Annotated in this window: 55 protein-coding genes, 2 tRNA genes and 1 pseudogene (1 of these 58 only partly in view); 37 read left to right on the top strand and 21 right to left on the bottom strand. The window is 72.4% G+C overall.

The features are described 5' to 3' along the window. On the bottom strand, positions 1 to 1522 hold the 5' portion of the coding sequence (locus tag AB0J67_RS10125; RefSeq protein WP_363479018.1) for an MFS transporter. Its footprint begins 86 nt before the window's first position; 1522 of the gene's 1608 nt are visible here — the first part of the coding sequence; the start codon lies at positions 1520 to 1522; its stop codon lies beyond the left edge, outside the window. A 175-nt stretch (positions 1523 to 1697) separates the two neighbouring features. Between AB0J67_RS10125 and AB0J67_RS10120 the strand changes: the two genes are divergently transcribed. Next, the gene (locus tag AB0J67_RS10120) at positions 1698 to 2993 is read left to right on the top strand and encodes an ATP-grasp domain-containing protein (RefSeq protein WP_363479016.1); all 1296 of its coding nucleotides are present in this window, start codon (positions 1698 to 1700) and stop codon (positions 2991 to 2993) included. 100 nt (positions 2994 to 3093) lie between these two features. Continuing rightward, complete coding sequence (locus tag AB0J67_RS10115) at positions 3094 to 4029, top strand: alpha/beta hydrolase (RefSeq protein WP_363479013.1); 936 nt, start codon at positions 3094 to 3096, stop codon at positions 4027 to 4029. Between the two features lie 124 nt (positions 4030 to 4153). Here the strand turns inward: AB0J67_RS10115 and AB0J67_RS10110 are convergent, their stop codons facing one another. The 4 genes from AB0J67_RS10110 to AB0J67_RS10095 all read right to left on the bottom strand — a co-directional run bounded on the left by AB0J67_RS10110 (position 4154) and on the right by AB0J67_RS10095 (position 8157). Next, positions 4154 to 4867: a hypothetical protein gene (locus AB0J67_RS10110; RefSeq protein ID WP_363479010.1), complete on the bottom strand. Its 714-nt coding sequence runs from the start codon at positions 4865 to 4867 to the stop codon at positions 4154 to 4156. Positions 4868 to 4872: 5 nt separating this feature from the next. Next, positions 4873 to 5475 carry a helix-turn-helix domain-containing protein gene (locus AB0J67_RS10105; protein WP_363479008.1) on the bottom strand — a complete coding sequence of 201 codons (603 nt, stop codon included), beginning with the start codon at positions 5473 to 5475 and terminating at the stop codon, positions 4873 to 4875. Between the two features lie 246 nt (positions 5476 to 5721). Beyond that, positions 5722 to 7047, bottom strand: coding sequence for a PLP-dependent aminotransferase family protein (locus AB0J67_RS10100; protein ID WP_363479005.1), 1326 nt, complete (start codon positions 7045 to 7047; stop codon positions 5722 to 5724). A gap of 15 nt (positions 7048 to 7062) precedes the next feature. After that, positions 7063 to 8157, bottom strand: a complete 1095-nt coding sequence (locus AB0J67_RS10095) for an alpha-hydroxy acid oxidase (protein WP_363479002.1) — start codon at positions 8155 to 8157, stop codon at positions 7063 to 7065. Between the two features lie 576 nt (positions 8158 to 8733). Between AB0J67_RS10095 and AB0J67_RS10090 the strand changes: the two genes are divergently transcribed. Together AB0J67_RS10090 and AB0J67_RS10085 are read left to right on the top strand one after the other, a co-directional pair. Next, on the top strand, positions 8734 to 9921 hold the full coding sequence (locus AB0J67_RS10090; protein WP_363478999.1) for a histidine kinase: 1188 nt from the start codon (positions 8734 to 8736) through the stop codon (positions 9919 to 9921). Then, positions 9918 to 10538, top strand: coding sequence for a response regulator transcription factor (locus AB0J67_RS10085; protein WP_363478996.1), 621 nt, complete (start codon positions 9918 to 9920; stop codon positions 10536 to 10538). Before AB0J67_RS10090 ends, AB0J67_RS10085 begins: the two co-directional genes overlap by 4 nt. A 135-nt stretch (positions 10539 to 10673) precedes the next feature. Here AB0J67_RS10085 and AB0J67_RS10080 read toward each other — a convergent pair whose 3' ends face one another. The 6 genes from AB0J67_RS10080 to AB0J67_RS10055 form a co-directional block, all read right to left on the bottom strand. Further along, a complete protein-coding gene (locus AB0J67_RS10080; protein ID WP_363478993.1) occupies positions 10674 to 11912 on the bottom strand; it encodes a sugar ABC transporter permease in 1239 nt (412 codons plus the stop codon). Continuing rightward, on the bottom strand, positions 11912 to 12739 hold the full coding sequence (locus AB0J67_RS10075; protein WP_363478990.1) for an ATP-binding cassette domain-containing protein: 828 nt from the start codon (positions 12737 to 12739) through the stop codon (positions 11912 to 11914). Before AB0J67_RS10075 ends, AB0J67_RS10080 begins: the two co-directional genes overlap by 1 nt. A gap of 90 nt (positions 12740 to 12829) precedes the next feature. After that, a complete protein-coding gene (locus tag AB0J67_RS10070) occupies positions 12830 to 13918 on the bottom strand; it encodes a sugar ABC transporter substrate-binding protein (protein WP_363478987.1) in 1089 nt (362 codons plus the stop codon). Positions 13919 to 14125: 207 nt separating this feature from the next. Further along, the gene (locus tag AB0J67_RS10065) at positions 14126 to 14947 is read right to left on the bottom strand and encodes a MerR family transcriptional regulator (RefSeq protein WP_363478984.1); all 822 of its coding nucleotides are present in this window, start codon (positions 14945 to 14947) and stop codon (positions 14126 to 14128) included. 144 nt (positions 14948 to 15091) lie between these two features. Then, positions 15092 to 15913: a M23 family metallopeptidase gene (locus AB0J67_RS10060; protein ID WP_363478981.1), complete on the bottom strand. Its 822-nt coding sequence runs from the start codon at positions 15911 to 15913 to the stop codon at positions 15092 to 15094. Positions 15914 to 16215: 302 nt separating this feature from the next. Beyond that, positions 16216 to 17397 carry a cytochrome P450 gene (locus tag AB0J67_RS10055; RefSeq protein WP_363478979.1) on the bottom strand — a complete coding sequence of 394 codons (1182 nt, stop codon included), beginning with the start codon at positions 17395 to 17397 and terminating at the stop codon, positions 16216 to 16218. A gap of 252 nt (positions 17398 to 17649) precedes the next feature. Between AB0J67_RS10055 and ppdK the strand changes: the two genes are divergently transcribed. Next, positions 17650 to 20277 (top strand): pyruvate, phosphate dikinase, encoded by a 2628-nt coding sequence (gene ppdK / locus AB0J67_RS10050; RefSeq protein ID WP_363478976.1) that lies wholly within the window; start codon positions 17650 to 17652, stop codon positions 20275 to 20277. Positions 20278 to 20284: 7 nt separating this feature from the next. Here the strand turns inward: ppdK and AB0J67_RS10045 are convergent, their stop codons facing one another. Together AB0J67_RS10045 and AB0J67_RS10040 are read right to left on the bottom strand one after the other, a co-directional pair. Next, positions 20285 to 20824, bottom strand: coding sequence for a MauE/DoxX family redox-associated membrane protein (locus tag AB0J67_RS10045; protein ID WP_363478973.1), 540 nt, complete (start codon positions 20822 to 20824; stop codon positions 20285 to 20287). Continuing rightward, positions 20821 to 21048 (bottom strand): LuxR C-terminal-related transcriptional regulator, encoded by a 228-nt coding sequence (locus AB0J67_RS10040; protein ID WP_363478970.1) that lies wholly within the window; start codon positions 21046 to 21048, stop codon positions 20821 to 20823. The genes AB0J67_RS10045 and AB0J67_RS10040 overlap by 4 nt, the downstream gene beginning before the upstream one ends. A 202-nt stretch (positions 21049 to 21250) precedes the next feature. Here AB0J67_RS10040 and AB0J67_RS10035 point away from each other — a divergent pair, with 202 nt between their 5' ends. The 10 genes from AB0J67_RS10035 to AB0J67_RS09990 all read left to right on the top strand — a co-directional run bounded on the left by AB0J67_RS10035 (position 21251) and on the right by AB0J67_RS09990 (position 31276). Beyond that, positions 21251 to 21466, top strand: a complete 216-nt coding sequence (locus AB0J67_RS10035; protein ID WP_363478967.1) for a hypothetical protein — start codon at positions 21251 to 21253, stop codon at positions 21464 to 21466. Between the two features lie 82 nt (positions 21467 to 21548). Continuing rightward, complete coding sequence (locus tag AB0J67_RS10030) at positions 21549 to 22070, top strand: hypothetical protein (RefSeq protein WP_363478964.1); 522 nt, start codon at positions 21549 to 21551, stop codon at positions 22068 to 22070. Further along, positions 22067 to 23983 carry an ABC transporter ATP-binding protein gene (locus tag AB0J67_RS10025; protein WP_363478961.1) on the top strand — a complete coding sequence of 639 codons (1917 nt, stop codon included), beginning with the start codon at positions 22067 to 22069 and terminating at the stop codon, positions 23981 to 23983. Before AB0J67_RS10030 ends, AB0J67_RS10025 begins: the two co-directional genes overlap by 4 nt. After that, positions 23916 to 24377 (top strand): hypothetical protein, encoded by a 462-nt coding sequence (locus AB0J67_RS10020; protein ID WP_363478958.1) that lies wholly within the window; start codon positions 23916 to 23918, stop codon positions 24375 to 24377. Before AB0J67_RS10025 ends, AB0J67_RS10020 begins: the two co-directional genes overlap by 68 nt. Positions 24378 to 24385: 8 nt before the next feature. Continuing rightward, positions 24386 to 24808, top strand: coding sequence for a S26 family signal peptidase (locus tag AB0J67_RS10015; RefSeq protein ID WP_363478955.1), 423 nt, complete (start codon positions 24386 to 24388; stop codon positions 24806 to 24808). Next, positions 24805 to 25827 (top strand): peptidoglycan-binding protein, encoded by a 1023-nt coding sequence (locus AB0J67_RS10010; RefSeq protein WP_363478952.1) that lies wholly within the window; start codon positions 24805 to 24807, stop codon positions 25825 to 25827. Before AB0J67_RS10015 ends, AB0J67_RS10010 begins: the two co-directional genes overlap by 4 nt. 2 nt (positions 25828 to 25829) lie before the next feature. Beyond that, entirely contained in the window at positions 25830 to 26498 is a 669-nt protein-coding gene (locus AB0J67_RS10005; protein ID WP_363479060.1) for an ABC transporter ATP-binding protein, read from the top strand. Further along, positions 26495 to 27694 (top strand): ABC transporter permease, encoded by a 1200-nt coding sequence (locus tag AB0J67_RS10000; protein ID WP_363478949.1) that lies wholly within the window; start codon positions 26495 to 26497, stop codon positions 27692 to 27694. The genes AB0J67_RS10005 and AB0J67_RS10000 overlap by 4 nt, the downstream gene beginning before the upstream one ends. A gap of 108 nt (positions 27695 to 27802) precedes the next feature. Beyond that, positions 27803 to 28153 (top strand): VOC family protein, encoded by a 351-nt coding sequence (locus tag AB0J67_RS09995; protein WP_363478946.1) that lies wholly within the window; start codon positions 27803 to 27805, stop codon positions 28151 to 28153. A gap of 279 nt (positions 28154 to 28432) precedes the next feature. After that, complete coding sequence (locus AB0J67_RS09990) at positions 28433 to 31276, top strand: glycoside hydrolase family 9 protein (protein WP_363478943.1); 2844 nt, start codon at positions 28433 to 28435, stop codon at positions 31274 to 31276. 201 nt (positions 31277 to 31477) lie between these two features. Here AB0J67_RS09990 and AB0J67_RS09985 read toward each other — a convergent pair whose 3' ends face one another. After that, positions 31478 to 32620, bottom strand: coding sequence for a DUF1996 domain-containing protein (locus AB0J67_RS09985; RefSeq protein ID WP_363478940.1), 1143 nt, complete (start codon positions 32618 to 32620; stop codon positions 31478 to 31480). 25 nt (positions 32621 to 32645) lie between these two features. Continuing rightward, entirely contained in the window at positions 32646 to 33365 is a 720-nt protein-coding gene (locus AB0J67_RS09980) for a DUF4142 domain-containing protein (RefSeq protein WP_363478937.1), read from the bottom strand. Between the two features lie 292 nt (positions 33366 to 33657). On the opposite strand from AB0J67_RS09980, the gene AB0J67_RS09975 reads away from it, so the two are divergent. The 3 genes from AB0J67_RS09975 to AB0J67_RS09965 all read left to right on the top strand — a co-directional run bounded on the left by AB0J67_RS09975 (position 33658) and on the right by AB0J67_RS09965 (position 36850). Beyond that, on the top strand, positions 33658 to 34734 hold the full coding sequence (locus tag AB0J67_RS09975; protein WP_363478934.1) for a ferredoxin: 1077 nt from the start codon (positions 33658 to 33660) through the stop codon (positions 34732 to 34734). Next, positions 34731 to 35996 (top strand): FAD/NAD(P)-binding oxidoreductase, encoded by a 1266-nt coding sequence (locus AB0J67_RS09970; protein ID WP_363478931.1) that lies wholly within the window; start codon positions 34731 to 34733, stop codon positions 35994 to 35996. Before AB0J67_RS09975 ends, AB0J67_RS09970 begins: the two co-directional genes overlap by 4 nt. A 179-nt stretch (positions 35997 to 36175) precedes the next feature. Then, a complete protein-coding gene (locus AB0J67_RS09965; RefSeq protein ID WP_363478928.1) occupies positions 36176 to 36850 on the top strand; it encodes a hypothetical protein in 675 nt (224 codons plus the stop codon). A gap of 104 nt (positions 36851 to 36954) precedes the next feature. Here the strand turns inward: AB0J67_RS09965 and AB0J67_RS09960 are convergent, their stop codons facing one another. Further along, positions 36955 to 38346 (bottom strand): carbohydrate-binding protein, encoded by a 1392-nt coding sequence (locus AB0J67_RS09960; protein ID WP_363478925.1) that lies wholly within the window; start codon positions 38344 to 38346, stop codon positions 36955 to 36957. Positions 38347 to 38569: 223 nt separating this feature from the next. On the opposite strand from AB0J67_RS09960, the gene AB0J67_RS09955 reads away from it, so the two are divergent. Further along, positions 38570 to 39787 (top strand): deoxyguanosinetriphosphate triphosphohydrolase, encoded by a 1218-nt coding sequence (locus AB0J67_RS09955; protein WP_363478922.1) that lies wholly within the window; start codon positions 38570 to 38572, stop codon positions 39785 to 39787. 90 nt (positions 39788 to 39877) lie between these two features. Here AB0J67_RS09955 and AB0J67_RS09950 read toward each other — a convergent pair whose 3' ends face one another. Beyond that, on the bottom strand, positions 39878 to 40588 hold the full coding sequence (locus AB0J67_RS09950) for a hypothetical protein (RefSeq protein ID WP_363478919.1): 711 nt from the start codon (positions 40586 to 40588) through the stop codon (positions 39878 to 39880). Positions 40589 to 40643: 55 nt separating this feature from the next. Here AB0J67_RS09950 and dnaG point away from each other — a divergent pair, with 55 nt between their 5' ends. The 6 genes from dnaG to AB0J67_RS09920 all read left to right on the top strand — a co-directional run bounded on the left by dnaG (position 40644) and on the right by AB0J67_RS09920 (position 46738). Further along, positions 40644 to 42494 (top strand): DNA primase, encoded by a 1851-nt coding sequence (gene dnaG, locus AB0J67_RS09945; RefSeq protein ID WP_363478916.1) that lies wholly within the window; start codon positions 40644 to 40646, stop codon positions 42492 to 42494. Beyond that, entirely contained in the window at positions 42494 to 43006 is a 513-nt protein-coding gene (locus AB0J67_RS09940; protein WP_363478913.1) for a hypothetical protein, read from the top strand. Before dnaG ends, AB0J67_RS09940 begins: the two co-directional genes overlap by 1 nt. Before the next feature lie 97 nt (positions 43007 to 43103). Beyond that, positions 43104 to 44018: an ABC transporter ATP-binding protein gene (locus AB0J67_RS09935; protein ID WP_363479057.1), complete on the top strand. Its 915-nt coding sequence runs from the start codon at positions 43104 to 43106 to the stop codon at positions 44016 to 44018. Then, the gene (locus AB0J67_RS09930; RefSeq protein ID WP_363478910.1) at positions 44018 to 44773 is read left to right on the top strand and encodes an ABC transporter permease; all 756 of its coding nucleotides are present in this window, start codon (positions 44018 to 44020) and stop codon (positions 44771 to 44773) included. The genes AB0J67_RS09935 and AB0J67_RS09930 overlap by 1 nt, the downstream gene beginning before the upstream one ends. A gap of 11 nt (positions 44774 to 44784) precedes the next feature. Next, positions 44785 to 45606, top strand: coding sequence for an ABC transporter permease (locus AB0J67_RS09925; RefSeq protein ID WP_363478907.1), 822 nt, complete (start codon positions 44785 to 44787; stop codon positions 45604 to 45606). Between the two features lie 163 nt (positions 45607 to 45769). Further along, entirely contained in the window at positions 45770 to 46738 is a 969-nt protein-coding gene (locus tag AB0J67_RS09920) for a hypothetical protein (protein ID WP_363478904.1), read from the top strand. A gap of 29 nt (positions 46739 to 46767) precedes the next feature. Here AB0J67_RS09920 and AB0J67_RS09915 read toward each other — a convergent pair. Beyond that, positions 46768 to 46959 (bottom strand): annotated as a pseudogene (locus tag AB0J67_RS09915) (hypothetical protein); the annotation flags it as partial. 169 nt (positions 46960 to 47128) lie between these two features. Between AB0J67_RS09915 and AB0J67_RS09910 the strand changes: the two are divergent. From AB0J67_RS09910 to infA, 10 genes are all read left to right on the top strand, one after another. Next, positions 47129 to 47204 (top strand) — tRNA-Asn (locus AB0J67_RS09910). Between the two features lie 255 nt (positions 47205 to 47459). Further along, positions 47460 to 47533, top strand: a tRNA-Ile gene (locus AB0J67_RS09905). Between the two features lie 103 nt (positions 47534 to 47636). Continuing rightward, positions 47637 to 48035, top strand: a complete 399-nt coding sequence (locus AB0J67_RS09900) for a hypothetical protein (protein WP_363478901.1) — start codon at positions 47637 to 47639, stop codon at positions 48033 to 48035. Then, the gene (locus AB0J67_RS09895) at positions 48032 to 48562 is read left to right on the top strand and encodes a DUF6036 family nucleotidyltransferase (protein ID WP_363478898.1); all 531 of its coding nucleotides are present in this window, start codon (positions 48032 to 48034) and stop codon (positions 48560 to 48562) included. Before AB0J67_RS09900 ends, AB0J67_RS09895 begins: the two co-directional genes overlap by 4 nt. 4 nt (positions 48563 to 48566) lie before the next feature. Next, positions 48567 to 49070: a hypothetical protein gene (locus AB0J67_RS09890; protein ID WP_363478895.1), complete on the top strand. Its 504-nt coding sequence runs from the start codon at positions 48567 to 48569 to the stop codon at positions 49068 to 49070. Beyond that, on the top strand, positions 49003 to 49629 hold the full coding sequence (locus AB0J67_RS09885; RefSeq protein ID WP_363478892.1) for a hypothetical protein: 627 nt from the start codon (positions 49003 to 49005) through the stop codon (positions 49627 to 49629). The genes AB0J67_RS09890 and AB0J67_RS09885 overlap by 68 nt, the downstream gene beginning before the upstream one ends. A gap of 278 nt (positions 49630 to 49907) precedes the next feature. Further along, on the top strand, positions 49908 to 50114 hold the full coding sequence (locus AB0J67_RS09880) for a type II toxin-antitoxin system VapB family antitoxin (RefSeq protein WP_363478889.1): 207 nt from the start codon (positions 49908 to 49910) through the stop codon (positions 50112 to 50114). After that, positions 50111 to 50542: a PIN domain nuclease gene (locus tag AB0J67_RS09875; RefSeq protein ID WP_363478886.1), complete on the top strand. Its 432-nt coding sequence runs from the start codon at positions 50111 to 50113 to the stop codon at positions 50540 to 50542. The genes AB0J67_RS09880 and AB0J67_RS09875 overlap by 4 nt, the downstream gene beginning before the upstream one ends. 286 nt (positions 50543 to 50828) lie before the next feature. Further along, entirely contained in the window at positions 50829 to 51596 is a 768-nt protein-coding gene (locus AB0J67_RS09870; RefSeq protein WP_363478883.1) for a GNAT family N-acetyltransferase, read from the top strand. A gap of 25 nt (positions 51597 to 51621) precedes the next feature. Then, the gene (infA, locus tag AB0J67_RS09865) at positions 51622 to 51846 is read left to right on the top strand and encodes a translation initiation factor IF-1 (protein WP_363478880.1); all 225 of its coding nucleotides are present in this window, start codon (positions 51622 to 51624) and stop codon (positions 51844 to 51846) included. 73 nt (positions 51847 to 51919) lie between these two features. Here infA and AB0J67_RS09860 read toward each other — a convergent pair whose 3' ends face one another. After that, a complete protein-coding gene (locus AB0J67_RS09860; protein WP_363478877.1) occupies positions 51920 to 52162 on the bottom strand; it encodes a hypothetical protein in 243 nt (80 codons plus the stop codon). 86 nt (positions 52163 to 52248) lie between these two features. Between AB0J67_RS09860 and AB0J67_RS09855 the strand changes: the two genes are divergently transcribed. Then, complete coding sequence (locus tag AB0J67_RS09855) at positions 52249 to 53097, top strand: PHP domain-containing protein (protein WP_363478875.1); 849 nt, start codon at positions 52249 to 52251, stop codon at positions 53095 to 53097. A 7-nt stretch (positions 53098 to 53104) separates the two neighbouring features. On the opposite strand, the gene AB0J67_RS09850 is transcribed toward AB0J67_RS09855, so the two are convergent. Further along, positions 53105 to 54151 carry a pectinesterase family protein gene (locus AB0J67_RS09850; protein ID WP_363478872.1) on the bottom strand — a complete coding sequence of 349 codons (1047 nt, stop codon included), beginning with the start codon at positions 54149 to 54151 and terminating at the stop codon, positions 53105 to 53107. 169 nt (positions 54152 to 54320) lie between these two features. On the opposite strand from AB0J67_RS09850, the gene AB0J67_RS09845 reads away from it, so the two are divergent. Continuing rightward, positions 54321 to 55217 carry a class I SAM-dependent methyltransferase gene (locus tag AB0J67_RS09845; protein WP_363478869.1) on the top strand — a complete coding sequence of 299 codons (897 nt, stop codon included), beginning with the start codon at positions 54321 to 54323 and terminating at the stop codon, positions 55215 to 55217. Here AB0J67_RS09845 and AB0J67_RS09840 read toward each other — a convergent pair. After that, a partial coding sequence (locus AB0J67_RS09840; RefSeq protein ID WP_363478866.1) for a WYL domain-containing protein occupies positions 55208 to 55722 on the bottom strand: 515 nt, incomplete at its 5' end. The two genes, AB0J67_RS09845 and AB0J67_RS09840, sit on opposite strands and share 10 nt — an antisense overlap.

Raw genomic sequence — 55722 nt, 5'->3', positions numbered from 1 at the left:
CCTGCGAGCGGGTCGTGTCGTGCTCCCGATCCACCAGCTCGCGCACCGCCGCTTGCACCGCGGGCACCTCGATCCGCGACAGCGCGTGCAGCGCCGCCTTCGGCGCCACGGGCCGCCGCCGGGCCAGCGTGCGGGCGCCCCGCCGGGCGTGCACGGTCCAGGCGCCGTCGGCGTAGCGCAGCGTCACCCGCGGGCCGAGCGCCGCCGCGGCCAGCCCGTACCCCTTGGGCAGCGCGACGGACGGATCGGCGGCGGGCGCGCGGGCCCCGGCGTCGTTGAGCTCGCGCCACACGCGGTGGCGCACCACCGGCGTCAGCGTGACGGCGAAGTACAGCAGCGAGGACAGCAGCACCCCGTTGACGAAGCCGAGCTGCTCCACGACCACGCCGGCCAGCACGCCGCCGAGGGGGATGCCGGCCATGGCGATGGCCATGATGATCCCGCCCGCGCGGGCCAGCATCGGGCCGGGCACGCGCTGGTAGATGACCGCGCCGATGGTCGGGTTCACCGAGCACATGACCATGCCGCTGAGGAACGTCACGATCACGATGACGGTGAGGTCGTCGCTGATCGCGAAGATCAGGAACCGGGGCGCGCCGCCCACGAAGTAGCCGAAGACCAGCGCGCTGTAGCGCGGTAGGTACGGCGCGAGAGTCGCGAACACGACACTGCCCGCGATCATCCCGAGGGCGTACGCCGCACCCACCGTGCCCAGCGCGACCGGTGAGTGCAGCACGGTCAGCACCCACATCGGAATGAACACCACGGCGCTGGCCTGGTTGAACAGGTTCGTGAAGAACAGCATCCCGGTCACCGCCCGCAGCAGCGGCTCGTTGCGGAAGTAGGTGAACCCGCCGCGCAGCGCGGTCAGGTACGGCTCGTGCGGGGTGGCGGCCGCGGCTTCGGATCCCGCCCCGGCCTCCGCCCGCCGCGCCGGGTCGGGCACGAAGAAGACCACCAGCGCCGCGCCGACCAGGAAGCTGAGCGCGTCGACCCAGATCGCGCCGATCGCGCCGAACGCCGCGATGGCCACCCCGCCGACCGACGCGCCGATCAGGCCGGACGTACGCAGCACGCCCTCGCGCGCGGCCGAGACCCGGGTGAAGTCGGTGCCCGCCGCGTCCATCAGCGGCTTGAGCAGGTTGTTCTTCGACCGGTCCGCCTGCGCGCGGAGCACGCCGGCCAGCATCGACAGCGCGATCAGCACCCCGAAGCCGAACCGGCCGGTCAGCGCGATCGCCGCCATCACCACCGCGCTCGCCCCGTCCGACAGGATCGAGGTGGTACGCGAGCCGATCCGGTCCTGCAGCGGCGCGGCCAGCACCCCGCTCAGCACGTACGCCAGCGTCTCCGCGCCCGCCACGATGCCGACCTTGACCGGGCTGCCCGTGGTGACCAGCACCAGCCACGGGATGGCCAGGAAGGACATCCGGCCGCCGATGACGGAGATCGCCTCCGCGGCGACCAGGCCGGGGATGGCGGCCCGGCGGCGCCAGGGCGACTTCGGCGTCGCGACGGACAAGGCGGCTCCTCTGCACACGGGGCGCGTTCTTTGTACCAGCAGCGACCCGTGCCATTGAAGCATCCACCGGTTTCACCTCGTCGCGCTATGGACACCCACCGTCGCCGTCGATACGGTGACCTTCGATCCGCGGGCGGTCGGCCGCGGTCCGTCCGGTGGAGGAGGCGGTCGGTCGATGCGGTTGCTCATGGTCGGCGCGGATCTGCCCGCACTGGCGGCGGCCGCACCCGACGTGGACGTCACCGTGCTGCTCGGCGCGACCACCCACGACGGCGGCATGCCGCTGCCCGCCGGGGTGCGCACGATCTTCGTCGACGACCACAAGAGCATCGACGCCGCGCTGAACGGGCTGCTGCGGGCCGGCCTCGGCGCCGGCTCCTTCGACGCGGTGTACGCCTACGACGACCCCGCGCTGATGACCGCCGCCGTGCTCGCCCGCATGCTCGGCGCGCGCGGCCACGCGCCGCAGACCGTGGCCCTCTTCCGCGACAAGTACCTGCAGAAGCGGCGCATCCGCGAGGCGGGGCTACCGGTCACCGCGTGCTCGCTCATCGAGGACATCCGCGAGCTGCCCGCGGGCTACCGGCTGCCGTACGACCGGGCCGTGGTCAAACCGGTCGCGGGCATGGCCACCCAGTCCACCTTCGTGGTGCGCGGCGACGCCGAGCTGGCCCGGGTCAGCGCGCAGTGCCGCGCGAACGGCGCCACCGCGCGCAACTTCGTGGTCGAGGAGTTCGTCGAGGGCGAGGAGTGGTTCGCCGACGGCTACCTCTCCGAGGGCGAGCTGCGCTTCCTCAGCCTCGGCCGGTACGCCCAGCCCTGCCTGAGCGCCGTGCTGGAACGCGCGCCGGTGCAGACGTACAGCCTCGACCCGGTCGCCGACAAGGCCGCCTACGACCTGGCGTCGCCGCTGGTCGGCGCGGCGCTGCGGGCGCTGGGCCTGACCGACGGCGTGTTCCACATGGAGCTGTTCCAGCTCGCCGACGGGACCCTGATGTTCAGCGAGTGCGCGGCCCGGCGCGCGGGCGGCCCGATCCGCGACCAGATCCGCTGGAAGTTCGGCGTCGACCTGGCCGCCGACGGCGTGCGCGCGCTGCTGGAGCCGGTCGGCGAGCCGGTGACCCGGGCCCGCGACGGCGTGGTCGCCTCCACGTTCCTGCCGCTGCGGCCCGGCGTCGTGCTGGACTACCCGTCCGCGACCGAGGTGCTCGCGCAGCCCGACGTGGTGCACGCGCGGATCTTCGTGCCGAAGGGCATGCGCATTCAGGGCGGCGCGGCGAACACCTTCGCCCGGATGGGCGAGGTCACCGTGCACACGCCCGACCCGGACACGGCACGGCGGCGGCTCACCGAGCTCGCCGACTGGTTCACGGCGCACATCGAGGTGCTGCCGCTGGCGCCGACGCTGCGCGAGCTGTACACCGACCCGCGCAACGCAGGCTTCGTCCACGCCGCCGCCGCGGACGGCTGACCGGCGCCGCACCCCGTGGCCGCGGGCACCGTCGCCCGCGCGGCCCGACCACCGTCCCGACCGTCGCCGGGACGCGCACCGAACGATCAGGAGAGTGCCGATGCCGCTCCACCCGCAGGTCCAGGCGATGCGTGCGCGGCGCGAGGCCAGCCGCACCCCGCAGCTCTACACGCTGTCGGTGGACGAGGCCCGCGCCGCCGACCTGGCGTCCATCCAGGCCTCCGGCGGCGACCCGGAGCACGTCGCCGAGGTGACCGACCGCGAGATCCCCGGCCCCGGCGGCCCGCTGCCCATCCGGGTCTACCGGCCGGTCACCGACGCGGAGCTGCCGGTGCTGGTGTACTTCTTCGGCGGCGGCTGGACCCTCGGCACCATCGACACGTCCGACGCGGTCTGCCGCAGCCTCGCCAACGCCGCCGGCTGCCTGGTCGTGTCGGCCGGCTACCGGCTCGCGCCGGAGCACAAGTTCCCCGCCGCCGTGCACGACTGCCACGCGGCCGTGCGCTGGGTCGCCGAGAACGCCAAGGAGCTGGGCGCGGACGCGGGCCGGATCGCGGTCGGCGGGGACAGCGCGGGCGGCAACCTCGCCGCCGCCGTGACGCTGCTGGCCCGCGCGGACGGCGACCTGCCGCTGGCCGGGCAGCTGCTGGTGTACCCGAACACCGACTACCGGTCCCACACCGCGTCCCTGCGCGAGGGGACGGACCCGTACCTGTTCAACGCCACCTCGGTCGCCTGGTACTGGGACAACTACCTGGCCACGCCCGAGGACGGGCTCGACCCGCTGGCCTCGCCGCTGCGCGCGGACAGCCTCGCCGGGCTGCCCCCGGCACTGGTCGTCACCGCCGAGTACGACCCGCTGCGCGACCAGGCCGAGGAGTACGCGCGCCGGCTCGGGCGCGAGGGCGTGCCGGTGACGCTGACCCGCTACGACGGGATGATCCACGGCTTCTTCTGCATGGGCGGCGAACTGGAGGCGGGCCGCCGCGCCCTCGCCCAGGCCGCCCGGCAACTGCGCACCTGGTTCACCAGCTGACCGCGCCGCCTGCGCCCCGCACGGGCGACCCGTCTTTGCATAGACGTTGGCCTATCTGGATGAACTTGATCACAAAAAAGTCATCCAGATAGGCCAACGTCTATTGCAAAACGGGGCTGGCTGGTCAGGCGTACACGGCGGTGAGCCAGTTTTCGAGGGACTTCTGCTCGGCGGCGGCGTCGGCGTCCGCGTCGAAGTGGTGCACGGCCACGCCGACCGGGGCGCCGAACGCGTTGCGGCCGAAGAAGCGGTACATCGCGGTGCCGGTGCGCAGCCCGACGAAGTTCGGGTGCAGGTAGTCCACGACCGCCTCGCTCTCGCCGAGCGGCAGCGCGACCCGGACGGTGTCGTCCTGCTTCGTGGCCTCGGTCAGGCCGAGCGCGCCGCGCAGGACGGCGAAGCCGTCGGGCGCGTTCGACGCCGCGGGCGCGTCGGTCGACAGGTAGACGACCGGGCGGCGGCTGAAGTGCGCCAGGTACTGCCCGAGGGTGTGCAGGTAGAAGTCGGTGTGCTGGCCGGCGCCGTCGTACTGGTTGTCCCAGTCGTCGGTGAAGACGCCGCTGTGCACGTACCGGAACCAGGTCCTGCCGCCCTCGCGGCCCTCGACGGTGTGCTCGACCTGGTTGAACCAGCCGTCCTCGCCGTCCATTCGGGAGCAGAGGCGGTGCGGCGGATCCCAGGCGGTGATGGTGCCGCCGAAGGCGGCCGCCCCGCCGACGCGCGGCTCGAACTCCATCGGCCACAGCCAGCCGCCGTTGCCGGTGGTGACGGCGTCCCAGTACTCCTCCGGGGTGGTCCGCAGCTCGCCCTCGCGCACGATCTCGAACTTCCTGCCCATGGTCCTTACTCCTTGTCGTCGTGGTGGGGGAGGAGAAGGCTGGGGTGCAGGCCGACCACCAGCCGGTGCCGGCGCCCCGCGGTCGCCTTCTCATCGTGATAACGGCTGACCAGGGCGGTCAGCGTCTCGGTCAGCTCGGCGGCGAACCGCGCCCGGTCGGCCGCCGAGGCGAAGCGGATCTCGCTGTCGACGGCGTACGTCGCCAGCGGCCGTCCCGCCGCCCGTGCCCCGCCGATCAGCTCGCCGACCTCGTGCACCAGGCGGGAGGCCAGGGCGAGCAGCCAGCGGGCGGAGAACTGGTCGGGCGAGCGGTCCGGGTCGGGCGCGACCGCGCTGAGCGCGGCGGGCGAGATGACGTAGGACGCCGCGGTGGCCCGCAGCACCCGCTCGGTGCAGTTGCCCTTGCGCCGCTCCTCGACCAGCTCGATGAGGCCGTGACTCTCCAGCGCGCGCAGGTGGTGGTTGACCCGCTGCCGGGTGAGCCCGGCCCGCGCGGCCAGGGTGGCGGCGGACGCGGGCTCGGCCAGCGCGGCCAGCAACCGGGCCCGGACGGGGTCGAGCGACACCTCGGCCGCGGCCGGGTCGTCGATCACGGCGACTTCGAACATGCCCCCACCCTCCCACCGACAACAAAAGTTGTCAAGGAGGGATACCCGGTCGGTGTTTGCTGCAGTTTCCCCGAAACTGCGGCCATCAGGCCAGGTGAGGGTGCGGTTTCCCCGAAACTGCGGGGTCGGTGGAGGGCCTGGCCGCCCGATGCGCCCGGCTGTGGGTACGGGGTGACGCCGGCGGGTGCCGGAGGTGGGGGCGTTTCGGGGGCCAGGATGCCGGTCGGGCGGCGCGGGTGGGGCGGGTCAGACGATCGACTCGCGGAGGAGGGTGGCGAGGCGGCGTACGCCCTCCTCCAGGGTGTCGGGGTCGAGGCCGCTGCAGGACAGGCGCAGCGAGCGGGTGCCGCCGCCGGTGTAGAAGAAGCTCATCGGCGTCCACAGCACGCCGTGGCGGGAGGCGGAGACCTCCAGCAGCTTCTCGTCGGCCGCGATCGGCACGTCCACGACCGCGAAGAAGCCGCCCGCGGGCACGTTCCAGCTGATCCCGGCCTCGTCGCGCCACGGTGCGGGCAGGTGCCGGTCGAGGGCGTCGAGCAGCCGCAGCAGGTTCCTGCGGTAGAAGGCGATCTTGTCCACATTGGCCGCCTTGAGGCTGCACCCGGACTCGACCAGCACGCCGCCGACCACCGCCTGCGCGATCGGCGAGGTGTTCACCGTGACCATGCTCTTGATCGCGGACAGCTCCTCGGCCAGCAGGGTGCGCCGGCCCGTGGCGTCCACCACGGTCTGGTCGGCGACCAGGAAGCCGATGCGCGCGCCGGGGAAGACGGACTTCGCGAAGGAACCCAGGTAGATCACGCGCCGGTGCCGGTCCAGGGACTTCAGCCGGGGCCGCGGCCGGTCGTCCAGCCCGAACAGGCCGTACGGGTCGTCCTCCAGGATCAGCAGGTCCTGGGCGTGCGCCACGTCCAGCAACGCGTGCCGCGCGGGCACGTCCAGGCAGCGGCCGGACGGGTTGGCGAAGTCCGGCACCAGGTACAGGGCGCGCGGTCGGCGGCCCTGGGCGCGCACCGCGCGGGCGACCTCGGCCACCCGCGCCGGATCGAGGCCGTCCGGGCCCTCCGGCACCGGCACGACGTCGATGTCCAGCACCCGGGCCGCGCCGGTGATGCCGACGTAGCAGGGCTCCGCGGCCAGCAGCACGTCGTCCGGCCCGGCGCACAGCCCGCGTAGCGCGATGATCATCGCCTCCTGGCAGCCCGCCGTCACCGAGATCGCCTCGGCGGGCACCTCGATGCCCTCGTCGACGGCGAGCATGCGGGCGATCAGCCCGTGGATCTGGCCGTTGGTGCGGCCGTACTGCATCAGCGCGCGGCGCACCTGCTCCGGCGTGTACCCCTGCTCGGCCAGGTGTCCGAGGTAGACGTCGAGGTAGCGGGCGACGTCGGCGGTGTCGTAGAAGCCCTCGTACGGCCGCCCGGCGGCCAGCGAGATCGCGTCCGGGTAGCGCCCGGCGATCTCGTTGAGGAAGTTCATCGACGCGGCCACCGGGTCGCTCACCGAGGCGTGCATCGCCTCCTTGACCAGCTCCACGGTGCCGCCGTCCGCTCGCTGCGCGCGTTCCACCATCGCCGTTGCCTCCGCTCAGACGTCGCCGCGGTCGGGGGTGAGCACGGCGTCGCGCCCGATGTCGGCCAGCCGGGGGCGGCCGGCCAGCGCCATGGTGTGCGCCAGCTCGCCCGCGAGCAGGTGCAGCAGGTGACCCACGCCGTCGGCCCCGTCCACGGCCAGCGCCCACAGGGCCGGGCGGCCGACCAGCACCGCGCTCGCGCCCAAGGCCAGCGCGACGAAGACGTCGCGACCGTGGCGTACGCCGCCGTCGAGCAGCACCGGGCAGCGGCCCGCGACCGCCGCGACCACCTCGGGCAGCGCGCGCAGCGCGGGCACCGCGCCGTCGAGCTGGCGGCCGCCGTGGTTGGACACGATGAGCGCGTCGGCGCCGTGCTCGACGGCGCGGTCGGCGTCCTCGGCGGTGAGCACTCCCTTGAGCACCAGGGGCAGGTCGGTGAGGCTGCGCAGCCAGGCCAGGTCGGCCCAGGTGATGCTCGGGTCGAAGGTCTGCGCGGCGTGCGCGGCGATGGCGGAGGCGCCCGCGCGCTGCTCGTGCGTGGTCGCCATCAGCGCGTCGTCGAGGTTGACCGCGCGGATCGCCGGGTCGACGGCGAAGCCGTTGCGCTGGTCGCGCAGCCGCTGCCCGATGCGCGGCGCGTCGACGGTCAGCACCAGCGCCCGGTAGCCGGCGTCCTGCGCGCGGCGGGCCAGGTCGGCCAGCGCGGAGCGCCGGCGCAGCCAGTACAGCTGCAGCCAGAGCGGCCCGGTCGCGGCCGCGGCGATGTCCTCGAGGCTGCGGCTGGCGAAGATGCTGACCACGAGCAGCGCCCCGGCCGCGCCGGCGCCGAGCGCGGTGGCGACCTCGCCGTCGGGGTGGGCGAGGCGGTGGTACGCGACCGGCGCCACGCCCAGCGGCGCGCCGAGCGCACCGCCCAGCAGCTTGGTCGTGGTGTCGATGGCGGAGACGTCCACCAGCACGCGCGGGCGCAGCTGGGCCCGGTCGAACAGCCGGCGGTTGGCGTCGAGGGTGAGCTCCGCCCCGCTGCCGCCGTCGATGAAGTCCCAGACGTCCGCGGGCAGCCTCGGATGGGCGAGAGCGCGGTAGTCGTCGGCGCACAGGATCGGCAACGGACCTCCACGACTCGTACCCGTCCGCGCCTCACGCTAGAGGAGCCGATCGACGCCGCACAATACCCATCGATCGCAATGCAGTGATTGTCGTAAGAGTGATTAAGGTGCCGATTTCGATGAATGCTGCCCCGGTTGTGTCGGCACTTCGACACTCATTGCCGTCTATTCGGACAGTTCACGACGGTTTGAAAAAAGATCAACATCGAAGTACTTCACTGCTGAGGCAACAATCGCTACAGTCCCTAGCGCGTGCTGCTCGAACGCTTCGGTGACAAACCATGCCGTCACCGGAGTGCCGGGTTCGCCGTGCCCGTCAAGACCTGAGGAGGAGGTGTGATCATGGAGGTCGCCAAGAAGGAGGTCGCCGCCCGCGAGGTGGCGAAGCGTGAGGTCGACGGCGTCGCCGCCTGACCCAGCGAGACCCGGGACGCGGCCCCGCCGCGTCCCGGCCCGACCTCGCCCGTCGCGCGGCAGGCCGGCCTCGGCGCGGATCCCGTCGTCACCACGCCCCTGGTGTGACGAGGTCCGAGGCGAGGCGACCGCCTCCGGTGGGCGCGGCTACGCTCGCCCCTCATGAGCAGGGCGAGGCGAGGGCTGGACGCGTTGACGCTGCTGCGCCGCGCCGAGCACGTGCTCTTCGCGGCGCTGCTGGCGCTCGGCGCGGTCGAGGCGTGGGTCGACGGGCGGCACCGACCGGCGGTGGCGGCGGCGAGTGCCGCGGTCGCCGGGTGGTACGCCGTGGGCATGGCGCTGTCGCGCCGCGCCGCGGGACCCCGCCTGGCGGTGCTGTGGCTGGCCGTGCTCACCGCCGGCTGGGTGGCGCTGACGACGCTGTCGCTGTCCTTCGTCTGGCTGGCGTTCGCGCTGTACCTGCTCACCATGCAACTGCTGCCCACCCGGCAGGCCCTGCCCTGGGTGGCCGCGCTGACCGCGGGCGCCGTCGCCGCCGGGGCCGCGCACCGCGGCGGCCTGGACTCCGGCACCCTGCTCGGCCCGGTCTTCGGCGCCGCCGTGGCCATCGTGATCACCGCGGTCTACCGCCGGCTGCGCCGGGAGAGCGAGGCCCGCGCCGAACTGGTCCGCGAGCTGACCGCCGCGCAGGAGCGGCTGGCCGCCACCGAGCGCCGCGAGGGCATCCTCGCCGAGCGGGAACGCCTGGCCCGCGAGATCCACGACACCGTGGCGCAGAACCTGTCCAGCGTGATCCTGCTGCTGCGGACGGCTCGCGACGCCGCCGATCCGGGACCGCCGCTGGAGATCGCCGAGCAGGCGGCGCGCGGCGCGCTGGAGGACACCCGGCGGCTGGTCCGCGCGCTGGCCCCGGCCGAGCTCACCGGCCGCTCGCTGCCGGAGGCGCTGGAACGGGTCGTCGGCGACGTACGCCACTTCGGCGTGGACGCCCGGTTCGTCGTCGACGGGGAGGCGGGCGCGGTGCCGACCCCGATCGCCGTCGCGCTGCTGCGGGCCGCCCAGGGCGCGCTGGCCAACGTACGCGCGCACGCCCAGGCCGGCACCGTCGTGGTCACCCTCGCCTTCCAGCCCGCCGCCGTCCGCGTGGACGTGGTCGACGACGGCGTCGGGTTCGACCCGCAGTGCCCGGCGGCCGCGCCCTCCGCGGGCACCGGGCTGGGGCTGTCCGCCATGAGCGGCCGCCTCGCCGAGGTGGGCGGCGCGCTGGTGGTCGAGTCCGCGCCCGGCCGGGGCACCGCCGTCAGCGCGACCGCCCCGCTGCCCGCGCCGCGGGAGGGGGAGCAGCCGTGATCACCGTGCTGGTCGTCGACGACCACCCGATCGTGCGGGCCGGGCTGCGCGCGACGCTGGAGGCGGACCCAGGGCTGCGCGTGGTGGGCGAGGCCGCGAGCGGCGAGGAGGCGGTGCGGCTCGTCCGGGAGTTCGCGCCCGCCGTGGTGCTGATGGACCTGCAGCTCGGCGCGGGGATGGACGGCGCGCAGGCCACCGCGCGGGTGCGCGAGCTGCCCGGCGCGCCCCGGGTGCTGATCCTGACCACGTACGACAGCGACGCCGACATCCTGCGCGCGATCGAGGCGGGCGCGATCGGATACCTGCTCAAGGACGCCGAACCGGCGGACCTGCTGCGGGCGCTGCGCTCGGCCGCCGCGGGCGAGACGGTGCTGGCGCCGTCGGTCGCGACCCGGCTGACCTCGCGCGAGCGCGCGCCCGGGGTCAGCCTGACCCCGCGCGAGGCGCAGGTGCTGCAACTGGTGGCGGGCGGGCACTCCAACTCGGCGATCGCCCGGCAGCTGTTCATCAGCGAGGCCACGGTGAAGTCGCACCTGGTCCAGGTCTTCGGCAAGCTGGGCGTCGACAACCGCACCGCGGCCACCGCCGAAGGCCGCCGCCGCGGCATCATCCGCTGACTCCCCACCCGCCCCACCCCGTGACCGTCCGAGCCCGACGGCCCGACAAGATCGCGACGATCTTGCGCGAACTGTTGGGGATATGCCCGATAGGGGCGTGTCGCACCCACCGTACGCGCAAGATCGTCGGGAGTTTCAGCGGCCGTGGGAGGTGCGGGAGCGCTGGACCAGGGCGTCGATGACGACGGCGGCCAGCAGGACGGTGCCGGTGACGATGAGGCGGACGTCGGAGGACAGGCTCAGCAGTTCCAGGCCGTTGGCGATGGCGCCGATGACGAGGGCGCCGAGCAGGGGGGCGTACCGGCGGGTCCGGCCGCCGAAGAGGCTGGTACCGCCGATGACCGCGGCGGCGATGGCGTTGATCAGCGTCTCGCCGCCGCCGGACTGCTGGTTGGCGAAGCCCAGCCGCATCGCCGCGACCACGCCGCTGACCGCCGCCAGCGTGCTGCACAGCGCGAACACCGAGATCCGGATCGCGTCCACGTTGATGCCCGCGCGCCGCGCCGCCTCGATGTTGCCGCCCACCGCGAAGATCTTGCGGCCGTACGCCGTGCGCCGCAGCAGCCAGTCGAAGAAGACCACGATCAGCACCATGAACACGAAGGTCCACGGCACGCCCCGGTCCAGGTAGAGCTTGGCCACGATGAGCTGGAGCAGCACCAGCAGGATCACCGCGACCGCGATCGGCAGCCACAGCGGCGTGACCGGCAGCTCCGCGCTCGCCCGGCGGTGCCGGGTCAGCAGGCTGAACACCAGGTACAGCACCGGGACCAGGACGGCCAGCGCGATCGCCAGCCACCGCGGCACGAACGAGAACTGCGCCCAGCGCACCAGCGTCCCGGCCGGCGGCAGGTTGATGGTGCCCTGCTCGCCGAGCACGCGCAGCTGCACGCCCTGCCAGATGAGCAGGCCGGCCAGGGTGACGATGAACGACGGCACGCCGACCCTGGCGAAGATGGAGCCCTGCAACGTGCCGACCAGCGTGCCGACCAGCACCGCGATCAGCACCGCGAGCAGCGGGGCCAGGCCGTGGTCGACGTGGGTGACCAGCAGCACCGCGGCGGCCAGGCCGCTGACCGAGCCGATGGACAGGTCGATCTCGCCGAGCATCAGCACCAGCGTGATGCCGGTGGCCATGATCCCCAGCGCGGCGATCTGCAGGCACAGGTTGACCAGGTTGAACGCGTTGAGGAAGGTCGGGTTCAGGCTCTGGAACACGATCACGATGAGGACCAGCCCGATGATGATGGGCAGCGAGCCGATGTCACCCGTACGCAGCGTCTGCAGCCAGCCGCCGACCGCCTCCTTCGGCGAGCCGATCTCCGTCGCCGGAGTGGGCGGGGGGACCGCCGGGCCGGTCGCGGGGTCCGCCATCACGCACCGCCCTCCGGCCCGCCGGCCGCGAGCGGGTCGTCGCCGGCGGTCTGCTCGCGCAGCCGGGCCACCCGCTCGCTGACCACGTTCTGGGTCGCGCCGGTGATCGCGGCGATGATCTGCTCGTTGGTGACCTCGCCGACGCGGAACTCGCCGTTGTTGCGGCCGAGCCGCAGCACCGCCACCCGGTCCGCGACCGCCTGCACGTCGACCATGTTGTGGCTGATCAGCACCACGCCCAGGCCGCGGTCGCGCAACCGCTCGATCAGGTTGAGCACCTGCGCGGTCTGCGCCACGCCCAGCGCGGCCGTGGGCTCGTCGAGCAGCACCACCCTCGGGTCGCCGAGCAGCGACCGGGAGATCGCCACGGTCTGCCGCTGCCCACCGGACAGCGACGCCACGGGCAGCCGCACGCTCGGGATCCGCGCGGACAGCTCGCGCAGCAGGTTGCCGCTGCGCCGCTCCATCTCGACCTCGTCCAGCGCGGCGCCCCGCCGCAGCTCCCGGCCGAGGAACAGGTTGTTGACCACGTCCAGGTTGTCGCAGAGCGCCAGATCCTGGAACACGGTGGCGATGCCCAGCTCCTGCGCCGCGTGCGGGCTGTCCACCCGCACCTCGCGCCCGGCGAACGTGATCGTCCCGGCGTCCGGCGGGCCCACCCCGCAGATCACCTTGACCAGCGTGGACTTGCCCGCACCGTTGTCGCCGACCAGCGCGACGACCTCGCCGGCGTACACGTCGAGGTCGACGTCGGTCAGCGCCTGCACCGCACCGAACCGCTTGCTGATCCCGCGCAACGCCAGGATCGGCTCCCGCCCCCCGCTCACCGCCACCCCCTGTCGGGAAAGGAAGGGCACCTTCTTAACGCTATCCGTAGATGAAGGTGCCCTTCTTAACGCTGTGCCAGGCCCGCGGGTTCAGGTCAGGCCCGCCGCCTGGCAGGCGGCCGTGTACGTCTGCGTGCAGATCTGCTCGACCGTGTAGAGCTGGTCGGCGACCACGGTGTCCTTGATGTTGTCCTTGGTCACGGCCTGCGGTTCGAGCAGGAACGAGGGCACCTCGACCGCACCGTTGTTCACGGTGCGGTCGGTGCTCGGCTTCTCGCCCTTGACCAGCGCGACCGCCAGCTCGGCAGCCTTGTCGGCCTCCGGCTTGAACGCCTTGTACACCGTCATGTACTGGTCGCCGTTGACGATGCGCTGGATCGCGGCGAGCTCCGCGTCCTGGCCCGTGGTCGGCGGCACCGGGGTGATCCCCGCGGCGCGCATGGCCGAGATCGCGCCGCCGGCGGTGCCGTCGTTGGCGGCGTACACCCCGACGAAGCCGTCCTTGCCGAGCTGCGAGATCTGGCCCTCCATGAAGCGCTGCGCGTTCTCCGGCTTCCACTCGGGGGTGAAGAAGTCCGGCGTCGGCACGGTCTTGAACCCGGAGGTGTCCAGCGCCGAGTGGGCGCCCTTGTTGAACAGCTTCGCGTTGTTGTCGGTCGGCGAGCCGTTGATCATGACGATGTCGCCGGAGGTCTTGCCCAGCTCCTTGAGCCGGTTGACCAGCGACTCGCCCTGCAGCTGGCCGACGCGCTCGTTGTCGAAGGAGATGTAGTAGTCCACCGGCGCGTTCTGGATGAGCCGGTCGTACGAGATGACCGGCACGTTCTTCGACTTCGCGAGCGACACGATGGTGGCCGCCGCGGCGCCGTCGACCGGGTCGAGCACCAGCACCTGCGCGCCGTTGTTGAGCGCCGCCTCGGCCTGCTGCTGCTGGCGGCTCTGGTCCTGCTGCGCGTTGCTGTAGATGATCTCGCAGTCGGGGCACAGCTCCTTGACCTTGGCCTCGAACAGCGGCCGGTCGTGCTGCTCGTACCGGGTGGTCTGCGATTCGGGCAGGAGCAGGGCGATCTTGCCACCGCTCGCCGAGCCGGACTGCGAGCCGCCGCTCTCGCACGCGCCCGCGCCGAGCGCGATCAGGACAGCGGTGGTGAGCGCAACGGCCAGACGCCGCGATGACATGGCGAACCTCCTTCACGGCCGGCTCGCCGGGCGCAGTCGGCACGGGATAGGTGAATACGAGCGATCCTATATCTCACCTATGCCGCATATTTCCGAATCCGCGAAACCCGCATGATCGCGACGATCTTGCGCGAACTGTTAGGGATACGCCCGAAATAGGCGTGTCGTACCCACAGTTCCCGCAAGATCGACGCGGGAGGAGGGGGGTCAGGCCCGGGTGATGGGGATCTGGAGTTCGGTTATGCCGTTGGTGGGGGAGTCGGGGAGGTAGTCGAGGTAGAGCTCGCGGTGGTAGCCGAGGGGGTGGTAGCCGTTTTCCTCGATCCAGCGGGCCAGGGTGTGGAGGCTGGCGAGGACGTCGTCCATGGGGCCGCGGTGGATCAGGGTGGCGGCGTGGATGGCGGGTAGGTCGACGACGGTGAAGTCGTGGCCGGGATGGGTGGGCTCGGTGACCGGCATGGCGGCGTGGACCACGACGGACTCTTCGGGGCCGGGGTCGTAGTAGGCGATGGCCGGAGCTGCGAGCGGGGCCACACCGGCCTTGTCTAGGCGGCGGCAGAGTTCGGGGTAGAGCGGGGAGATGGCGGGGCCGATGTGTTCGGGGCCGTAGCCGGCGGCGACGGCGGTGAGCTCGGCGACGCGGATGGGGGCGACCTGCTTGACGGTGACGTCCTGGGCGGTCATGCGGCCCTCCTTCTCGATCATCCGGAGCCTCGCCTCGACCATGGCCAGCCGCGCGGTGTCGGCGGCGACCTGGGCCGCCAGCTCGCCCCGGCGCAGGTGCAGCATGGCGTGCAGCTCGTCGCCGTCGACGCGGTCGTCGAGGATCGCCTGCACCTGCTGCAGGGTGAAGCCGAGGCCCTTCAGCGCGACCAGCTTGTTGAGCCGCCACAGCTGGTCGGCCCGGTAGCGGCGGTAGCCGCTGACGGGATCCACGGACGCGGGCGTGAGCAGCCCGATCGCGTCGTAGTGGCGCAGCATGCGGACCGATACGCCGCCGAGCCTGGCGAAGTCTCCGATGGTGAACATGTCGAGAACCACCCTGTGGCCTGACATCGTGTCAGGGTCAAGCCCATCCTGCCGTACCCGACGGGGTCCGGGCAGGGCGAGAGGCCCGGATCAACACTGATCCGGGCCTCTCGTCGGGGGATGGGTCGGGCTGTGGGGGATGGGTCAGCAGGAGGTCCGGATGCCCCGGTCGGCGAGCCAGCCGTCGGGGTTGATCTGGTTCCACATGCCGCCCTTGTGCACCTCGAAGTGCAGGTGCGGGCCGGTCGAGTCGCCGGTCGAGCCTTCGTAGCCGATGACGTCGCCGGCCTTGACCTTGTCGCCGACGGCGACGGCGTCACGCGACATGTGGGCGTAGTGGGTGAGGTATCCGTTGTGGTGGTCGACCACCACGGAGATGCCATAACCGCTGTACGCCCAGCCGGTGCTGACGACCTCGCCGGCGCCGACGGCCCGGATCGGGGTGCCGTTGGGCATGGCGAAGTCGATGCCGGCGTGGAGCACGCCCCACCGCTGGCCGAAGCAGGAGGTGACCTGCGCGCCCTTCATGGGCATGACCCAGGCCGGGGGCTTGGGCGCGACGGGCTTGGGCTTGGGGGCCGCCGCCTTGGTCACGGTCTTCGTCGGCTTGGGCTTGGCGGTGGGGGAGCTGCTCGGGGAGGCGCTGGGCGTCGCCGACGGGGTGGTCGACGGCACGGCACGCTCGGCACGCGACGCCGCGTCGGCGATCGCCTGCCGGTCGGCCTCCCACGCGGACACGTTCGTGACCGCCTGGGGCACCTCGGTGGGGGTGTCGGCGCCGCCGTTGGCGTTCGCCGCGCTGATCAGTCCGAAAGCGCTGACTCCGGCGAGCGCGGTGACGGCCAGGGCCTGGCGGGAGTGCCGGGCGAGGCCACCGCGAACCATTCCGCCGGTCTGGGCGAGGCGGTCACGGCTCTTGTCGAGGGTGCCGGGGACGCTGTGCTTGCCACGTCTGAAGTAAGTCACGGGGGTTGGGGGCCTTCCGTCATCGCCGTTGATACGGGAGCGCCCATATTGCCTGCTCAGTGAGGCTACTCACCACCGCGGCAAGGAATCATCTGCCCTGGTGGGTGAACTTTCCTCCCCTTCTAGGGGCTTGCCATCCGGTTCATCACGTCTTGTCGCGCTGTGATCTGCATCACATCATGTCCGAATTGCTGGCATTTACCCCTACGGGCTGACCGCATTCTGCGCCCGTTTTATGCGATCAAAGCTCCATTCAAGCTGCCAAAACAGCATCAAATGGAGCTTTGATCTTGAGGGTTTTTTCAGTGGAGCATGACCGGTAGCCGGTCCAGGCCCCGTAGCAGCGCTCCCGGCCGCCAGGCCAGCTCGTCCAGCGGCTGTGCCGCGCGCAGCTTCGGGAAGCGCTCCAGCAGGCCGGTGAACGCGATCTGCCCCTCCAGCCGGGCCAGCGGCGCGCCCAGGCAGTAGTGGATGCCGTGCCCGAAGGCCAGGTGCTGGTTGTCGGCACGGGCGAGGTCGAATTGCTCCGGGTCCGGGAAGGCGCTCGGGTCGTGGTTGGCCGACAGCAGGCTGACCATGACCACGGCCCCCGCCGGCACGGTCACCTCGCCGAACTCGACCGGCTCGGTGGTCATCCGGAACGTCGCCGTCTTCACCGGGCTCTCGTAACGCAGGAACTCCTCGATCGCGGGGGAGAGCAGCTCGGGGTCCGCGCGCAGCCGCGCCATCCGGTCGGGCCGGCTCAGCAGCAGGAAGACGCCGTTGCCGATGAGGTTGACGGTGGTCTCGTGCCCGGCCAGCAGCAGCAGGAACACCAGCGAGGTCAGCTCGTCCTCGGTGAGCCGGTCGCCCTCGTCGGCCGCCGAGATCAGCCCGGACAGCAGCGCGTGGTCGGGCGCGGCCCGCTTGCGCGCGATCAGCTCGCGGACGTAGTCGTTCATCGAGGTGGCTGCCGCCAGCGCGTCGCCCTGCGCCAGCGCGCTCGCGATGATCGTGTTCGACCAGTGCCGGAACTGGTCCCGGTCGTCGATGGGCACGCCGAGCAGCTCGCAGATGACCTGCAGCGGCAGCGGGAAGGCATACTCGCCGATCAGGTCGGCCTCCTCCCGCCCGGCCAGGCCGTCGAGCAGCTCGTCGGAGATGCGCTGCACGTCGGGGCGAAGGTCGGCGATGCGCCGCGCGGTGAACACCGAGGACACCAGCTTGCGCAGCCGGGTGTGGTGCGGCGGGTCGGCGCTGAGCATGTGCGAGTCCATCGCCCGGCGCAGCTCGTCGGGCCAGCCGCCGCCGGTCCGGATCGGGGTGTTCTTGAGGTCCTTGCTCAGGCGGGGGTCGTTGAGCGCCCGGCGCGCGTCGTCGTACCGCGTGATCAGCCAGGCGTTGAAGTTCGGGGCCAGCGGGATCTCGTGAGCAGGGCTCTCCTCGCGCAACCGGGCGTAGATCGGGTGCGGGTCGGACGTCGCCTCGGGACCGAACGGATGCATGCTCGAACGCTACCAATCGATGTCCGTTTTCGAGGGCCCGGCGAGGTCCGTTTTCAGGCCTGCCGGGGTCGGGCGCCGGGTTGCCCCGTTCGCCCCCCGGATGCGCGGTGCTGCGCGTGGGAACGCTCCCGGAAAACCGTACGAACGGCACAAGTGTCGATACCTGTGCCATACGTCACCAGCTCCTCCTAAATTCCCTGAGCGGCCGTTAAGTTCCAGCGCAAGACTGGATGTCGAGGAGTGGGGGTCACGATGACGAAGTACGTGTACGACTTCGCCGAGGGGAACAGGGACCTCAAGGATCTTCTCGGCGGCAAGGGGGCGAACCTCGCCGAGATGGTGCGGCTCGGCCTGCCCGTGCCGCCCGGCTTCACGATCACCACCGAGGCGTGCCGGGAGTACCTGGCCGCCGGCAGCCCGCCCGCTGAGCTCGCCGCGCAGGTGGACGCGCACCTGGCCGCGCTGGAGACGACCATGGGCCGCCGCCTCGGCGAGCCGGCCGACCCGCTGCTGGTCTCCGTACGCTCCGGCGCGAAGTTCTCCATGCCGGGGATGATGGAGACGGTGCTCAACGTCGGGCTGACCGACGACAGCGTGCACGGGCTCGCCGCCCGCAGCGGCAACGAGCGCTTCGCCTGGGACTCGTACCGCCGCCTGATCCAGATGTTCGGCAAGACCGTCTGCGACGTGCCCGGCGAGGCGTTCGAGCACGCCATGGACCGCGTCAAGGGCGAGCGCGCCGACGTCGACCTCACCACCGCGGAGCTGCGCGACCTGGTCGGCGAGTTCAAGGCCATCTTCGCCGAGCACACCGGCCGCGACTTCCCGCAGGACCCGCGCGAGCAGATGGACCTGGCCGTCAACGCCGTCTTCGACTCCTGGAACGCCGAGCGGGCCGTGCTCTACCGCCGCCAGGAGCGCATCCCGGCCGACCTCGGCACCGCGGTCAACATCGTGGCCATGGTCTTCGGCAACCTCGGCCCCGACTCGGGCACCGGCGTGGCCTTCACCCGCGACCCCGCCACCGGCGCCCGCGGCGTCTACGGCGACTACCTCGCCAACGCCCAGGGCGAGGACGTGGTGGCCGGCATCCGCAACACGGTGCCGCTGCAGGAGCTGGAGCAGCTCGACAAGAAGTCGTTCGACGAGCTGATGGGCATCATGTCCACCCTCGAAGGGCACTACCGCGACCTGTGCGACATCGAGTTCACCATCGAGGCCGGCAAGCTGTGGATGCTGCAGACCCGGGTGGGCAAGCGCACCGCCGCCGCGGCCTTCATCATCGCCTCGCAGCTCGTCGACGAGGGCGTGATCGACCTGGACGAGGCGCTGCGCCGGCAGAGCGGCGACCGGCTGGCCCAGCTGATGTTCCCGGCCTTCGACGCCGCGGCCGTGGGCGAGCCGATCGCCAAGGGCATCGCGGCCTCGCCCGGCGCGGCCGTCGGGCGGGTGGTGTTCGACAGCGCCCGCGCGGTCGAGGAGGCGGCCAAGGGCGAGCAGGTGATCCTGGTCCGCCGCGAGACCAATCCCGACGACCTGCCCGGCATGATCGCCGCGCAGGGCATCCTGACCAGCCGCGGCGGCAAGACCTCGCACGCGGCCGTGGTCGCCCGGGGCATGGGCAAGACCTGCGTGTGCGGCGCGGACTCCGTCGAGGTGGACACGCCCGCCAAGCAGTTCACCGTCGGCGCGACCGTGGTGCGCGAGGGCGACCTGATCTCGATCGACGGCACCACCGGGGCGGTGTACCTGGGCGAGGTGCCGGTGCAGCCGAGCCCGGTGGTGCGCTACTTCGACGGCGACCTGGCGCCCGACGCCGACCACCTGGTCGCGGCGGTGCACCGGCTGCTCAGCCACGCCGACGCGCGGCGCCGGCTGGGCGTACGCACCAATGCCGACACCGGCCAGGACGCCGCCCGCGCCCGGCGTTTCGGCGCGCAGGGCATCGGCCTGTGCCGCACCGAGCACATGTTCCTCGGCGAGCGCCGGGCCATGGTGGAGCGGCTGATCCTGGCCGACGGTCCCGACGAGCAGCAGCACGCGCTGGACGCGCTGCTGCCGCTGCAGCGCGACGACTTCGTGGAGATCTTCCGGGCGATGGACGGGCTGCCGGTGACGATCCGGCTGATCGATCCGCCGCTGCACGAGTTCCTGCCCCCGCTGGAGGAGCTGGCGGTCGCGGTGGCCACGGCGGACACGCCTGATCCCCATCAGCAGGCGCTGCTCGCGGCGGTGCGCCGCATGCACGAGCAGAACCCGATGCTCGGGCTGCGCGGGGTACGCCTCGGGCTGGTCATCCCCGGCCTGTTCGCGATGCAGGTGCGGGCGATCGCGCAGGCGGCGGCGAAGGTCCGCGGCGAGGGCGGCGACCCCCACCCGGAGATCATGGTGCCGCTGGTCGGCGCGGTGCAGGAGCTGGAGGCGGTACGCGCCGACGCCGAGCGCATCCTCGCCGAGGAGGGCACGGCGGGCACGCCGATCGGGACGATGATCGAGGTGCCGCGGGCCGCGCTGACCGCCGGGCAGATCGCCGAGGCGGCCGACTTCTTCTCCTTCGGCACCAACGACCTGACCCAGATGGGCTGGGGATTCTCCCGCGACGACGTGGAGGGCTCGTTCTTCAGCCGCTACCTGGAGCTGGGCGTGTTCGGGGTGTCGCCGTTCGAGACGCTGGACCGCGACGGCATCGGCCGGCTGGTGCGCATCGCGGTGCAGGAGGGGCGCCAGGCCCGGCCCGGCCTGAAGATCGGCGTCTGCGGCGAGCACGGCGGCGACCCGGACTCGGTGCGCTTCTTCGACGAGGTCGGGCTGGACTACGTCTCGTGCTCGCCGTTCCGGGTGCCGGTGGCCCGGTTGGAGGCGGGCCGCGCGAGGCTGTGACCCCGGATCAGTGCCGGGCGGCGGGACGGACCAGGTAGACCAGGTCGTCCCAGCGGGTCAGCACCAGGCCGGCCAATGCCCCGGCCGCGGCGGCGGACACGGTGGCGGCCTGGTCCGCCGCCGTGCCGCCCGGCAGCACGGCCAGCACGGCGCCGCATGACGCGACGGTGAGCAGCACGCCGTTGCGGACGAGCTGCGGCGTGCCCATCGTGCCCGCGTCCGTGCCGAAGCACTGGCACCGCAGTGCCCGGCCGGCCCGCAGCGCGTGCGCGACGGCGGTGGTGAACACGGCCAGGGTGCCCGCGGCGAGCACGAAACCGGCCGGCACGGTGGGCGGTGCGGTGAGCAGCACGGCGACGGCGATCTCGACGGACACCACCGCGACCGCCACCGTGCGGTGCCACCGCGCGGGCAGCCAGGGCAGCTCGGTCAGGGTCGCGGCGAAGGCGGCGAACCGGTCGCGGCCGCGCAGCTTGCCGAGCGCGGCGACCGCGAACACGACGCCGAGCAGGGCCCGGCAGGCGGCGAGGGCGGGCAGCACGGTCACCCCCGCCGGCTCGGCGCCGGCGGCGTGATGGCACCGGCGACGTCGTCGCCGGCGAGCCAGCCCAGGTGCAGCGCCAGCGCGCCGAGCTGGAAGCGGTTGCGCAACCCGTAGCGCGTCATGGTGCAGCTGATCCGCCGCTCCACGGTCCGCAGTCCCAGGTGCAGCCGATCGGCTATCTCCCTGTCCTGGGCTCCCTCGATCAGTAATCGGACGATGGGCGTCATTTCAGGATCCGGCACGTCGCATCTCCCCCGTGTGGCTTGCCGTGGCTCGAACGTACGAGGCGCACAATCGGCCGTCAAGTCCAAAGTGGCGGGTGACCGCCATATTTATTAAGAAACCTTGTAGTTCCTGTTGCCGGGTTCCTAGCATCTCGAAGCAGCGCGCGCCGTTCATCGAGGGATCGACATCACGGAGGGAACCGGAGTGACGAAACTGCTGACGAAGCCCATTCGTCAGGCGATGACCAACATCGCCTGGCTCGTGGCACCGAGCGCGAAGGCCGGTGCTTGCACCGCCAGCCAGGGCGACACCTGCTACTGCGATGGCTGGCGGTATTGCGACGTGACCGGTTGCTACTACGTCACGAAGCGCTACATCTACGACTGCTACGCCAACTGCTACCAGTACGGCGGCTGCTAGTCGCGTCACTCCCGTGGCGGGGCGCCGCTCCGCCACGGGACCTTCCGGTTCGCCGCACATCGATCGTCAACGGGTGGAGATCGTGGACACATTGCTGGTGGTGGCCGCCGTCGGCGGCCTGGTTCTCGGGGCGGGAAACCTCTTCCTGACCCTCGCGCTCGCCAAGAAGGTCCGAGCCGTGGAGCAGGCTCCCGCCGGGCACAGCACACAGGCGCAGGCGCCTGCGGTCGGCGACCGGGTGGGCGGCTTCTCGGTCCCCGACGTGCACGGTGGCCGGATCTCCCACCACGACCTCGGGTCGGGCCGGGCGCTGGTGCTGTTCCTCATGCCCGGCTGCGGCCCCTGCGAGCTGATCATCGCGGCGCTGCCGGAGCAGGAGCCCGGTCCCGTGTTCGCCTTCGTCATCGGCGACCGGACCGACCAGAAGACCTCGGCGCTGGTCGCCGCGCTGCCGGGGTACGTCCGCGCCGTGGTGCAGCCGTTGGACGCGGACATCGTCGGCTCCGCGTTCCACGTCGGCCGGTTCCCGACCGTGCTCGAGGTGGAGGACGGCGCCGTCGTGCACGTCGGTTCGAAGCTGCCCGAAACGCACCTCGCCCGATGACGGCGGACGCACCACGCCGCCGCCTCCGGCGGTCCTTCGGCGCGGCGATGCGGCTGGGCTGGCAGGCGTCGCCAGGCCTGATGCTGGCCTCGGCCGGGCTGATGGCCGTGGCGAGCGCGCTGCCGGTCGCCGCGGCGTGGGCCAGCAAACTCCTGGTCGACGGCCTGGCCGCCGGTGCGGTGAGCTCTTCGCGCCTGTCCCTGCTGGTCGCCGCGGTGGTCGGGCTCGGCGGCATCGCGCTGCTGCTCAACCACCTCGGCGGGCTCGCCGCGGCCGCGCAGCAGCGCGCCATCACCATCCAGGCCGAGGGCAGGCTCTACGCCGCCATCAACGCCTTCCCCGGCCTGCGCCGCTTCGAGGATCCGGCCTTCCGCGACCGCATCCAGCACGCCGAGCGGTCGGCGCAGGTCGCCCCACGGGCCGTCACCGACCTCGCGTTCTCGCTGGTGCGCACCGTCGTCACCATCGGCTCGTTCCTCGCCGTGGTGGTCGCGGTGTGGTGGCCCATGGCGCTGCTGCTGGCGGCGGCGGCCGTCCCGGCGGTGTGCACGCAGGCGACGCTGGCCCGCCGCAAGGCACGCACCAGCGAGGCGACGATGGCGCAGAGCCGACGGCGCCTGCAGTACCAGATGCTGCTGACGGACCTGCAGGCCATCAAGGAGATCCGGCTGTTCGGCCTCGGCGTGCTGTTCCAGCAGCGGATCGCCGCCGCCCTGGCCGAGACGAGCCGCCGGGAGCTGCGTACGGAGCGCGGCGCGGCACTGGTCCAGGTGGCCCTGACGCTGTTCGGCGTGGTCGTCACGGTCGCCGGTGCGGTGGTGGTGGTGACCCAGGCCGCCGCCGGGCGGCTGAGCGCGGGCGACGTCCTGCTGTTCATCGCGGCGCTCGGCGGCGTGCAGGCGGCCTTCGGCGGCTCGGTGGTGCAGCTGGCCTCGGTCGGCGCGGTCCTCTACCTGTTCGAGCACTACCTCGAGGTGCTGGCGGCCCGGCCCGACCTGGCCGACGGGCAGGCGGTGCCCGGCCCGCTGCGCGGCGCGATCGTGTTCGAGGACGTCTGGTTCCGCTACTCCGAGCAGGCCGACTGGGCACTGCGCGGCGTCTCGCTGCGCATCGAGGCCGGCGTCGCGACCGGCCTGGTGGGCGTCAACGGCGCGGGCAAGAGCACCGTCGTGAAGCTGCTGTGCCGCCTCTACGACCCCGACCGCGGCCGCATCACCTGGGACGGCGTCGACCTGCGGGACCTGCGCCTGGCAGAGCTGCGCTCCCGGCTCGGCGTGGCCTTCCAGGACCACATGACATACGAGCTCTCGGCAGCGGAGAACATCGGTGTCGGGTCCGTCGCGCACCTGGCCGACCGGGACCGGATCGTCGGGGCCGCCGCGCGGGCGGGGGCCGACGAGCCGATCGCCGCGCTGCCGCGAGGCTACGACACCATGCTGACCCGACTGTTCTCGATGGACGGTCCCGGCGACAGCGGTGTCATGCTGTCCGGGGGGCAGGCCCAGCGGGTCGCGCTCGCCCGCTCGTTCATGCGTGACGAGGCCGAGCTGTTCATCCACGACGAGCCCAGCTCGGCATTGGACGCGCTGGCGGCGAACCGGGTGCACGAGGAGCTGGAGGCGCTGCGCGGTGACCGCGCCGCGGTGGTGATCTCACACCGGCTCGCCGCCATGCGGACGGTCGGCCGCATCGTCGTGCTCGACGCGGGGGCGGTCGTCGAGCAGGGCACGCACGACGAGCTGATGAGCGCCGGCGGGGCGTACGCGCGGATGTTCACCGCGCAGGCCGCCGGATACCAGGACGAACGGGTCGACGGACCGGCCCGGGGCAGAGAGGGGATCGCACATGGCATGGCGACGATGGGGCACGGTGCTGGTGTGCCTGGCGTTGTTCACCAGTGGGTGCAGCGGTGACGGCGACCCGTCGGCCGCACCGACCGTCGCCGACGGCAAGGCGCTGGAGGCCAAGCGCAAGGAGCAGCAGCGCGCGTTCGCGACCTGCATGCGCGAGAACGGCGTGCCGCTGAGCGACGATCCCGGCCGGCAGACCGGTGAGATCAAGGCCGACGACGTCTACGTCGCCGCGTTCAAAACCTGCGGCCACCTGCAGCCGGCGGACAAGCTCGACCCGAAGGCCGCCGTCGAGAACCTCGAGCACCGCCGCAAGAACGCCCGGTGCATGCGGGAGAGCGGGTTCCCGGACTGGCCGGACCCCAACCCGCTGCTCGACGCCGACCCGCCGCCGCCGGGCGTCGACCTGGAGAAGGCCATGGAGACGCTCACCACCTGCTCGCGTGAGAACTCCTAGGCCGGCGCATGCCTGGATACGCCTGGCCGCTGCTCGCGCTCGCGGTGACGCTCGCGGGCGGGCTGGCCGTGCGCCGCCGCCTGCTGATCGTCACGGTCGTCGGGGACAGCATGACGCCCAGCTTCACCGACGGCGACGTATTGCTCGCGGTGTGCCGCCGCCGCGCCGCGGTGGGTGACGTGGTCGTGTTCCGCAATCCGCTGCGCGCCCACGGCGGGCTGGACAGCCTCGTCAAACGACTCGTCGCGGTGGCCGGAGACCCGGTTCCGCCGGACATCCGGCCGGCGGCGGGCTGCGATATCGTCCCGGTGGGCAAAGCGGTCGTACGAGGTGACAACGCCGACAGCATCGACTCCCGCAAGCTGGGCCTCATCGCGGTGTCGGACATTCACGCGGTCGTGCGCATGCGGTTGCAGGAGGCGGGCACATGAAGATCAAGCGACGGGGGCTGCTGCTGCTCGGCGGCGGGCTGGCGCTGGCGGCGCCGGCCGTCTACTTCGGGGTGTCGGCCCGCGACCGGGATCCGCAAACCGCGGCGAGCCCGGGCCCGGCCACGGCGCCCGTGGTGCGCGGCCCGCTGAAGGACGTGCGGACGCTGCGCGGCAACCTCGGCTTCGGACCCGCCGAGCCCCTCGACAGCCAGCTGCCGGGGATCGTCACCGAGCTGGCCCCGGTCGGTGCGACCGTGGAGCGCGGCGAGGTGCTGTTCCGGGTCGACGACCTGCCGGTGACCGTGCTCTACGGCGCGGTGCCGATGTGGCGTCCGATGCGGACGGGCATCTCCGGCCGCGACGTGGTCCAGCTGGAGCGGAACCTGGCGGCCCTCGGGCATGGCGGCGGCGCCGCGGACGACTCCTTCACCGAGCGGACCGCGGCGGCGGTGCGCCGCTGGCAGAAGGCGCTCGGGGTGAAGGAGACCGGCCGGGTGGAGCTGGGGCAGATCGCGTTCCGGCCGGCCGCGGTGCGGGTCGCCGACCACCGCCTGCGCCGCGGCAGCCGGGCCGCGGGGCCGGTCATGGGCATCACCGGCACCGCGCGCATGGTGACCATGCCGGTGGCCGCGGCCGACAAGTCCCTGGTCAAGACCGGTGTCGCCGTCTCGGTGTCGATCAACGGCGGGGGCTCCGTGGCGGGCACCGTCGCCGACGTCGCGCAGGCTGCCGACGACCAGCTGACCGCGACGGTGCGGCTGGCCGACCAGACCGCGGCGGGCAAGGCCGCCGACCCGGCCGTGCAGGTGCAGATCGTGGTGGCCGAGCGCGCCGACGTGCTGTCGGTGCCGGTGACCGCGCTGCTGGCGCTGGCCGGCGGCGGTTACGGCGTCGAGCTGGTCGAGCAGGCCGGGACCCGGGTCGTCGGGGTCGAGACGGGCCTGTTCACCCAGGGCCGGGTGGAGATCACGGGGCCGGGGATCGACGCGGGGCAGGACGTCAAGGTGCCGGCGTCGTGACGATGCTGGAACTGGCCGGCGTCACCAGGGACTACGGCTCCGGCGTGGTGGCGCTGCGCGACGTCAGCCTGACCGTCGAGCGCGGCGAGCTGGTGGGCATCGTCGGGCCGTCCGGGTCGGGCAAGTCCACCCTGCTGCACGTCGCCGGGGTGCTGGACCGGCCGACGGCGGGCCGGGTGACGGTGGCCGGGCACGACACCGCGCGGCTGTCCGACCGGCAGCTGTCCGCGCTGCGCGCCCAGCACATCGGCTTCGTGTTCCAGCAGTTCCACCTCGCGCCCCGGGTGCCGGCGCTGGACAACGTCGCCGACGGCCTGCTCTACAGCGGCGTGCGCCGCGCGGAGCGGCGGGAACGCGCGGCGCAAGCGCTGCACCGGGTCGACCTCGGCCACCGGCTGGGCCACGCCCCGCACGAGATGTCGGGCGGGGAGCGCCAGCGGGTCGCCATCGCCCGCGCCATCGTGAGCGAGCCTGAGATCCTCTATGCCGACGAGCCGACCGGCAACCTCGACAGCGTCGCCGGGGACCTGGTGATGGGGATCCTCAGCCAGCTGCGCGACGCCGGCACCACCGTCGTCATCATCACCCACGACCGGGAGATCGCGGCCATGCTGCCCCGCCAGATAACCCTCCGCGACGGCCGGATCGTCCCCGCGCAGGTGCCGGCATGACCCAGCCGCTGACCCCGCGGCGGATGCCGCTCGGCGACGTCGTCCGGACCGGAGGCTCGGGGCTGCGTACGCATCCGCTGCGGGTGCTGCTGTCGGCGCTCGGGATCGCGATCGGCATCGCGGCCATGATCGCGATCGTGGGCATCAGCAGCTCCGGCAAGGCCGGACTCAACGCCATCCTGGACCGGCTCGGCACGAACATGCTGGCCGTCGCCCCGGCCAAGGGCGAGCTGGGGTCCGACGTCACGCTGCCGCCGGAGGCCGAGACGATGATCGGCCGGATCTCCTCGGTCGAGTCGGTGACGGCGATCGGCGCGGTCAAGGGCGTCAACGTCTACCGCAACGACCGCATCCCGGTGACGCAGTCGAACGGGATCACGGTGGTGGCCAGCCGCCCCGGGCTGCCCGAGGTGGTCGGCGCACGGGTGGCGGCGGGCAGCTGGCTCGGCGCGGCGAGCTCGCCGTATCCGTCGGTGGTGCTGGGGGCGACCACGGCCCGGTGGCTCGGGCTCAGCGGCAGCAACCTGGGCGGCCAGCTCTGGCTGGGCGGGCGCTGGTTCACCGTGGTCGGCATCCTCGACCCGATCGAGCTGGCCGAGGAGCTGGACGTGGTCGCGTTCGTGACCTGGGAGCGGGCGACCGCCGACCTCGGGTTCGACGGCCACCCGTCGACCGTCTACGTGCGCGCCCAGGAGTCGGCCATCACCGCCGTACACGGCCTGCTGGCCCGCACGGCGAACCCGCGGAGCCCGCAGGACGTGCGGGTGTCGCGCCCGTCGGACGCGCTGGCGGCCAAGGCGGCCGCGGACGAGGCCCTCGCCGGGCTGCTCGTCGGCCTGGGCGCGGTGGCCCTGCTCGTCGGCGGGGTGGGGGTGGCGAACACGATGGTCATCTCGGTGCTGGAACGCCGGTCGGAGATCGGGCTGCGCCGCTCGCTCGGCGCCACCCGCTCGCAGATCTGGCTGCAGTTCCTCACCGAGTCGCTGCTGCTGTCCCTGCTCGGCGGCCTGGCCGGCGTGGTCGTCGGCGGGCTGGCCGCGGCGGCGTACGCGGCGTCGCAGCAGTGGCAGATCGTGCTGCCGGGCTGGGCGGTGTTCGGCGGGCTCGCCGCGACGCTGCTCATCGGGGGCTGCGCCGGGATGTATCCGGCGGTGCGGGCGGCCCGGCTCAGCCCGACCGAGGCCCTCACCCACTGACGCCGCCGCGCCGCGGGTTCGGGGCCGATGCGTGGTTTGCCGGTGGTGGCAGGCGGGAATCCGGCAGCGTACGCTTTCGGCACTTCGTCCACACCGGAGGAGGCGGCGATGGGGCTGCGCTGGCATGGCACCGCAGTGGATTCCGGGGACCCGGCCCGGCTGGCCCGCTGGTGGGCGGAGGTGCTCCACTTCCAGATCCTGGAGGAGCGGCCCGACGTGGTGTCCATCGCGCCGGACCAGGACGCGTTCCCCGGGATGATGTTCGTCCGCGCGCACGGTGCGAAGGTGGGCCGCAACCGGCTGCACCTGGAGCTGGACAGCGACGACCTGGTGGGCGACATCGAGCGGCTGATGGACATGGGCGCGCGGCACGTGCCGGCGCAGCCGCCGGGCGGGCAGTGGACGCTGCTGGCCGATCCGGAGGGCAACGAGTTCCGGCTGCTGCCGCCGCGCCACTGAGCCCGTCTCGCACCGGTGAAAGTTTCAGCGGCGGGCCGCTGTTGTGGGAGCGATTCCATGGTGGCCGGATAAGCGCAGGTCGATGACGCTTCACTTACTCGCAACATCCGGATACATTGTCCTCCAGTTGTGGGAGCGCTCCCGAGCCTGACACGACACACCCGACACCCCACCGGGCCCGGAACGCCGCGCCGGGCGGGCACGGACGCGCCCACGTCCGGCTCGCGCACCACCGCCGCCGCGCCACCGGGTTCAGCTCCACGTACGAGGAGTCCCGCCATGCCCGACGCACGTCCACGCTGGGCCCGCCGCCTGGCGGCGGCCGCGGCCACGGCGCTGAGCGCAGCGGCGTTCGCCGTCGCCGTCAGCCCCGGACCGGCCGCAGCCGCACCGTCCTTCAACTACGCCGAGGCGCTGCAGAAGTCGCTGTACTTCTACGAGGCGCAGATCGCCGGCCCGAAGCCCGCCTGGAGCCGGGTCTCCTGGCGTGGCGACGCCGCCGTCAACGACGGCTCCGACGTCGGCCTGAACCTGGCCGGCGGCTGGTTCGACGCGGGCGACCACGTCAAGTTCGGCTTCCCGATGGCGTTCACCACCACGATGCTGGCCTGGGGCGCGGTGGAGTACCGCGACGGCTACGCGGCCGCCGGGCAGCTGCAGCACCTGCTCAACAACCTGCGGGTGCCCAACGACTACTTCATCAAGGCGCACCCGTCGCCGAACGTGCTCTACGGGCAGATCGGCAAGGGCGACGACGACCACAAGTGGTGGGGTCCGGCCGAGGTGATGCCGATGGCGCGGCCCGCGTACAAGATCGACGCCACCTGCGGCGGCGCGGACCTGGCCGGGGAGACCGCGGCCGCGATGGCCGCCTCGTCGATGGTGTTCCGCCCGACCGACCCGGGCTACGCCGACACCCTGGTCACGCACGCGAAGCAGCTCTACACCTTCGCCGACACGGTGCGCCAGACCTACCACTCGTGCATCACCGACGCGACCAGCTTCTACCGGTCGTGGAGCGGGTACGCCGACGAGCTGGTGTGGGGCGCGATCTGGCTCTACCGGGCCACCGGTGACGCGAGCTACCTGGCCAAGGCCGAGGCCGCGTACGACGCCCTGGGCACCGAGCCGCAGACCACCACCAAGTCCTACAAGTGGACCATCGCCTGGGACAACAAGCAGTTCGGCGCGTACGTGCTGCTGGCCAACCTGACCGGCAAGCAGAAGTACATCGACGACGCCAACCGGTGGCTGGACTACTGGACCGTCGGCGTCAACGGCGAGAAGATCCGCACCTCGCCCGGCGGCATGGCCGTGCTCGACAGCTGGGGCGCGCTGCGCTACGCCGCGAACACGTCGTTCGCCGCGCTGGTGTACAGCGACAAGACCACCGACACGGTGCGCAAGGCCCGCTACCACGACTTCGCGGTGCGGCAGATCAACTACGCGCTCGGCGACAACCCGCGCAGCTCGTCGTACCTGATCGGCTTCGGGGCCAACTCGCCGAAGAACCCGCACCACCGCACCGCGCACGGGTCGTGGTGGGACAGCATGACCGTGCCCGTCGAGACCCGGCACGTGCTCTTCGGCGCGCTGGTCGGCGGCCCGTCCTCGCCGGACGACGCGTACAAGGACGAGCGCAACGACTACGTGATGAACGAGGTCGCCACCGACTACAACGCCGGGCTCACCTCGTCGCTGGTGCGGCTGGTTAAGGAGTACGGCGGCACCCCGCTGGCCGGGTTCCCCGGCGTGCAGGCGCCGGACATGGACGAGATGACCGTGGAGACCACGCTCACCGCCGACGCGCGGGAGACCCGGGTCAAGGCGATCGTCTACAATAAGTCCGCGTTCCCGGCCCGCGCGCTGACCACGGCGAAGTTCCGCTACTACTTCAACCGTGACGACGCCAGCCCGGTCGTGGTGACCGCCGGCTACACCCAGGGCTGCCCGTCGCCGTCCACCGCGAAGCAGGCGCAGGGCAACCTCTGGTACGTCGAGGTCGATTGCACCGGCTACACCATCGCCCCGGCGGGGCAGTCGCAGCACCGGATGGAGGTGCAGTTCAAGGTCGGCGTCGGCGAGGGCGGCACCTGGAGCGCCGCCAACGACCCGTCGTACCTGGCCACCGCCGGCGTCAACCCCGGCGTGCCGCTCTACCACGGCGGCGTGCGGATCTGGGGCAACGAGCCGTCGACCACCCCGGACACCACGGCACCCAGCGTGCCCGGCACCCCGAGCGCGTCCGGCGTCACCACCACCGGGCTCACCCTGTCCTGGGCGGGCTCGACCGACACCGGCGGCAGCGGCCTGGCCGGCTACGACGTCTACCGCGAGGCCGGGGCCACCGACGTGCTCGTCGGCTCGCCGACCGCGGCGACGCTCGGCGTGACCGGGCTGACCCCGAACACCACGTACACGTTCTACGTGGTGGCCAAGGACGGGGCGGGCAACCGCTCGGCGGCCTCGACCCCGGCGAGCTTCACCACGCTGATCTCCAACCCGGTCGACACCACCCCGCCGAGCACGCCCGGCACGCCCACCGCGTCCGCGGTGACGCCGACCGGGGCGACCCTGACCTGGGCCGCGTCCACCGACAACGTGGGCGTCACCGGGTATCGGGTCTACCGCGAGGCGGGCGCCACCGACGCCCTGCTGGCCACGGTCACCGGCACCACGTACGCGGTCACCGGGCTGACGGCGGCCACGGCGTACCAGTTCTACGTCGTCGCGGTCGACGCGGCCGGCAACGCCTCCACGGCGTCGAGTGCCGTGTCGGTGACCACCCTGCCGAACAACCCGGCCGGGTCCTGCCAGGTCACCTACTCCACGAACGACTGGAGCACCGGCTTCACCGGCAACGTGACGGTGAAGAACACCGGCACCGCCACGGTGAACGGCTGGACGCTGCGGTTCTCCTTCACCGCGGGCCAGCAGGTCACCCAGTCCTGGTCGTCGAAGTACACCCAGACCGGGGCCGACGTGGCGATCACCAACGAGGCCTGGAACGGCACCCTGGCGCCCGGCGCGTCCACGTCGTTCGGCTTCAACGCCAGTCACACCGGCAGCAACCCGCGGCCGGCGGCGTTCACGCTCAACGGCGCCACCTGCACCATCGGGTGACGCCGCACGGCCCGCGCCGCCGTCGGGGGTGACGGCGGCGCGGGCGAACCGGTCCGAGCCCAAGCGGACCGCAGGGGGTACGCGGGTGCGGCGCGTACCCCCTCACCGTGTCCCGCCCCACCCCACCCCGCGGCAGGGTCGCGGGATGCGGGCGGAAAGGTGGGGCGGGACGGGTGGAGCGGACGCCGCTGCGATGCGGGGTCAGCAGCGGCGGCCGCGGTTGATGCAGTCGGTGAGCTGGGTGATGAGCTGGGCGGGCATCACGTTGGCGAAGTCGGCGTGGTCGGTGAGCGGGTTGTGGTTCTGCTCGGGGAAGGTGTCCAGGGCGAACGACCGCCCGCGCGGCACGCTGTAGGTCAGCGTCATGCGCAGCTGCGCGATCGGCGTGGTGCCCTCCGCGCAGCGCCCGTCCGCGGCGGGGAAGATCACGTGCGCGCGGTGGTTGGGGCTGTCGGTGTTGACGCCGTCCCAGCAGCTCGGGAAGTCCAGGATGCGCTGCACCTGGCTGCCCCGCGGGCACAGCGGGTACTTCGTGGTGCGCCGGTTGGTGAACCCGGTGCAGGTCCACTGCGCCCGGGCGTTGGCGGGTCCGTTGGTGACCGCCTTGGCGTCACCCATGATCAGCCGCAGGAAGCGCGGCATCTCGGCGACCTTGGCGAAGCGGTTGCCGCGGAACTCCAGCCGCACCGAGGCCGGGGTGAGGATCCGGCCCACGTTGCCGTCCTTGCCGCCGCCGTCGGCCTCGGCGTCGCTGCCGGTGGTGCCGCGCAGCCGCAGCACCGGCCAGTAGTACGTGGAGCGGTCGTCGCGCCGGCAGGTGGTGCCCGCCGCTTCGAGGCTCTCGTCGGTGGAGTTGCCGTCGGCGGACAGGTTGCCCACGTAGTCGTGCGTGTGGTGGGCGCCGTTGAAGACACCCGGCGCCACGATGAAGTTGTCGGGGTTGCGGTGCCCGTTGAGGTTGCGGCCGCAGACCGAGACGAAGGTGCCCGCCGAGCCGGCCGCGTTGGCCCGCCGGTCCCGCGCGTTCGGCGCGACCGAGCGGATGTCGACGTAGTCGGCCGCGGCCGGGTCGCCGGTCGGGGCGTGGCAGCGCGCGGGCGGCCGCGAGCGCCGGCACTCGGGGTCGGGGCCCTGGTCGTTCGGGATCAGGGCGGCCGCGGCGAGCGCCGCGGGCATCTCGGCGGACGGCTGCGCGCCGGTGCCGGCCGGGGCGCCCGCGCCGGTTGCGGCCTGCGAGATGTGCGCGATGGTGGCCCAGACCGTCGCGGCCACCAGGACGATCACGGCCGCCAGCAGTCGTCGGCGGGGTTCCCAGCGGTGCCGGGGGAGGTGTGCTCGTGCCATCGGGGTTCCCTTCGGGGAGGACGGGTCAGCGGGGGCGCCAGACCCGGGTGGCGGTGACCGTGCCGACGGCGAGCGCCGCGGCCAGGACCAGCCAGATGAGGGGTTGGGGCGGTCCGCCGACCCGGTTGCGGGCGGCGGCGACCGGCGCCGCGGCGGGCGTCGGAGCGGCGGGAAGCGTGGCGTAGTCGACCATCCCGGTGCTCTCCAGCAGGGTCATGTGCTTCATGACGACGGTGACGGCCTGCTGGGCGAACTCGCGGATCACCTCGTTGCGGGTGCCCGCCCGGACCCCGGCGACGACGCCGAAGACCTTGCCGTGCGCGGCGCGCAGCCGGGCGATCCAGACCCTGTCGTACGCGTCGCCGCGCAGCGTGGAGAACTCGTCGAGCCAGCCCTGCTGCTCGGCGTTGGGCTTGTCGGGCAGCGCCACGCCGAGCCGCGCGGCGACCCGGCGCACCTCGACGTCGAGGGCCAGGTGGTCGGTCTCCAGGTGGTGGCCGACGTCCTTGATTCGCTGGTCGCCGGCGCGCTCCTGCGCCTGCCGGCCGGCCGGCGCCTCCCACAGCCCGGCCAGCCGCACCCGGACCAGCAGGTCCCGGTCGGCGGGCCCGAGCGGGCCGAACTCGTTGGCGGTCCAGCCCGCGGGCAGGTCGTCGGCGGCCGCGACCGGCCCGGCCGCCGGAGCGAGCGCGAGCAGGGCGACGGCGGTGAGCGTGGCGGCGCGGAAAATGCGGCCGGTATTCATCCGATGCCCTTCCGTGGTCGGTTGAATACGCATTGCGACTGCCTTTTGGCAGCGACGGAAGCCTATGCGCCCGACTCGTTCACGAGTCAATACCGGAAGGCAATATTAAGTCACCGTTAGGGTCTGCATAGGACGCAGCTAAAAAAGTGTGCCCAGTTCGCAGGTGGCGTCCGCGATGTGAGCCGGTGTGTTGACAATACCTCTTAAAGGGCCGAAGGTTTCGTCCGAAAGGGATCGCGGCACTTATTCGCGATGCCGACGACGTCTATTCGAGAAGAGTAGCGGGGCGGTCATGGAGAGTGTGCACGTCATTGCCGCGACGGTGGGATTCACGTCATTCGGCCTGCTCTGGCTCGCGGTGCTGGGCGGGGTCGCCCTGCGCAACGGCTGGGGGCTGACCCGGTTGCGCCAGCCCGTGGCGTACGCCCTGCATCAGGGCATCGCGCTGATCGGGCTGACGCTCGGGCTGGTGCACGGGCTGGCGCAGCTCGCCGTGCCCGGCGGCACCATCACCCTGGTCGAGGTCCTGATCCCGTTCGTGGACACGCACGACCCCGTCGGCACCGGCGCCGGCGTGCTCGGCCTGGAGCTGGTGCTGGCCGCGGCGATCTCGATCGTGGTGCAGCGCCGGCTCGGCTTCAGCCGCTGGCGGGCCGTGCACACGGCGACCTACGCCGGGTTCTGGCTGATCTCCGCGCACGTGCTGGTGTCCGGCTCGGACGTCGGGCCGACGTGGGTCTGGGGCACGGTGTACGCCGCCTGGCTGGTGACCGTGGCCCTGTGGTTCACCACCAGGTCGCGGGCCCGGCGGGCGGACGGACCGTCGATCACCGCGGCCGGACCTGCGCACATCCAGGGCAACCTGCGCGTCGACGTCGACCCGGTGCGCTGCGCCCGGTTCGGCTTCTGCGAGCAGGAGGCGCCCGAGGTGTTCACCCTGCAGGGCGACGGCCGCCTGGACTACACCGCCGCGCCGCCGGTCACCCGGCTGGACGACGTGATCCGCGCCGTCGAGGTGTGCCCGGCCCGCGCGATCACCGTGCGCCACCAGGCCGCCGGCTCGCCACTGTGGACCCCCACCCAGGGCATGCCGCACGTGGTGCGCCCCCGCGGCCGCAACACCTTCGAACCCACCAGCGGCCGCACCGGCTTCGAGCCCGCGGGCGGCCGATCGGGCTTCGAGCCCACGAGCGGCCGGTCGGGCTTCGAGCCCGCGGGCGGCCGCGGCGGCTTCGAGCCCGCGAGCCGGAACACCTTCGAGCCCGCGACCGAGCTGGACGAGTACCGCCAGGCCAGGGGCCGGCACAGCCGCGCCCAGCACCACGCGGCCGTCCACCGCGACGAACTGACCGACGAGGAGAAGCAGTGAGGCATCGTGCCGGTGACCTGGACCGGATCGTCATCGCGGGCGCCGGCCGCGCCGCCGTCGCGGCCGTGGAGGAGCTGCACCGCCTCGGGTTCACCGGCGCGGTGACCGTGCTCGGCGGCGAGGAGCACCCGCCGTACCACCGCCCGGCCTGCTCCAAGGGGCTGCTGACCGGCCGCCAGCGCCCCGCCGACGCGCACCTGGCGAGCACCGCCCCCGCCCGGTGGCTGCCCGGCCGGGTCGCCGTCGAGCTCGACAGCGCCCGCCAGGTCGTCTACACGCACACCGGCGAGGCGTTCGAGTACGACGGCCTGATCGTGGCGACCGGCGCCAAGCCGGTGATCCCCGACGGCTGGCCGGTCGGCGAGCCCGGCCTGTACACCCTGCACGACGTCGAGGACGCGCTCGCGCTGGGCGCGGCGCTGCGCGAGGCGCGCCGGGTGGCCGTCGTCGGCGCCGGGTTCACCGGCTCCGAGGCCGCGTGCGTGGTCAGCTCGCTGGCCCGCGAGTGCGTGATCATCGACTCGAACGCGCAGGTGATGACGCGCGCGGTGGGCGCCGTGACGGGCGGCCTGGTGGCCGACTCGATGCGGCGCGAGGGCGTACGCATGCGCCTGGGCCGCCGGGTCCGCGTGGTGAGCCGCAGCCGCCGCGGCTGGCGGCTCGACCTCGACGACGGCTCCCACGTCGACGCCGACGTGGTGATCTCGGCGCTGGGGGAGCGGCCCGACACCGGGTGGTTCACCGTGCCGGGCGCCGACACCAGCGACGGCCTGCTCTGCGACGAGAGCCTGCGGGTGCTCGGCACGAAGCGCATCGTCGCCGCCGGGGCGGTCGCCCGCTGGCCCAATCCCTGGTACGGCGACGCCCCCGGCCGCTGCGACCAGTGGATCGCGGCGCTGGAGCAGGGCCAGGCCGCCGCCCGGACCCTGCTCGCCGGGCACCGCCCCGCGCCGGCCGCGCCGGTGCAGCCGCGTTACTGGTCCGACCTGTTCGGGCTGCGCATCCAGGTCTGCGGCCGCCTCGACGGCGCCGACGACATCGAGGTCACCGAGCTTCGTCCCGGCCGGCGCGACGTCGCCCGGGGCGGCATGGTCGCCGTCCACCTGCGCGACGGGGTGGCCCGCGGCGTCGTGGCGGTCAACGCGCCGCGGCAGTTCACCACGCTCGCGCGGGAGATGCGCGCAGCGGGCCCGCTGGCCCGGCCGCGGGTGTCGCTGCCCGCCCAGACCTCACAGCAGCGCCGACTGAGCCTGGTCGGCTGACCACCACCGCACCACGGCCGGGCTGAGCTGTCCGGCTGACCACTGCCACCGCACCACGGCCGGGCTGAGCTGTCCGGCTGACCGCCGCTACCGCACCATGGCCGGCCGTGTTCGTCGGCTGGCCGCAGGACCGCACGGGCCGCTCCGGCCGGTGCGACTTCCGCCAGAGGAGAGGTCCGATGCATCGAAGCGTCCGCACCGCGATCGCGGTGACGCTGCTGTCCGTGTCCCTGGCCGGCCTGGTCGGCTGCCAGGGCCAGCTGCGCGAGGGCACGGCCCCGAACGGGCAGCCCGCGCCGATCCAGCTGCCGCCCGCCGACGACTCCGCGGCCCAGCTGGTCGCCGCCGTGGGCACGCCGACCGGGCAGCTGCGCGCCAAGAAGATCCCGAAGATGGGCGCCGTCGTCACCGACGGCGACGGCTGGGTGCTCTACCGGTTCGACCGCGACAGCGCCGATCCGCCCGAGTCGCGCTGCTCCGGCGACTGCGCGGCCGTCTGGCCGCCGGTGCTGGTCGACGAGAGCCTCGAGCTCACCGGCGTCGATCGCAAGCTGGTCGGCACCATCGAGCGCGAGGACGGCTCGACCCAGGTCACCCTTGCCGGCTGGCCGCTCTACCGCTACATCGGCGATCTCAAGGCCGGGCAGTGGAAGGGCCAGGGTGTCGGCGGCGTCTGGTTCGTCGTGGCACCGACCGGCAAGAAGAACCTGAGCTGCCTGCCCACCGGCACGCCGAAGGCGGTCCCCCCGCCGTCCCCCGCGGTCGCGCCCTCGCCCGAGGCCGGCACGTCGCCCGAGGCGGCGGCGTCGCCCGCGGTCGCCGCGTCACCCGACGGCGGCGGGTACACCTACTGAGAGACGCCTACCTGTTTCGGGAGGTGGCGACATCCCGAAACAGGTAGGCGGTGGCGAAGGTCGCCGCGGACCGGCGGCATGCCACCGGCCCGCGGCAGGAGTCGTCAGCGCCGGAACCGGATCCAGTCGATGTTGACGAAGTCGCTGGGCTGGCCGGAGGTGAAGGTCAGGTAGACCGTGTGCGTGCCGGTCACCGAACCCACGTTGGCCGGTATCTCCCGCCAGCTCGTCCAGCCGCCGGTATTGGCGATGGCGAAACTGCCGATCGGTGCGTTGGACAGGCTGTCGATCCGCACCTCGACCAGCCCGCTGACGCCGCCCCCGGCCCCGGACGCGGCCCGCGTCACGAAGTCCAGCGGCCGGGGCGAGCCGAAGTTGACGTTGTCGAACCGCAGCCAGTTGCCGTTGTTGAGCGCGCCGACGTAGTAGCCCTCGTAGATCGTGGTGCCGGACTCCGCGTTGCGGCTCTCCGCCTGGATGTTGGCGTACGCGTCACGGCTGCCGCCCGGCGGCGGGCTGGACGGCGGCGGCGACGACGGCGGGGTCGTGCCGCCGGTGGTCTGGTAGACGGCCACGTAGTCCACCCGCATCGGCTGGCCGGAGACGGTGCTGCCGGTCGGCGTCGCCGAGCCCGCCACGCCGTTCGGGAACGCGCCGCCCATAGCCACGTTGAGCAGCAGGAAGTAGCCCGCGTGCGAGGTCATGTTCGACCAGTACGAGCCGACCTGGCTCTGGTTCACGGTGTGGTAGAGCGTGCCGTCGACGTACCAGCGCAGCTGCTGGGCGTTCTCGTTGGTGCGGTCCCACTCGAACCGGTACGTGTGGAACGCCGACTGGCAGGTGCTGCCCGGGCAGGCGCGGCTCGCGCCGAGGCCGTTGGTCTCGTTGCACGGGCCGCCGGGGTTGACGCCGCAGTGCAGCACGCCCCACACCGAGTTGATGCCGTTGACGTTCTCCATGACGTCGAACTCGCCGATGCTCGGCCAGTTCTGGTAGTTGCCCCGGTAGGGCGCGCCCAGCGCCCAGAACGCGGGCCAGTAGCCGGCCGCCGCGGCGCCGGTGACGTTGGGCATCTGGATGCGGCCCTCGATGCGCAGGACGCGCCCGGCGGCCGGCTTGAAGTCCGTGCGGACCGTCTCGATACGGGCCGAGGTCCAGCTCGAACCGTTGCGGATCGGCGTGATCAGCAGGTTGCCCGCGCCGTCCTGGCGGAGGTTGCTCGTGCTGTTGGTGTACGTCTGGATCTCGCCGGTGCCCCAGTTGGCGGGACCGCCGGGGTAGCTCGTGCCGGTGTCGATGATCCAGTTGCTGGACGACGGCAGCGTGTTGTTGGCGCCGTTGAAGTCGTCGCTCCAGACCAGCTGCCAGCCCGAGGGCGTGGCGGGCAGCGAGGCGTTGGCGGGCAGCGCACTGACCGCCGCCGCGGTGACGGCGACCAGGAAGGTCAGGCCGGCGGATGCCGCGGCCAGCCTGCTGCCGGAGAATCGTCTGCTCATCAGGGCATTCCTCCAGGGGGACAGGGTCGGTCCGCGCACCGGGGGAGGAGCGGCGCGGGCGGCGGACCGGTCCGTGGTGGGTGTGTGAGAGCGCTCTCTTGCTCACTCACTTAACGTGCCCGCAACACGAATGTCAATAACCTTCGATGCCAAGGTGGACGGTGCCGCCGAGCGTTCATGCGGCGTGCGTGAATACGGCGGTTCCGGTCAGTAGTCTTGGTTGATGGTCGATCCCAGCGAGCGGTTCATCCCCGAGCCGGCCAAGGACACCGGCTTCGGCCGCAGTCCCTACGAGCGCGACCGGGCGCGGGTGCTGCACTCGGCCGGGTTCCGGCGGCTGGCCGCCAAGACCCAGGTGCACACCGCGGGCAGCGGCGACTTCCTGCGTACGCGGCTGACGCACTCGATCGAGGTGGCGCAGATCGCCCGCGAGACGGGCGCCCGGCTGGGCTGCGACCCCGACGTCGTGGACGTCGCCGGGCTCGCGCACGACCTCGGGCACCCGCCGTTCGGGCACAACGGCGAGGACGCGCTCGACGAGGTCAGCCGGGCGTGGGGCGGTTTCGAGGGCAACGCGCAGACGCTGCGCGTACTCACCCGGCTGGAGGCCAAGATCGAGGGCGCGGGGCTCAACCTGACCCGGGCCTCGCTCGACGCGACCTGCAAGTACCCGTGGCCGCGCCGGGCGGGCACGCGCAAGTTCGGGGTGTACGCCGACGACCGCCCGGTCTTCGACTGGGTGCGGCTGGGCGCCCCCGACGACGACCGGCGCTGCCTGGAGGCGCAGGTCATGGACTGGTCCGACGACGTGGCGTACTCGGTGCACGACGTCGAGGACGGGCTCTACTCCGGGTTCATCGAGCTGGGGCCGCTGCTCGCCGACGCCGACGAGCGCGCCGCGCTCTGCGCGGACGTGGCCGCCGTGTACTCGCCGGAGTCCCCGGCCGTGCTGCACGAGGCGCTGCTGGAGCTGCTCGCCGACCCCGTCGTCGCGCCGCTGGCCGGCTACGACGGGTCGTTCAAGGCGCAGCTCGCGCTCAAGCGGTGCACCAGCGTCCTGACCGGACGGTTCGTGGCCGCGGCGGTCGACGCCACCCGCGAGAAGTACGGCGACGGCATGCTGCGCCGCTACGACGCCGACCTGATCGTGCCGCCCGCCGCCCGGATCAGGTGCGCCCTGCTCAAGGGCATCGCGCTGCGGTACGTGATGCGCCGGCGCGGCATGGAGCCGTGGTACGCCGAGCAGCGGGAGATCCTCACCGACCTGGTCCGGGTGCTGGCCGACCGGGCCCCCGACGAGCTGGACCCGGTCTTCGCCCCGCTGTGGCGGGCCGCGGCCGACGACACGGCCCGCTGCCGGGTGGTGGTGGACCAGGTCGCCTCCCTCACCGACACCGCCGCCCAGGCCTGGCACCAGCGGCTCACCGCCCCGGGCGACTAGCCCCGGGCGCCGCCCTCCGGGAGGGTGGCGCCCGGTGGGCGGGGGTGGCGCCGCGGAGATCGCTGTTTCCGGTCGAGAACTGCAGTCTGACTACGCATCCCGACCAGAATCAGCGATCAAGCCTCCCGCGTCCAGGACGTCGAGGGCACGACCGGCGAGCACGCGCCCGCGCTCGGCGGCGTCGTGGCGGACGGTGCGGCCGACCCACCACAGGTGCACCGCGGCGGCCCCGGCGAACAGCGCGAGCGCGACCAGCACCACCGGCCAGCCGTCGAGCAGGCCGCTGACCAGGAGCGCGCCCGCGGCCGCGAGCAGCGTGCTGTTGACCAGGCCGATGGTGGCGGCGAGGCCCACCGCGTCGCGGCTGCGGCGGCGCGAGTTGGTGGGCGCGAGCAGCCCGGCGTCGTCGAGCGTCGGCAGCAGCACGTACGGCGCGAGCTGGGGCGCCCGCCGGACCAGGTAGGTGCGCATCGCCTCCTCGGCGACGGCGTAGTTGCGGCCGGCGTTGCTGAACCGGAGCTGGCGCAGGAACACCGTGGGGCCCATGAGCAGCACCAGCAGGGCGAGCGCGGCGACGGCGCCGATGCGCACGTTGTCGTTGATGTCGCTGCCCAGCACGCCGGCGGACACGGCGGCCACGCCGGTGGCGATGACCAGGAAGAAGTTGTAGCGGTTGTGCGCCTGGTCGCTGATCGCCCGCCGGGATTCGGTGAGCTTGGCGTACTCGGCGAGGGCGATGGTGAGCTCGATGTCGTCGGTCGCGCGGCGGGCGGGTTCCGGGGCGGGGGTGGGGTGGGCCACGATCGCACGGTATCGGCTGTGCGCTCGCCCGGCTGCCCCTGGCAGGATGTAGCGCATGGCCGGGGGTCGGATCCGCGATGAGGACATCGCGCTCGTACGCGAGCGCAGCTCGATCGTGGACGTGGCCGGTGAGCAGGTCACCCTCAAGAACGCGGGCGGCGGCAACCTGAAGGGCCTGTGCCCGTTCCACGACGAGAAGACGCCGTCGTTCACCGTCTCGCAGGCGCGCAACGTGTGGTTCTGCCACGGCTGCGGCGAGGGCGGTGATGTGATCAACTTCGTCCAGAAGATCGATCACCTGTCCTTCATCGAGTCGGTGGAGCGGCTGGCCGACCGGGCGGGCATCGAGCTGCGCCGGATCGAGGGCGGCCCCGCCCCGGCGCGCCCGCAGGCCGGGCAGCGCCAGCGCCTGGTGGCCGCGCACGCGGCGGCGCAGGAGTTCTACGCCGCGCAGCTGCTGACGCCGGGGGCGCGGGCGGCGCGGGAGTTCCTCGCCGAGCGCGGGTTCGACCGGGACGCCGCGCAGCGCTACGGCTGCGGGTTCGCCCCGGCGGAGTGGGACCTGCTGGTCCGGCACCTGCGCCAGCAGGGGTTCAGCGCGGCCGAGATGGAGACCGCGGGCCTGGCCCGTCCGGCCCGTTCGGGCAGCCTGGTGGACCGGTTCCGGCGGCGGCTGCTGTGGCCGATCCGGGACGTGTCGGGCGACGTGATCGGGTTCGGCGCGCGCAAGCTGTTCGACGACGACGACGGCCCGAAGTACCTGAACACCCCCGAGACGCCGCTGTACAAGAAGTCGCATGTGCTCTACGGCATCGACCAGGCCAAACGGGAGATCGCCAAGCAGGGCCGGGCGGTGATCGTCGAGGGGTACACCGATGTCATGGCCTGCCACCTGGCCGGGGTGACCACGGCCGTGGCGACCTGCGGCACCTCGTTCGGGGCGGACCACATCGGGGTGCTGCGGCGGCTGCTGCTGGACACCGACGCCTTCGCCGGGGAGATCATCTTCACCTTCGACGGCGACGCGGCGGGGCAGAAGGCGGCGCTGCGGGCGTTCGGCGACGAGCAGCGCTTCGTCTCGCAGACCTTCATCGCGGTCAGCCCCGACAACATGGACCCGTGCGAGCTGCGCCTGGCCAAGGGCGACCTGGCCGTGCGCGACCTGGTGGCCAGCCGGGAGCCGCTGATCGCGTTCGCGCTGCGCTCCACGCTGGCCCGCTACGACCTCGACACGGTCGAGGGCCGGGTGGCCGCGCTGCGGGCCACCGCCCCGATGGTCGCCAAGATCAAGGACAGATCACTGCTCACCGGGTACGCGCAGAAACTCGCCGGCGACATCGGCGTCGACGTGGACCAGGTGCGCACCGCCGTGCGCAACGCGGGCGCCGAGGGGGCACCGGTCCCCGCGCCGCGCCCGTCCACGCCCGCGCCGGACAACCCGCGCCTGGTGGTGGAGCGCGAGGCGCTCAAGCTCGCCATCCAGCAGCCGGTGCTGGCCGGCCCGGTGTTCGACGCCGTCGACGAGGGCCACTACGCCCACCCGCCGTACCGTGACGTCCGGGCGGCGATCACGGCGGCGGGCGGCGCGAGCGCGGGGGTGTCCGGCGCCGGCTGGGTCAACAGCGTGCGCGACGCCTGCGCCGACCTCGCCGCGCAGATGCTGGTGCTGGAGCTGGCGGTGGAGCCGGTGCGCTACGACGGCGAGCCCGACTCGGCATACCTGCACGTCGTGCTGGCCCGGTTGCAGCTGGCCGGGCTGCACCAGCGCATCGGCGAGGTCAAGTCGCGGCTGCAGCGCATCAACCCGGTGACCGAGGCCGACGAGTACCGTGCCCGGTTCACCGAACTCGTCGCCCTGGAGCAGCACTCCCGGGCGCTCAAGGAGAAGGCCGCCGGAGGGCTGTGATGAAGTTCCGACTGTTCGGCGGGCGCCGCGTGCTGCCCGAGGAGCACCGCCCCGACCTCGCCCGGGACGAGCGCGTGCTGGCCTGGGCGCCCGCGGCGGACGGCGACGTGGTCGTCGCCACCAACCTGGGACTGTGGTGGGACGGCACGCGCACCGGCTGGCACCGCATCGACAAGGCCGTGTGGGACGGCGAGCACCTGGTGGTGACCCCGGGCGAGCTGGTCGCCGAGCGGGCCGGCTACCAGGTGGTCGCCGACGGGGAGCCGGTGCGGCTGAAGCTCACCGACCCGGACCACCTGCCGCACCAGGTGCGCCTGCGGGTGACCGGCTCGGTGCGCCACCCGCAGCACTACGAGCTGCCCGGCGGCGGCGTGTGGGTGTTCGCCCGGCGGGAGGTCGGCGTCGACGGCCTGACCTGGGCGGTCCGCTACGACCGGGGCACCGACGGCGAGGACCCGGCCGTCGTGGCCGCCACCGACCAGCTCGTCGCCCAGTCCCAGGGCGACCTCTGACGGCCTTCCGCTGGGGCCGGCGGTGAATCGGGAAAAAGGCCGCGAGTTTGTCGGGGGCTGCGGTTAGGGTCGCCGGGTGAGCGAGCAACGACCCCCCATGATCTATGCCCGCGGCCTCGTCAAACGCTTCGGCGACTTCACCGCGGTCGACGGCATCGACCTGGAGGTCGCGCCCGGCGAGGCGTTCGGCTTCCTGGGGCCGAACGGCGCGGGCAAGTCCTCCACCATGCGGATGATCGGCTGCGTCTCCACGCCGACCGCCGGTGAGCTGCGCATCCTGGGCATGGATCCGGTGCGCGAGGGCCCGGCGATCCGCGGCCGGCTGGGGGTCTGCCCGCAGACCGACAACCTCGACCCGGACCTGACCGTCTTCGAGAACCTGACGACCTACGCGCGCTATTTCGGCATCCCGCGCCCCGAGGCCCGCCGCCGCGCCACCGAGCTGCTGGAGTTCGTGCAGCTCACGGAGAAGTCTGCGAGCACCGTCGACCCGCTGTCGGGCGGCATGAAACGGCGCCTGTCCATCGCCCGCGCGATGATCAACGAACCCGACCTGGTGCTGCTCGACGAGCCGACCACCGGCCTGGACCCGCAGGCCCGGCACCTGCTGTGGGAGCGGCTGTTCCGGCTCAAGCAGCGCGGCGTGACGCTGGTGCTGACCACGCACTACATGGACGAGGCCGAGCAGCTGTGCGACCGGCTCGTGGTGATGGACGCCGGGAAGATCGCGGCCGAGGGCTCACCCCGCCACCTGATCGAGACGTACTCCACCCGCGAGGTGGTCGAGCTGCGCTTCGGCGAGGAGCCGCCCGCGGCGTACGTGGAGAAGCTCACGGGGGTGGGCGAGCGCCTCGACCCGCTGCCGGACCGGCTGCTGCTCTACAGCGACGACGGCGACGGCGCGGTCAACGAGGTGCACCGGCGCGGGTTCACCCCGTCCAGCGTGCTGGTGCGCCGCTCCACCCTGGAGGACGTGTTCCTGATCCTCACCGGCCGGACGCTGGTGGACTGATGACCGGCACTCTCGCGGTGCTGGAGCGGGCGCTCGTCTCGTACAAGCGGCTCTGGCAGGCTTCGGTCTTCTCGTCGTTCATCCTTCCGGTGCTGTTCGTGGTCAGCATCGGCATCGGCGTGGGCGGCTACATCAGCGGCGTCGACGGGGTGAGCTACCTCGACTGGATCGTGCCCGGCGTGCTCGCCTCGACCGCGTTCCAGATGGCGGTGGGCGAGTCCACGTTCCCGGTGCTGGGCGACTTCAAGTGGGTCAAGGGTTACCACGCCATGCGGGCCACCCCGGTCGGCATCGGCGACATGATCGCCGGCTACCAGCTCTACATCGCGCTGCGGGTGGTCATCGCCTCGGTGGTGTTCCTCGGGGTCAGCGCGGTGTTCGGCGCGATCCACTCGCCGTGGGTGGTCGTCACGCCGTTCGTGTGCGCCCTGCTCGGCGTGGCGGTCTCCGCGCCGACCAGCGCGTTCGCGGCGACCATCGAGAACGACAGCTATTTCGCGCTGCTGTTCCGGTTCGTGGTCATCCCGTCCACGCTGTTCGCCGGGGTGTTCTTCCCGGTGTCGCAGCTGCCGGAGCTGCTGCGGCCGCTGGCGTACGCGTCGCCGCTGTGGCACGCGGTGGAGCTGTGCCGGGCGGCCACGCTCGGCGTCGCGCCGCCCTGGCCCGCCGCCGCGCACCTGGCGTATCTGCTGCTCTGGGCCGGGCTCGGCTGCCTGCTGGCCGTGCGCGCGTTCCGCCGACGGCTCTCGGACTGAGGGGACGGACCATGGTCACCACGTACGCCGTCGCGCGCGCGTTCCGCAGCGGCATCATCACGCCGTCCCGGGTCGGCGCGGTCGTCAACCGCAACGTCGGGGCGCTGCGCTCCGGCCCCGCGTACTGGCTGGTGCTGCTCTCGGGCTTCTTCGAGCCGGTGCTCTACCTGCTGTCCATCGGGATCGGCGTCGGGGCGCTCGTCGGCGACCTGACGCTCAAGGACGGGCAGGTCCTGTCGTACGCGACCTTCGTCGCCCCGGCGATGCTGGCGGTGTCGGCGATGTCCGGCGCGCTCGCCGAGACCACGTTCAACTTCTTCTTCAAGTTCAAGTACGTGAAGACGTACGACGCGATGCTGGCCACCCCGCTGCGCCCGGCCGAGATCGCCGCGGGCGAGCTGCTCTGGGCGATGATCCGGGGTTCGCTCTACACCGGGGCGTTCCTGGTCGTCATGGTGGCGATGGGGCTGACCTCGGCGGGCTGGGCGCTGCTGGCGTTCCCGGCGACCTGGCTGGTGGGCCTGGCGTTCGGCGCGGTGGGCATGGCGGTGAGCACGTACATCCGCGGCTGGCAGGACTTCGACCTGATCACCGCCGGGCAGTTCGCGATGTTCCTGTTCTCCGGCACCTTCTCGCCGGTGCAGGACTACCCGCCGGCGGTCGAGGTGCTGATCGCGGTGACCCCGCTCTACCACGCGGTCGAGCTGATCCGCGGCATCACCACCGGGGCGCTGGGCTGGGCGATGCTCGGCCACGTGGCATACCTGCTCGTCATGATGGCCCTTGGCCTGTACGTGGCGAGCCGGCGCCTTACCACTGTGCTGTGCCGCTAAACCTGTGCGAGGATGAGTGAGCACATGAGCGAGATCAAGCTCATGTGCTCATTTGTTAAGTTCTATTTGTCTGATGTGGATCAGACGGGTACGTTCTCCGCAACACGCCGCCGGGCGGAGGTGACCGATGCGCCTACGACACCCCGACGGACAGACTGTGCACGTGGCGACCGTCGTGTCCGTCGAGAACGTCAAGGACGTGCGCGCCCTCCTGCGGACGCTCGACGCCCGCGTCGTCCCGCAGCGCCAGCGCCTCTTCGCCGACGTGCTCAGCGTGAGCCTGCGGCTGGGCCCGATCCTCGCCGCCACCCTCGCCTCCTCGCTCGGCCTGCGCCAGCGGCTGCGGCACGAGCTGGCCACCCGGCGGCTGGAGGTGGTCACCCTCGACGCGGGCCCCGACGCCACGCCGTCCGACGGCAGCTGGCGCACCTGGTGGATGCACACGCTCGACCTCGCCCGGGTGCTGGTCGACCTGCTGCCCGAGGACAGCCAGCACGGCTCCATCTCCACCACGCTGCCCCGCTCCGCCACCGCGGCCCTGGCCCGCGCCCCGCAGCCGCCTGCACCCGTCGCCCCGGGCGCCGCGCAGGAGGCCGCCGAGCAGGCGGCCGAGCGCGCCGCCGACCGCGAGCACGAGCTGCACGAGCTGCGCGAACGCGAGTGGCAGGCGGCCGCCCGGCTGATGGCCGACCTCAGCGGCGGGCTGACCGAGATCGCCTGGCACACCGGCCGGCTCGTCCGCGTCGCCGTCGAGGCCGCCCCGCAGACCCTGGTCTCCGGCTCCAAGGACGTCGTCAGGCTGCTGGAGCGCGCCGACCCCGCCCGGATCGGCGCCTGCCTGAGCGCCGCCCAGCTCGCCGACGCCGCGGAGAGCCCCGCCCAGGCGCTCACCCGGCTGCGCCGGGCCCGGCTGTCGGTGGTCAAGCTGCGCCTGGGCAACCACGCCGACCCGGAGCTCGCGGCGACGGCCCGCACGATGCTGGCCGCGGTGCTGGGCGGCGTACGCGCCGACTGCGACCACCTGGAGGTCGACGGCACCGAGGAGCTCGACGCCGCCCGCGACGAGCTCGGCGCGGTGGGCCTCGACGGAGCGGCCGACCGCCCGATGCCGGGGGTCGGCCGTGCCGTCTGAGCCGGGTGCGAGCGTCACACCTGCTGGTTGAGCTTGCGCACCCCTTCGTCGTAGAGCCGGGCGGCCTGCGCCTGCACCAGACCCGCCGCCTCCTGCATCGTGGGGTGCTCCATCAGCTTCCGGGTGCCGGCGACCAGGTCGTCGTAGGTCTGTCGCCCGGCACGGGTGCCGAAGACGAACCCGACAGCCGCGCCCGCGGCGAACCACACCAGCTTCCCCATCGTGCCTCCTCATCCTCGATCGCGTGATAAGTCCCATCCTGCCTGCTGCGGGCATCGCGCGACATCAGACCGGCCGGGGTTACCCGTTTGCCATACCCGGGGTGGCGTCCTGTACTCTTGTCGAGGCACGCCGCCACGGAGAGATCCGGAGCACGTGTCGAGAGCACATTCCCCTGTAGCTCAATTGGCAGAGCAGCCGGCTGTTAACCGGCAGGTTCTTGGTTCGAGTCCAAGTGGGGGAGCCAGCAGTTCGGGGCCCCGGGCAGTCGCCCGGGGCCTCGCTCGTACCCGGCCCGTCCTGGCGTGGGCTGCACTTTCGGGGCTGGTGCGCGAATGAATGCCCTGGAAGAGGCAGGTTCCCCGTAAGCGTGGGCCGGCTCGGCCGGGCCGTGCACAGGCGGTGGGACGGCGCGGCCTGACACAGGAGACGCGGCGAGAATCGGGCGTGTAAGCACCGGTGCCGACCCGCTAGGCTATTGGCCGCCGGGCTCCTCCGGCGCGGGGCGGTAGCTCAGCAGGTTAGAGCAGGGGACTCATAATCCCTCGGTCGCGGGTTCGAGTCCCGCCCGCCCCACTTTGATCTTGGGTGCGAAATGTTTCACCCTGCCAGTCCGCCGCTCGGCCCAGCCACGATCGGGTCGTGAGCCATGGCCACGGCGTGTATTACTGTCGGTGGCGTGACGGAGCGCGATCGAAGCGTGGCGTACCAGCCGTTGACCTTGGCACGGCTGGGCGCGCTGCTGGTCGGTGCCGACGAGTCGCGGCGCTGGCGGTTGGTGGCGGAGTTCCTGGAGGAATACCGCTGGGAACCCTCCGACGCGCGGCAGAGCATGCTGGCAGCCGAGCCGCCGGGTACCGGCGACGAACGGTGGGATGTGTTTCTGGCCGCGCTGGCTGAGCATCTGGCGGCGCGTGACGGCCGGGGGGCTCCCGCCTGGGGTGAGTCAAAATCGCTGCGGAGGCTGTGGTTTCCGTTCAACACCCGTGCGGCACGGGTCGATGCGCTGGTTCATGCGCCGGCGGCGTTTCGGAGGCGAGGGGTGTACGTGGCCGCCCAGGAGCTGGAGGTCGCGTGAGCGTCGATGATCCGCTGCTCGACCGCGTCGCGATCGAGGACGCGTTCCGGCGGCTCGGGGAGCGGCTGGCACGCCGCGGTGTCGTCGCGGACCTCTACGTGTTCGGCGGTGCGGCGATGGCGCTGGCGTATGACGCCCGCCGGTCGACTCGCGACATCGATGCGGTGTTTCAGCCGCACGGTGTGGTGCTGGACGAGGCCAGGGCAGTGGCCGGTGAGCTCGGCCTGCCGCAGTGGTGGCTCAATGAGCAGGCCAGCGCCTACGTGGCACCGGGTGGTGACCCTGCGGCGCCGCGCGTGTTCGACCATCCGGGGCTGCGGGTATCGGCCGCCTCGCCGGAACACCTGCTGGCGATGAAGGTGCTCGCCGCGCGGCGGCGGGATGCCGACGACATCCGGTTTCTCGTCGAGCGGCTGAACCTCACCACGGTCGAGGAGGTGCTGGCGGTGTGTGCTGAGGTCTTCCCGGACGAGGAGGTGCCGCCACGGGCTCGTCTGGTACTTGAAGACACCTTCGGCGAGCGGTGAGACCGTGCCGATGGAACGCATGAATCGAGAACAGTTCTACGCCGCGACGGGCCCGTTGAGCCGTGAGCAGCTGCAGAAGGCGTTGTGGACCGTGTACTGGCGGGGGACGGCGGCGACCCGTGAGCGGGTCGAGGCCGAACTCGCTCCGGCCGGGGCGGTGACGGTCCGGCAGCGTACGGCCGCTGCTGTCGATCCGCAGACGGTGCAGGCCGAGGTGCGGCAGTTCGTGGAGCTGGCACGGGCGGGTTCGTACATCGCAGGTGATCGGCGGGTGCGGCCGAAGGAGCGCACGCAGTGGCGGTTCACGTTCAAGCGACTGGTGTCCCAGTCGCGCGACGCGCTGCGGGCAGGCGAGGGCACCGTGGGTGCCGCTGCGCTTGAGTTGCTCCTCGACCTGGTCAGTGACCTGCGCATACCAGTACTTCCGGTCCGAGGACGCGGTGGAGGCAGCCGGGATCGTGCTGTCCGACGAGGTCGCGGTGCTGTGGGGCCGGCTGCTGGAACGTGAAGGTCTGACGACGTTCTGCGAGAAGGCGATGCCGCAGTTCATCCGGTGGGAGTCGCAGTACGGGTGGACGCTGCGCGGGTATGGCAAGGTCGCGGAGAAGGAGACACCGTTGGCCACGGTGCTGGAGCGGATGCTGCCCTGCCCTGGCGTGCCCGACTCCTGGACGGTGGCCGCCGACGCCTACCTGGCCGCGCTCGACCAGCTCACTCCGGTGAACTCGGCGAAGTCATCACGCCGCCGCTGGAGTGAGGACCACGTCCACCGCGAGCGGGCGGGGTCGCTGGCGCTGTGGCACGAGCTGCTGCTCGACCGGTTCGCTGGCACCGACGAGGAGGACCGTCTCGACCGGCTCACCACCCACCCGGCACTCGACGGGCCTGAGATCGTCTTTCTATGGGCGCGGCTCGCCCACCGCCGCGGCGACACCGACAGCGCCCCCGCGTTGATGCAGGAGTGCCTCGACGCTCTGCCCGGGCATCGCGACTTCCTCGACTTCGCCGCCGAGATCGGCGCGCCGTTACCGGAGCGGGCGAGGCGGGCCGGCCGTCACGGCTGGTGACCGGTCGCCGCCGGGCTGTTCGGTGTCCGCCGTGACCTTGCCGTCTGCACTGGCAGCGGATCGCCCGCGACTGCCCAGCACCGATTTCGCATTCTGCCGCGCCGGGCCCACTCCATCACGCTGAGCTGCGCGGACGCGTCTTGGCATGTCTCGGCGCGCGAAAAGTTGAGCTGCTCGGCATCAGCCAGATCACTCCGCGCTGCGGTGGTTCGGCTATCTGCCGCCCGAGATCGCCCCAACATTGTGATCTTGATATCAAGATAGGCATACTTGATGTCATGGCACGTACTGTGATTGATCTGGACGACACCAAACTGGAAGCAGCCGCTCGCGAACTGGGCACCAAGACAAAGGTCGAAACCGTGAACGCGGCCCTCGCCTTCGTCGCCGAACGTCGCCGACGCGCCGAGATCTTCGACGACCCGTTTGTCTGGGGCAGCCCTGACATGGCAGACCCCGAGATCCGGGCGGCAGCCCGCCGGTGACTGCCATCCCTGCGGGACTGTATCTGGCCGACACCAGTGCGATCGCCCGCGTCCAGCACGACCCGGTGCGGGCGGAGCTGACCCGCATGGGTAGGGCCGGCCTGCTCGCCACCTGCATCGTCGTGGACCTTGAAGTGCTCTACTCCGCGCGCAGCCCAGAAGAGTACGCGCGCACCGCGGCTCTGCGAGCGGCAGGCTTCGTGGACCTCCCGCCGACACCGGAGATCGCTCGCCGCGCACGTGAGATACAGGCGATGCTCGCTCGGCGAAGCCAGCACCGAGCTGCGGGTTGCCCGGACATCCTCACCGCAGCCATCGCGGAGCACTACGCCGCTACCGTCGTCCACTACGACTCCGATTTCGAGCACATCGCCACAGTTTCCGGCCTGCAGACCCGATGGGTCGTGCCCCGTGGCACTGTCCCTTGAGGCACGTCGTTCGCTGCGGAGGTCGTGGTTTCCGTTGGTCCGAGGACGCAGTGCGCCGCCTACCCGCCGGATCATGATCCGGATGCGCCATCGCGTCTTGAGGAATCGGTTGGACGGCACGCCTCGCAGGCTGGTACGTTCCGTCGCACCGTGACACTGCCGGAGGAGGTGAGACCCGTGAACGTTGTATCGATGTGGGTGCTCGCCTCGTCGTCACGGGCCGGCCGCTGACGTAGGTGTCGCCGGGAGCGCCCCCCGCAAGGCGATCCCGAAAGGCGACAAACCTATGCACCCTGCGAAACTCAGCCATGCCGTGCTGATCTCCCGCGTCGCGCCCGGCCAGTGGCATGTGCTGGAGGACGACCTCGTGGTCGGCCGCGGCGAGGTGTCCCAGCGGCCCGACGGGCGGCAGTTCGTCAGCATCGACGCCTGGCACGACGCCGCCTTCGACCGGCTGGCCGCGGCCATGATGACAGCTCTGCCGCGGCCGCTGTACACGGTGGTCGACGAGTCCGACCTCGACCTGACCCACCGCTGGCGGCGAGCCGGCTTCACCACACGGCGCCGCGAGTGGGAGTACGCCGTGCCCACCGATCCACTCGTCACGGGGCTCGACCCGGCTCCGCCGCCCGGTGTGATGATCAAGGCTTTCGGCAGCGCGGAGGAGGCCCCGCTGCACGCCCTGGACCGCGCGATCCGCGCCGAGGTCGACGCCGGCCCCGGCTGGCCGGACATGCCGGCCGAGGTCCTGGTCCGTCCGGTGCTGGACCGGTCGCGATACGCGGTGGCGGCACAGGGCGGCCGTTACGTGGGTCTGCTGCGGGTCGCGATGGTGACCCGGCTGCCACGGATCGGGCTGGTCGCCGTCCTGGCCGAGCACCAGCGCCGTGGCATCGCCCGCGCGCTGCTGGCCCACACCCTGACCGCATTGCACCACCTCGGCCGGGAGACCGCCTCGGCCGAGATCACCGAATCCAACGCGGCCGCCACGGCCCTGTTCGAGGGGATCGGTGCCCGGCGCACCGGCAGCAACCTCGAACTGATCCTCGGCTGACCGTCGTCCAAAGGAGATTTCGACCATGGCAAGAACCTCGAAAGGCATCGAACTCGAGGGCACCGTCCTCGAATGCCTGCGCAACGCGACCTTCCGGGTCGAGCTGCAGAACGGCCACAAGGTGTTGGCCCACATCAGCGGGAAGATCCGCAAGAACTACATCAAGATTCTTCCGTTCGACCGGGTGCTCGTGGAACTGAGCCCCTACGACCTGGCCCGAGGCCGGATCGTGTTCCGGTACCGCAGCTAGCTCCGGCGCAGCGGTGCGGGCTTGGCCTCCGGGCCGATCGCCCGCACCGCTGGATCGACGACGTGCCCGTGCTTCACCGTCCCGGACGCATGCCGAGCAGGATCTCCCGCATGGAACCCATGCCGTACCGGTCGACGTCGCTGGACATGGCGGCCACCTCCGCCGCGTCCGCGTTCAGCTCCGCCAGGCGCGCGGTCACCCGCCTGCCGAACGCTTCCACATCACTCAGCTCGGACGGCTCCACCCGGGCGGTCGCGACCGGCCGGTAGCGGGCATCGAGCGCGGCCGTCCGGCGCTCCGCCTCGGCGAAATCCACCTGTTCCTTCTAGCACGGCCATGCCATGGCGCACCGCCCTCACATCTGCTGGAATGTCCTATTCGGGGATACGGGGAGGTACGGGGATGGTGCTGCCTGCGGACGGGCATGTGCACAGCGAGTGGTCCTGGGACGCCTATGTCGGGTCGATGGAGCGCACCTGCGCGCGGGCGGTCGAGCTGGGCCTGCCCGCGGTCGCCTTCACCGAGCACGTCGACTTCACGCCCTGGCCGCTGCGGGCCGAGGTGCTCGACGAGGAGCACCTGTTCCTGATGGACTACGTCGGCGAGGACGGGCTGCTCGTCCCGCCGCCGTTCGACGCCGACGGCTACCTGGAGTGCGTGCAGCGGTGCCGTGACCTGTTCCCGGCGCTGCGCATCATCACCGGGGTCGAGCTGGGCGAGCCGCACCGGCACGGCGAGCGGGCCGCCGCGCTGCTGGCGGGCGGCGCGTTCGACCGGGTGCTCGGCTCGCTGCACTGCCTGCCGATCGGCGACGGGTTCGCGGAGCCGCCGCACCACTTCCAGCACCGGCCGCCCGCCGAGGTGGTCCGGGACTACTTGGCCGAGATCCCGCGCCTGGTCGCCGGTTCGGCGGTGTTCACCGTGCTGGCGCACGTGGACTACGCGGTCCGCTACTGGCCGGAGCAGGCCGGGCCGTTCGACCCGTACGCGTTCGAGGGCGAGTTCCGCCACGCGCTGCGGGCGCTGGCGGGCGGCGGCCGGGTGCTGGAGGTGAACACCGGCGGGCCGTTGCAGCCGGAGATCGTGCGCTGGTGGGGCGAGGAGGGCGGGGAGGCGGTCACCTTCGGCAGCGACGCGCACAGCCCGCAGGCGCTCGCGCGCGGCTTCGCGCAGGCGGTCGCGATGGTCGAGGCGCACGGTTTCCGGCCCGGCCGGCATCCTCACGACACCTGGTTCCGGCCGGGTCGGTGAGCGGCGCTCAGCGGATCGGGTTCCAGCCGTCGGCTCCGGCGAGGTACGCCTCGGGCGTCATCGCGGCGGCGGTCGCGTCGTCGAGCTGCGGCCGGTCGGGGCTGGCCACCGCGCCCGCACCCCGGTTGCGGTACTCGGCGTAGCGCGCGTCGCGCCAGGAGAATGCCCCGAAGTCGGTCCACGGCGCGGCGCCGATGAGGTGCGCCCCGAGCTTCGAGTCGCGGATGAGCACCTGCGCGATCGCGTTGGGGTCGTTGCTCGGGTGCCAGGGCCGTCCCAGGTGGACCGTGCCGTCCGGTGCGGTGCCGGTGAAGGTGCTCTGGCTGAACAGCAGGCCGTACGGGTTGGCGATGCTGGTGCTGGCCGCGGTGACGTACCCGTTGTTGCTGGCGGAACCGCGGTCCAGCGAGTGGACGCGGCAGCGGTCGAAGACGGCGGTGGCGCGCCCGAAGATGAAGTCGACGTCGCCCTCGACGTAGCACTTGCGCAGGTAGACCCGCGCCCGGACGTCGGCGGACGGGCTGTTGACGTAGAGGGTGTCCTGGTTGCCGAGGAACCGGACGTTGTCGAAGACGATCCGGTCGGCGCGGGTCAGCACGGCCACCGCCTGCCGGTTGGTGATCTCCGGGTGGGCCGCCTCGTCGAACGCGTTCTCGAAGGTCAGGTTCCGGGCGGAGAAGTCGTGCCCGTCGATGGTCACCGAGGCGCTGCCGGAGGTGCCCCACGGGGTGCCGTCGGGTTTGAGCGTGCCGTTGGCCCGGTCGTCGCTGATGACCACGGCCGAAGGGTCGGGGCCCTGGCCGCGGAGGACGAGGTACGGCTTGGTCGCGGGGATGATCACCTGTCCCCGGTAGACGCCAGGCTGGATCTTGATGGTGAAGGTGGACGCGTTCCCGGCGGGCACCGCGTCGACGGCGGCCTGGACGCTGGTGAAGTCCCCGCTGCCGTCGAGGGCGACGGTGACGTACGGCCCCGGCCAGGCGTGCGCCGGGGCGGCGGTCGCGATGACCGCGCCCAGGGCCAGGGCGGCCGGCCAGATCCTTGTCGTACGCATGAGCTGCTCCTCGGGCGAAGGGGATTTGGAAAGCGCTTTCCGTTCTCGCCCCAAGATAGATGCGCCTCGCTGCCGCGTCAAGCGCGCCGGCCACGGTCCGAAGTCGAGGCGGGTTCCTCCACGCGGAAAGCTGATGGCTCGACCTGTCACACGTCGATATCTTCGCCGGATGACCTACCTCAGCCCGCTGGCGTACCTGCTCGGCATCGAAGGTGCGGCCCTGCTGCGCGGCCTGCGCGAGGGCAGCGCCGACCGCCCGTTCGTCGAGGCGCGCATCGCCGAGATCCGCGCCCTGCTGGACGTCCCGGCGCTGGAGGAGGAGGCCGAGGTCGTGCCGGCGGGCGCGATCAGCACGGCCGAGGTGTACGAGACCTGGGCGCCGACCTACGACGAGCCAGGCAACGGGATGATCGACATCGAGCAGCCGCTCGTCCGCCGCATCCTCGACGGGCTGCCCGTCGGCACCGCGCTCGACGCGGCCTGCGGCACCGGCCGGCACGGGGCGTACCTGGCCGAGCTGGGCCACCGGGTGATCGGGGTGGACCAGTCCGCCGCCATGCTGGAGCGTGCCGCCCGGCGGCTGCCGGACGTCGCGTTCCACGAGGCCGGGCTCGACGCGATCCCGCTGCCCGACGACTCGGTGGACACCGTCGTGTGCGGACTGGCGCTGGCGCACGTGCCGGACCTGGCGCCCGTGCTGGCCGAGTTCGCGCGGGTGCTGCGGCCCGGCGGACATCTGGTGATCTCGGACCCGCACCTGCTGCTGTCGTACCTGCGGCCGACCCTGCCGCGCCGGTCCGGGCCGAACGGCCGCGCGAGCATCCTCGTCGAGCACCACCGGCCGCTCAGCGCATACCTGGCCGCGGCCCTGCCGCTGGGCTTCCAGGTGCGCCACTGCGCGGAGCCGGGGCGGCCGCCGGGGGTGACCGTGCCCTACACGCTGTCGACGGAGATGTCCTGGGACCTGCTGCGCTGGTGCCCGGAGGCGGCCGCCGCCGCGCACGACAACTCCCCGGTGGTCGTGATCTGGCACTTCCAGCTCGACGGCGGCCCGGCTCAGGCGTAGCGGGCGGCGGCGGCACGCAGCTCGCCGACGAGCCGGTCGCGCAGCGACGCGGGAGCCCGCACCTCGACGTGCGCGCCCAGGCTCAGCAGCGCCGACAGCGCCCACAGCTCGTTCTCGAACGGCACCGTCAGCTCGACCTCGCCGTCGGCGGTCAGCGGGATCCGGTGCTGCCCGTGCACGGGCACCAGGCGGCGCAGGCGCGGCAGCGCCCAGGCCGACACGCGGACGGTCACCTCGACCGCGGTCGGCTCCCGCTCCAGCTCGCGGCGCGAGCGCGCCCAGGTGTCGGCCAGGTCGAACCCGGCCGGGCGCACGGCGGGCTCGTCCAGCGGCTCGACCGCGCGCACCCGCGACACCCGGTACGTGCGCCGCTGGCCGTCGCGCAGCGCGACCAGATACCAGTCGCCCGCGGCCAGCACGAGCCCGAGCGGATCGACGTCGCGGACCGACTCGCGCCCGTCGCGCACGTACGCGGTGTCGCGGGTGCGCGCGGTCGAGCCGCTGG

Origin of the sequence: Catellatospora sp. NPDC049609, from assembly GCF_040675365.1 — a bacterium.
Classification (GTDB): Bacteria; Actinomycetota; Actinomycetes; order Mycobacteriales; family Micromonosporaceae; genus Catellatospora.
Note: the sequence above shows the minus strand (reverse complement) of the source record. Positions and strands in the feature narration are given on the sequence as shown.

Coding starts and splice junctions, on each gene's coding strand:
- AB0J67_RS10040 (WP_363478970.1), bottom strand. CDS start 21,048: ATGACGCCCATCGTCCGATTACTGATCGAGGGAGCCCAGGACAGGGAG.
- AB0J67_RS09880 (WP_363478889.1), top strand. CDS start 49,908: ATGGCACGTACTGTGATTGATCTGGACGACACCAAACTGGAAGCAGCC.
- AB0J67_RS09870 (WP_363478883.1), top strand. CDS start 50,829: ATGCACCCTGCGAAACTCAGCCATGCCGTGCTGATCTCCCGCGTCGCG.
- AB0J67_RS09990 (WP_363478943.1), top strand. CDS start 28,433: ATGCCCGACGCACGTCCACGCTGGGCCCGCCGCCTGGCGGCGGCCGCG.
- AB0J67_RS10070 (WP_363478987.1), bottom strand. CDS start 13,918: ATGTCATCGCGGCGTCTGGCCGTTGCGCTCACCACCGCTGTCCTGATC.
- AB0J67_RS10120 (WP_363479016.1), top strand. CDS start 1,698: ATGCGGTTGCTCATGGTCGGCGCGGATCTGCCCGCACTGGCGGCGGCC.
- AB0J67_RS10005 (WP_363479060.1), top strand. CDS start 25,830: ATGCTGGAACTGGCCGGCGTCACCAGGGACTACGGCTCCGGCGTGGTG.
- AB0J67_RS10110 (WP_363479010.1), bottom strand. CDS start 4,867: ATGGGCAGGAAGTTCGAGATCGTGCGCGAGGGCGAGCTGCGGACCACC.
- AB0J67_RS10080 (WP_363478993.1), bottom strand. CDS start 11,912: ATGGCGGACCCCGCGACCGGCCCGGCGGTCCCCCCGCCCACTCCGGCG.
- AB0J67_RS09955 (WP_363478922.1), top strand. CDS start 38,570: ATGGTCGATCCCAGCGAGCGGTTCATCCCCGAGCCGGCCAAGGACACC.
- infA (WP_363478880.1), top strand. CDS start 51,622: ATGGCAAGAACCTCGAAAGGCATCGAACTCGAGGGCACCGTCCTCGAA.
- AB0J67_RS10025 (WP_363478961.1), top strand. CDS start 22,067: ATGACGGCGGACGCACCACGCCGCCGCCTCCGGCGGTCCTTCGGCGCG.
- AB0J67_RS10065 (WP_363478984.1), bottom strand. CDS start 14,947: ATGTTCACCATCGGAGACTTCGCCAGGCTCGGCGGCGTATCGGTCCGC.
- AB0J67_RS09980 (WP_363478937.1), bottom strand. CDS start 33,365: ATGAATACCGGCCGCATTTTCCGCGCCGCCACGCTCACCGCCGTCGCC.
- AB0J67_RS09965 (WP_363478928.1), top strand. CDS start 36,176: ATGCATCGAAGCGTCCGCACCGCGATCGCGGTGACGCTGCTGTCCGTG.
- AB0J67_RS10090 (WP_363478999.1), top strand. CDS start 8,734: ATGAGCAGGGCGAGGCGAGGGCTGGACGCGTTGACGCTGCTGCGCCGC.
- AB0J67_RS09935 (WP_363479057.1), top strand. CDS start 43,104: ATGATCTATGCCCGCGGCCTCGTCAAACGCTTCGGCGACTTCACCGCG.
- AB0J67_RS09940 (WP_363478913.1), top strand. CDS start 42,494: ATGAAGTTCCGACTGTTCGGCGGGCGCCGCGTGCTGCCCGAGGAGCAC.
- AB0J67_RS09995 (WP_363478946.1), top strand. CDS start 27,803: ATGGGGCTGCGCTGGCATGGCACCGCAGTGGATTCCGGGGACCCGGCC.
- AB0J67_RS10010 (WP_363478952.1), top strand. CDS start 24,805: ATGAAGATCAAGCGACGGGGGCTGCTGCTGCTCGGCGGCGGGCTGGCG.
- AB0J67_RS10000 (WP_363478949.1), top strand. CDS start 26,495: ATGACCCAGCCGCTGACCCCGCGGCGGATGCCGCTCGGCGACGTCGTC.
- AB0J67_RS09985 (WP_363478940.1), bottom strand. CDS start 32,620: ATGGCACGAGCACACCTCCCCCGGCACCGCTGGGAACCCCGCCGACGA.
- AB0J67_RS10055 (WP_363478979.1), bottom strand. CDS start 17,397: ATGCATCCGTTCGGTCCCGAGGCGACGTCCGACCCGCACCCGATCTAC.
- AB0J67_RS10100 (WP_363479005.1), bottom strand. CDS start 7,047: ATGGTGGAACGCGCGCAGCGAGCGGACGGCGGCACCGTGGAGCTGGTC.
- AB0J67_RS09960 (WP_363478925.1), bottom strand. CDS start 38,346: ATGAGCAGACGATTCTCCGGCAGCAGGCTGGCCGCGGCATCCGCCGGC.
- AB0J67_RS09850 (WP_363478872.1), bottom strand. CDS start 54,151: ATGCGTACGACAAGGATCTGGCCGGCCGCCCTGGCCCTGGGCGCGGTC.
- dnaG (WP_363478916.1), top strand. CDS start 40,644: ATGGCCGGGGGTCGGATCCGCGATGAGGACATCGCGCTCGTACGCGAG.
- AB0J67_RS10115 (WP_363479013.1), top strand. CDS start 3,094: ATGCCGCTCCACCCGCAGGTCCAGGCGATGCGTGCGCGGCGCGAGGCC.
- AB0J67_RS09975 (WP_363478934.1), top strand. CDS start 33,658: ATGGAGAGTGTGCACGTCATTGCCGCGACGGTGGGATTCACGTCATTC.
- AB0J67_RS09855 (WP_363478875.1), top strand. CDS start 52,249: ATGGTGCTGCCTGCGGACGGGCATGTGCACAGCGAGTGGTCCTGGGAC.
- AB0J67_RS09930 (WP_363478910.1), top strand. CDS start 44,018: ATGACCGGCACTCTCGCGGTGCTGGAGCGGGCGCTCGTCTCGTACAAG.
- ppdK (WP_363478976.1), top strand. CDS start 17,650: ATGACGAAGTACGTGTACGACTTCGCCGAGGGGAACAGGGACCTCAAG.
- AB0J67_RS09925 (WP_363478907.1), top strand. CDS start 44,785: ATGGTCACCACGTACGCCGTCGCGCGCGCGTTCCGCAGCGGCATCATC.
- AB0J67_RS09845 (WP_363478869.1), top strand. CDS start 54,321: ATGACCTACCTCAGCCCGCTGGCGTACCTGCTCGGCATCGAAGGTGCG.
- AB0J67_RS10015 (WP_363478955.1), top strand. CDS start 24,386: ATGCCTGGATACGCCTGGCCGCTGCTCGCGCTCGCGGTGACGCTCGCG.
- AB0J67_RS10020 (WP_363478958.1), top strand. CDS start 23,916: ATGGCATGGCGACGATGGGGCACGGTGCTGGTGTGCCTGGCGTTGTTC.
- AB0J67_RS10105 (WP_363479008.1), bottom strand. CDS start 5,475: ATGTTCGAAGTCGCCGTGATCGACGACCCGGCCGCGGCCGAGGTGTCG.